We start from the raw sequence: 56,511 nt of genomic DNA on the forward strand, positions 1-56,511 counted from the left end.
GGCTAATGGTGTGACTGGTCAATACAGTCACATCACTTATGACATGGCTTTCCTGTCGCCCACACTGCTTTATGGCCCCAGCCTGTCCTTGATGATCAAGCGCAATGACACGCCGTTTGCCACATTTGCCAGTACCGGCAACCAGAAAGCCGTGGCCAACGCTCTGGATACCGGCTCGGACCAGCCACCAGCCGCGATGGCTGAACTATATGACACGATGCTCAATGCCCAGTCTGGCAGCGTGGCAGGCTATATGGAACAGCTACAAGGTCAGATCCATGCAGGAACCACCTCGGCTCTGCTGAGCAACAGCGACCTGCTGCCCCGCACCCTGGGTAAACAAGCCTCAGGCGCACGTAATAAAAACGGCAAAGACACCGTTTTATGGGCCGAAGTGATTCACCAACAACGTGATCTGGACGGTGACGATAACAGCCAGGATGTACGCCATAAGGTGGGCGGCCTGTTCCTGGGTGGCGATACCGCCATCGGCGAACAAGGCTGGCGCATGGGTACCTCTCTGGGCTATCTGGAAAACCGTATCAAGCTGGACGACCGCCGTCAGACCTCACGCAGCAACAGCTACAGCGCCGCCCTGTACGGAACGCAAGCCTGGGAAATGGGTTCGGGTAGTCTGAGTCTGCTGGCAGGTGGTGCTTATACCCGCCACAGCCTGGACAGCGAGCGTTCCATCTCTGTTCACCAATACGAAACACTGAAGGCTGATTACAAAGCACACAGCATCCAGGCCTTTGCCCAGTTGGGCTACCGCATGCCCGTCAGCCCTCGCTCCAGCGTGGAACCCTATGCCAGCGTGAACTGGCATCAGTTGCGTCACGGCTCCTTTAGCGAATCGGGTGGTCAGGCAGCCTTGCGCGGAGACTCGCAGCGCCAGAATCTGAGCACCGTCACGCTAGGTCTGCGCGGCACCACGGAACTGGACTTGTCCAAAACCACGCTGTCCTTGAGCGCCGGTTTAGGCTGGCGTCATGCCCTGGGTGACACCACACCCGAGCGTGAACTGGCCTTTGCCGCCCTGCCCGGCAGCAGCTTCCGCATCAGCGGCGCGCCTATCGCCAAAAATGCTGCTGTCGCCGAATTGGGCGCTGAACTGAAAGCCGGCAAAAGCACCTCCTTTGGCTTGAACTACCAGGGTCAGTTTGGTCGTAATCAGGACCATGCTGGCTCCCTGTTCATGAAGGTCCGTTTCTAAGCACTACGACCACGCGCGGGGCTGGCAGTACCCCAGTCCCGCTCTCCAGCAGACAGACATGAAAAATCCCTGCGATGCTCCGGGCATGGCAGGGATTCAGGCTACAAAGCCAAACCGGCAATACGCCGGTTCTGGCAATTAGCGGTCAGATTCGTTAAAGCTACATACGGTGTAAACCGACAAGCCGGAATCTGTCACGGCCTTGGATCCACCCAGTTCAGGCAGATCAATAATCGCGGCGGCTTCCACCACGTTGGCACCCAGACGCTGCAGCAAACGAGCCGCCGCCAGCAAAGTACCGCCAGTAGCGATCAGGTCGTCAATCAGCAGGACACGCTGGCCGGGGCGCACGGAGTCCGTGTGCATCTCGACGCTGGCATTGCCATATTCCAGGGAGTACTCTTCGGCCACGGTATTGAAAGGCAGCTTGCCTTTCTTGCGCACAGGCACAAAACCCAGGTTCAGCTCGTAAGCCAGAACCGAGCCCACGATAAAGCCACGCGCATCCACACCCGCCACCAGATCCAGCTTTTGTCCCATGTAACGGTAGACAAAAAGGTCAATCAGAACGCGGAAGGAGCGTGGGTCCTGCAAGACGGTGGTGATATCGCGGAAAGTCACCCCTGGCTTGGGCCAGTCCGGCACATTGCGAATGATTTGACGGATGTACTGGGTGGGATCAATTTGCATGTCAAAGCTTCTACAACAGAAAATCCGGGCGCGAAGGGCGCACTTGGATACGTTGCAAGTGTACACAATTGGGCAGCAGCAACAAGGGCTCGCCCGGCTTGTGCCCGTAAGTTGTACTAATACGACGCGGCTGGGTAAAAAACGCTACAGACTTGACCCAAAGTGTCCTTTTAGTTTGGTCCTAAAGTATCCATTGCTGCGCCGGATTTGCACTGCAAACGCCCCGCCTCAAACTGATAAACGCTATCGACCAAAGGCAGCAAACGGGTATCGTGTGTCGCCATAATCACAGTTTTCCCCCGCGCTGCGGCCAGAATATCCTGCATCAAGGCCTGACTGGTCGGGCCATCCAGACTGGCCGTAGGTTCGTCCAGAAACCAGATATGGGCAGACGACAACAGTACACGCGCCAGACACAGGCGACGCTGCTGCCCCAGGGACAATTGCTGCCCGCCCTCGCCCAGCCAGGTATCCAGCCCTTGGGGCAAATCGCGTACCACACTGTCCAGCTGGGCATCGTGAAGAGCCTGCCAGATTTGTTGCTCTGAAGCTGTCGGTTCTGCCAGCAAAAGGTTATCTCGCACCGAACCCAGAAACAGCGGCGAGTCCTGTGCCAGCAAGGCGCAATGATCAAACCAGCTGGCGCGGCTCCAATGCTGGGCTGCTTTACCCTCAACCAGATACTGCTTTCCCGAAACAGGCAACAAGCGCATCAGCACACCCAGCAAGGTGGACTTGCCGGAGCCACTAGGGCCAAAAATAGCAATGTGCTCGCCAGCTTGGACTTGCAGCGACAACTGCTCCAATACGGGCTGTGAACCGTAGGCAAAATTAAGATCTGTGATTTCGAGGGAGGCTGGCTTGCCCAACGCAATCGCCTGCCCTTGCGCCTGAGCGGTTTCCTCGGGCTCGTCCAGAATGGTCAGCAAACGATTACTGGCGGCCTGAACCTCTCCCAGGCGGGACGCACCGCGCATCATGGGTGCCATGATCTCGAACAAGCCCAGCAAAGCCAACACCAGCCCCACCCACAAGGGGCCGCTCATGGCTTGCAGATTGACCTGTTGCGCTCCAACCAGCAGGCAGGTCATCAAGGCCACGCCCATCAAGACCTGCTGGGAAAACTGCCCGACAATGCCCCAGCCATTACTGCGCAAACGGGCTTTCCCCAGTTCCAGACCCAGCTTGTCCACTTGTTCCTGCACGGCATCCGCAGCGGCAAACACCTGAATATCAGCATAGGCGCGGATGGCCTGATGCACCAGAACACGCTGGCGGTTTTCCAGTTGATGGACTTGCTGGGCTGCACGGCTGGCGCCACGGGCGCAAATATACGGAATCAGACAAGCGGCAATCAGCAAACAAGCCAGAATCAGCCAGGCCCACCAGGACAGCCAGGTTTGCAGCACAGCGCTAAACACCAGACCAGCCACCACAGCCGTAGTCAGCGGCACCAAAATCAGCAAAAGCACCAAATCCAGCACAGCCACGTCAGAGGTCAGACTGGAAGCCAGCTCCCCATCTCGGAACTGGGCCAAGCGAGACTGACTGAATCGGCTCAAGCGTCCGAAAACCAGGCTGCGAATACGTACTTGCAGATCCAGCGTCAGGGCATGGCCGACGACGCGTTCCAGATACCGGGAGGCGATACGCCAAAAAGACAGGCCACGAATCATGGCCGAAGGGCCAAACAGATTGAACACGATGCCCAAAGTAGCCAGGAAAGCACTACTTAGAAACCAACCAGCCACACCCAAAAGGCCGACACCGGCGGCCACCGTGCTGATCGCCAGCAGAACCGTAAACAATACGGCCCCACGTCGTGCGCGCAGGCTGGAACCTAAAAGACGAAACCACGCTTTCATGCCGTCAGAACTCCTTGGGCAATGTGCAGTTGGTTCGAGCACATGGCCGCCAGCTCCTGGTCATGCGTGGCCACGACCAGACAACGCCCCTGACAGAAGCGAAGAATATTGCGCATGACACGATTCCGGGTCGCCGCATCCAGGCGGGAGCTGGGTTCGTCCAGCAAGACCACATGCGGGTCTGTCAAAAACAGGCGGGCCAGTGCCAAACGCTGAATCTGGCCACCGGAAAGCCCAAAACCACCCTCGCCCAGCGCCGTTTGCAAACCATCGGGCAAGGCCCGTACAAATTCGGCTGCACAGGCTTGTTCCAAGGCTTGCCACAGCTGTTCATCACTGGCTTGTGGGGCTGCCAGACGCAAGCCATCGGCAATGGTCCCCATGGCTAAAAAGGCCTGCTGGGAAATCAGTACGACGCCATCATGGCGCGTCAGCAAACGCCCGGCAGTATCGCTGTTGCGCAGCAAAATTTCACCCTGCGCCAAGGGGCGCAAACCAATCAGGCTTTCCAGCAGACTGGTCTTGCCGGAGCCGCTGGCCCCCAGCAAGGCGTATGACTGATCTATATAAAGTTGCAGGCCGGGCACTTCCAGCAAGGTCCCCTGCCCGCCCAACTGCGGCAAATGCAGATGACGCAATACCAGTACCGGTAAGTTGGGAAAAACCGCTTCATTGTCGGCGCTGGTGGGAGCCGCAGGAATCAAATCCTGGCCCAAGTTTGCCCACAGTCTGTCGACTTCCACCGCAGCCGCACGCGCCGCTGCCCGATCATGATAATTAGCGGCCAATTGGCGCAAGGGCTGGTAGGCCTCGGGGGCCAGGAGCAAACAGAACAAGCCTTGTTGCAGGCTAATGCCCGAGAAGGACTCGCCCAGATAGCCCAGGTAACCCAAGCCAATGTAGACGGCTATCCCGGCCACACCCAATGCCGCGAAGAACTCCAGCACAGCCGACGATAAAAATGCGATTCGCAGCACTTTCATGGTACGTGTGCGCAGCTCCTGACTGGCCAATTCCACACGCTGCAACTCGTCCTGCCCACGCCCCATCAGGCTCAGGGTAAAAATGCCGCGCAGCCGGTCGGCGAAAAAGCCGGACAGTCGCAGCGTTGTTTGTTGTTGTTCACGGCTGGCCGCTTCCGCCCCCCAGCCCACCAAGGCCATAAACAGGGGAATTAAAGGTGTGCTCAACAAGAGAATCAAGGAAACAATGCCATCCACCGGCAAGACCGCCAGCACTAGCGCCAAAGGAACCAGGGCTGCCGCTGCCATGCAAGGGATATAGCGAGTCACAAAGCCATCCAGGGCTTCAATTTGCGTGATCAAGCTGGTGGACAGTTCGCCGCTATTGCTGGCCCGCAAACGCGGCATCGTACTGCGGAAGAGTCGGGCAAACAGCTCGGAGCGCAGTCCTTGTTTCAGATGTTCTGAAACCTTTTGCGCACGGCGCTCGCCAAAAGCGGAAATAGCGGCACGCAGCAACAAAAGTGCGGCCACCATCAGGATAGAGAAAAGCTGCCCTGTCCAGGGCAAGCCATCGACCACAATTGCTTGCACAATCTTTGCCAGCAACCAGGCCTGGGGAATCAGTAAAGCGCCGGCCAGCACGGGGGCCAGCATGGAAGCCCGCAAAGCCGTGCGGGCGCGGCTGGAGAATTGCCCCAGCCATTGTTGCGCCGTTGGACTTTGCGGTGTCAATCAGACCTCGATATCTGCTTTAGCCTTGGAGGCGGCTGCGCTCTGCAAAGCGGTGTTTTCACGAAGCTCGAACCACATCGCATTCAGGATGGAGAATGCGCAGGCCAGACCCAAACCTAGAACCCAAGAGAAGTACCACATATGCGCTGGCCTCCTTAGTAAGAATGAGAAGAATCTTTCATGCTGGCAACCGACACCTTGCCACGCATTACGCTATATACCCAGGAGGTATAGAGCACGATGATGGGCAGGAACACCAGTGTCACCAAAAGCATGATCCACAAGGTCAGATGACTGGCTGAGGCATCAAACAGGGTCAGGCTGGAACCGGGGTTCAAGGACGAAGGCAGCAGGAATGGGAAGACGGCAAAACCAAAAGTCAGGATGATGCCAGCCAGTGCCAAGGACGAGAACAGCAGAGCCAACAAGCCGCGACCACGACCAGCCAGCAAGGCACCGAACAGCAAGCCCGCAAAACCGACAATGGGGGCTGCCCACAAGGCAGGCCAGGTACGATAGTTAGCCAACCAGGCACCTTCAACCATATCGACCGTCTTGCCAATCGGGTTGGACATGGCGTGGGCCGCCTCGGGCCAAGGCATGCTATAGCCATTCATGGCACTGATCCACCAGCCGCCGGCAGCAAAAGCCACAATGGACAGCAGGCCCAACGGCAGGGCCCAGGCACGCGCACGACGAGCCACATGATCACTGCCCTTCCAGGCAACCACCACCGCACCTTGGAAAGCCAGCATCAGGACGCTGAGCAAGCCACACAGAACGGCAAAGGGCTGGAATAGACCGAAGAAGTTGCCTTGGTACATGGGGCGCAGCGTTGTCTCGTCAAAGCCGAAAGGTACGCCCAGCATGACGTTCCCAATGGCCACACCAAACACCAGAGCACAAACCAGGCCGGAGGCGGTCCAGATCGCGTCCCAGTTACGACGCCAGCGCGACGAGCTGAGCTTGCTGCGATACTTGATGGCCACCGGGCGAACAATCAAGGCGACCAAAAGCAGCATCATGGCCAGGTAAAAGCCCGAGAAAGCCATGGCATACAGCAAGGGCCAGGCTGCAAAGGCCACACCACCGGCCACGATCAACCAAACCTGGTTACCTTCCCAGACCGGGCCAATCACGTTGTACAACGTACGCCGCTCATCATCAGTGCGAGCAACCAGCGGCAACACCATAGCCACACCCAGGTCGGCCCCGTCCATGATGGCAAATGCCGCCAACAAAACGCCCAGCAGCAACCACCAGATGATGCGCAAGGTGTCGTAATCGAGAAGAATCAAATTTTCCATGATGGTTCCCCCTCCTTAACCGCGCAGCAACGGAGCGTTGCGCGAACCATAAGACAAAGCGGAAGGTGTGGCGGTCTCGCCAGCCTCGTCCGGACCTTTACGCACCGAGTGCAGCATGACCTTGATGCCAATCACCGCCAAAGTGGTATAGAGCAACAGGAAAATGGTCATACTGATCATCAAGTCCACAAAGGACAGACCAGAGGCCGCATAGTAGGTAGGCAAGACACCTTCAATCGCCCAGGGCTGACGTCCGAACTCGGCCACAAACCAGCCACATTCGATCGCAATCCAAGGCAGGGGAATGCTCCAGACCGCTGCTTTAAGCAAGCGCGGGTGACGTTGCAGACGGTCACGCGATGCCAGCACAAAAGCCACGCCAAAGAACAGGATGAAGTACAGCCCCAGCGCCACCATCACACGGAAGCTCCAGAACAGGGGCGCAACCTGTGGCACCGTATCCCAGGCAGCCTGGGCGATGGTCTCGGTATCGGCTTTGGTAATGTCGTCCGTATAACGCTTGAGCAGCAAGGCATAGCCCAGGTCTTTCCAGTTATTGTCAAAGACGCGGCGGGCCTCGATATTGCTGTCATCAGCGCGCACCAGCTGCAGTGCCTCGTAAGCACGCAAGCCATTGGCAATACGAATCTTGGCATGTTCGACCAGTTCATTAATGCCCAGCATGGGGGTACTGACTGAGCGTGTACCGATCAAACCCATCACCCATGGAATTTCCACGGCAAAGCGGTTTTCACGGGCCTCCTGATCAGGCCAGGCCAAGAGATTGAAACTGGCAGGGGCTTCCTCGGTTTCCCACATGGATTCCATGGCTGCGATCTTCATTTGCTGGTGTTCAGTAGTCAGGTAACCACTTTCATCACCCAGCACCACCACGGACAGGGACGCTGCCAAGCCGAAACTGGCCGCTACCGTCATCGAGCGCTTGGCCAGATCAATATGGCGACCACGCAGCAAGTACCAGGCACTGATACCCATCACGAACATGGCACCCAGGACATAGCCGGCACTGACGGTATGAACAACTTTGGCTTGCGCAACGGGATTGAGAATGACCTCGGCAAAGTCGGTCATTTCCATACGCATGGTGTGGGGGTTGAAGATGGCACCGACCGGGTTTTGCATCCAGCCGTTAGCGACCAGAATCCATAGGGCCGACAGGTTGGTACCGATGGCAACCAGCCAGGTAACAATCAGGTGTCCCAGCTTGGAGAGGCGATCCCAGCCGAAAAAGAACAGGCCGACAAAGGTTGCTTCCAGGAAAAAAGCCATCAAACCTTCAATGGCTAGCGGTGCGCCGAAAATATCGCCTACATAGTGACTGTAATAGGCCCAGTTCATACCGAACTGAAACTCCATCACAATCCCGGTTGCGACACCCAGGGCAAAGTTAATGCCAAAGAGTACGCCCCAGAACTTGGTCATGCGGCGCCAGATGGCCTTGCCCGTCATGACGTAGACGCTTTCCATAATGGCCAGCAAAAAAGACAGGCCCAGCGTCAAGGGAACAAATAAAAAGTGGAACATCGCGGTGGAAGCAAATTGCAACCGCGACAAGGTAACGACATCCAGATCAATCATGACGACCCCCAGTTTGATCAGCTTTGCGAATCTTCCCGGCGAACCCCAGCACTTTCTGAACTTTGCTACCTAAACGCATCAGATTTTGCAGGGTTTCGGGCGGTAAGTGATGAACCTCGTCAAACCAACCACAAGCCAACTCGATCAATTCCAGCATTTCGTTAATGCGCTGCTGCCCATATTCCTCTTCGTCATTGACGGGCGCTTCCATTAGGATACTTCGCAATAAGGTCAATGTGGGATCAATCTCGCGCTTACGCTTTTCCTCCACCAAAGTACGGAAAATATCCCATACATCCTTGGGGGATTCAAAGTATTCGCGGCGCTCGCCAATCTTGTGCGTCATGTTGACCAGTCGCCAGGACTGCAACTCGCGCAAGCTCATGCTGACATTGGAGCGGGAGATGCCTAGCGTTTCAGCGATCTCGTCGGCGTGGAGGGCTTCGGGGGCAATGAACAGCAGCGCATAGATCTGGCCCACCGTCCGGTTGACCCCCCAGCGCCCGCCCATCTCCCCAAAGTGCAGAATAAAACGCTCTGCCTGTGGTCCTAGATTCATGGCTTCCTGAATTTTCAGTAATTACTGAAATTACAAAACAAGACGTATCTTAACCCTAAACTATTCGGCTTGCCACTGGTCCAAGGCCATCTGACCTTACAATTTGCCTCCTGCAAATCTACATGCCAAGCAGACACTTCACGTTTACAATTTCGCCATGAATACACCGGCACTTTTAGACCCCGCACATATCCTGTCCTCGGCACAACGCACCTTCGCCATTGAAGTTGACGCGTTACAAGCGCTGGGCGGGCGTCTGGACCAAAGTTTTGTAGAAGCCACCAAACTGCTCGTGCACTGTCAGGGCCGTGTGGTGGTGACCGGCATAGGCAAGTCCGGCCACGTAGCGCGCAAGATCGCGGCTACCTTGGCCTCGACCGGCACTCCCGCTTTTTTCATGCACGCTGCCGAAGCCTTGCACGGCGACCTGGGCATGATTACCAAGCAGGACGTGGTCATTGCCATTTCCTACTCTGGGCAGGCCCAGGAACTGGTCACGGTGCTGACTGTGCTGCGCCGCATGGGTGCCAAACTGATTGCGATCACCGGCAATGCCCAGTCCGAACTGGCCCAAAATGCCGACCTGCATCTGGATGCCCATGTAGAACATGAAGCCTGCCCACTCAACCTGGCTCCCACGGCCAGTACCACAGCCGCCTTGGTATTAGGCGATGCACTGGCCGTTGCCTGCCTGGAAGCACGAGGCTTTAGCCGCGAAGACTTCGCCCGCTCCCACCCCGGTGGTGCGCTGGGCCGTCAACTACTGACGTTTGTGCGCGACATCATGCGCAGCGGCGAACAACTGCCTATCGTCTCCCCCGAGACCCTGATTCCCGATGCCCTGATAGAAATGTCCAGCAAAGGCATGGGCATGACTATTGTCACGGACGCACAAGGCCACCCCGTTGGAATGTTCACCGATGGCGACCTGCGCCGCCTGATTGCTCGTGCCGGCGATATACGCAATCTGCCAGTATCTGAAGGCATGTCGCGCGAACCGCGCAGCATTGCCGCCGAAGCCCTGGCCATTGAAGCAGCCGAGCAAATGGATGCCCTGCGTATCAGCCAAATGCTGGTATTGGACACAAACGGGCTACTATTGGGAGCTCTGCACATGCACGACCTGTTGGCTGCAAAGGTAATCTGATCATGATGAATACGCCCACCATCCCGCTCCATCCCGCTGAAGCTCAAATTCTGGCCAAGCTGCCCGAGAACGTGCGCACCCAATTACGTCAGTTGCGCATGATGGTGTTTGACGTGGACGGCGTGCTGACCGACGGACGCCTGTGGTACAGCGCGAACGGCGAGGAGTTCAAGAGCTTTCACGCTCTGGACGGCCACGGTTTACGCATGCTGGGCGAAAGCGGCATTAATGTCGCCCTGATTACCGGACGCGAAAGCGGCATCGTATCGCGTCGCGCTGCCGAACTGGGCATTCCTTTTGTTTACCAGGGCGTACGCGACAAAATTGCCATCCTGACCCACCTGGCTCAGGAAAACGGCCTGTCCCTAAGTGAAGTGGGTTATATGGGCGACGATCTGATCGACCTGCCCGCCATGCAGCGCGTCGGTTTTTCCGCCAGCGTGCCTGGTGCCCCCTTCTATATCAGTCAAATTGCCAGCTGGGTAGCCACACAGCCGGCCGGCCACGGCGCAGTGCGCGAATGCTGTGATGCCATCCTGGCCTCCCAGGGTCGCCTTGCGCCCTTTATTACAGGTGGTCCTTTGAAGACCACGGGAGTCATTCAGTAATCATGCGTGACCGTCTACCCACCGTCATTTCCCTGTTGTTGCTGACCTTGCTGGTGCTGGCAACGCTGTGGGCGGTCGATTACACCCAAAGCTCGGTCGCCATTGACCCGCCACGCCGCATTACCCACGAACCCGACTCCTGGGCGCGCGACTTCACCATGATCAGCTCCGACCAGACCGGGATGGCCATCAGCCGCCTGGATGGCAAGATTGCCTATCACTACCCGGATGACGACTCGCACGACATTACTTCCCCACGCGCGGTCAGCAACAGGGCCGATTCGCCCCTGACCATTGCCACTTCCGATACGGCACACATGAATGCAGGCGGGGACACCATCACCATGAAAGGCAATGCCCATATTCACCGCCAGGCCACACCTGATGACGAGGCGATGGACGTGCGCAGCGAAGTGCTGATCATCCTGCCCGAAGAGGACGTGGTGTACACCAACGAACCGGCCCTGGTCGTCAACGGCCAATCCACCATGCGCGGTACCGGGATGCGTTACGATAATCGCGTTCGCCAATTGAACGTCATGTCGGAATCCGACGTTAAAATCTCCGGCCAACAAACACAAAAAGCGCGTTCTTCCAATAGCTCTAAGGATTCCCCTCCATGACCACGCCTGACAGCGCCCGCCTGGGCCACAAGCCCAAGCTCTCTCTTAGCCTTTTGCGTGGTGCCTTGGCCCTGTGCCTGAGCACTGCCAGCCTGGCTTTGCTGCCTACGGCCCCTGCTCTGGCCCAAGCGGCTGCCTCTGCTGCCGCCGAACCGGACACCTCCGTGCTGTCCGATACCCTGACTTACGACGATATTGCCAAGCAGACCATTTACAAAGGCAACATCATCCTGACCCGTGGCGCCATGACCTTGATGGCTGACCAATTGGCCATCGAGCAGGACGCGGAAGGTTTCCAGCATGGCACCGCAACGGTGACCGAGCGCGCCCGTGTCACTATTCGTCAGGAAGACCCGGCCAAGTTTGAACTGATGGTCGCTGAAGGTGTCCGAGCCATCTACAACGGCAAAACCGAAGAGGTCGAGCTGATTGGCAAGGCAGTCGTCAATCGCTATGTTTGCGGCAAGCTGCAGGACTCTGTCCAGGGCCAGCGCATTATCTACCGCCAAAAAGATGGCACGTACCAGGCCTTTGGTGGTTCGGACTCCGCCACACGTGATGGCCGGGTCCGCTCTGTGGCCCGCCCACGCGCCAATGCCGATGCTGCTCTGGCCGAATGCCAACGCAAGTCCTCCCCCCGCAAATAGCCCGGACCCCCTTGAATCATGGTTGCTTCTAACAACCCGTCTACCCCTACTCGCGCCAGCCACTCGACCAAAGGCAGTCTGATTGCCCAGGGACTGCGCAAGACCTACGGCAAACGTACGGTCGTGCAGGATGTTTCTTTGAATGTGGAAAGCGGCGAAGTGGTGGGCCTGCTAGGCCCGAACGGGGCTGGTAAAACCACCAGCTTCTATATGATTGTGGGCATTGTGCCCGCCGATGCAGGCCGTATTGAAATTGATGGCACGCCCATTACCGCCATGCCCATGCACAAGCGGGCACGGCTGGGCCTGTCCTATCTGCCCCAGGATGCTTCCGTCTTTCGCCGCCTGACGGTTGAAGAAAACATCCGCGCCGTGCTGGAACTGCAGCTGGACGATAACGGCCGCAGCATTAGCAAGAACGACATCAACGAGCGCCTGGAAACCCTGATCAGCGAGCTGCAAATTGCGCACATTCGTCAAAATACCGCCCTATCCCTGTCTGGTGGCGAGCGCCGCCGCGTAGAAATTGCCCGCGCGCTCGCCAGCAACCCTCGTTTCATTCTGCTGGACGAACCCTTTGCTGGGGTGGACCCGATCGCCGTGATTGAAATCCAGCGCATTGTGCAATTTCTGAAAGGCCGCAATATTGGCGTGCTGATTACCGATCACAACGTGCGTGAAACCCTGGGCATCTGTGACCGCGCCTACATCATAAGCGAAGGCACGGTACTGACCAGCGGGCACCCGTCCGAGATCATCGATAACGAAGCCGTGCGCAAGGTTTACCTGGGCTCGAACTTCCGAATGTAAGCCGACTTGTGGCCCTGTAACGGGGCCTGTCGGAGCAAGGGTTTTCCTGCACACCGCAGATTGATCCAGGTCATGTTATCTGACCAACATATAGGTATACTGGAATATCCAAGATCAGTAGTAAGGAGGCTAAACACGAAGATATCCCCCCCTCTGAAACATGTTGTTTGACTACTACGGAGAGCCTATATGAGCCTTAACATCACTGGCCGTAATCTTGACATAACTCCTGCCATTCGCGACTACGTCAAAAGCAAAATTGGTCGAATTGAAAAGCACTTCGACAACGTGGTTGACTCGCAGGTTATGCTTTCCATTGAACGCCTGAAGCACAATGCCGAAGTGACCGTCCGTGTCCCCGGCAAAGATATACACTGCGCCTCTTCAGACGAAAACTTGTATGCCGCCATCGATCTGCTAGCCGACAAGATCGACCGCCAGATTCTGAAATACAAGGAAAAGGCAAACAGCCATGCGCATGAGCCCGCCAAGCGGCTCGAAGTTCCGGCAGCCTGATCACGCCGAACTGTTACAGCAGGCATAGCCGCCTGCCGACAAACCCCGTTCTTTCAGAAGTTCGGGGTTTTGTGTTTCTTGGCACAGTGTCCGCCTGTTGTTAGCCATCCAAAAAATGTTTAGCTAAAAAACATTCCCCCCTATAATGGCCGTCATGAATCTCTTGTCGCGTATTTTGCCTTTGTCCAACGTGGTTCTGGATCTTGCTGTTACCAGCAAGAAGCGCGCTTTTGAACAAGCCGGACTGATTTTCGAGAACCATCACGGCATTGCCCGGACAGCCGTTTTCCATAGCCTGATCGCTCGCGAGCGTCTGGGCTCCACTGCTCTTGGCCACGACGTAGCCGTCCCGCATGGCCGCATCAAGGACTTGAAGGAGCCTTGTGCCGTTTTCATGCGTTTGGCCGAACCGGTGCGTTTTGATGCCAGCGACGGTCGTACCGCCAGCTTGCTGTTCTTTTTGCTGGTTCCCGAAACGGCTACTCAAATTCACCTGGACTTGTTGGCCGAGATCGCCCGTTTGATGGCCGATCAGGACATCCGCCAGGCGCTGGCCCAGGAAACGGACCCTGTTCAAATCCACCAACTCCTGACCCAGACCCCTGATCTCAACGCGGAACATCCCGATGCTGACAGTTCAAGAACTGGTCAATGATAATCATGACAAGCTCGAGGTAAGCTGGGCAGCCGGAAAACAAGCTGCCCAACGCCCCATCCCCGATCTTGGCGCCTCTGCCGCGGATTTGGTCGGCCACCTGAACCTGATCCACCCTGGCCGCATTCAGGTTTTCGGCCCTGAAGAACTCTCTTTTTACAACCGCTTTGACGTCAAACGTCGCCTGCATCATCTGGATGATCTCAGGCAAGGCGGTGTTCCTGCCCTGTTCATTGCCAACGACGCCGTTGCGCCCGACGATCTGATCCAGTTTTGCGAAACCCAAGGGGTGCCGCTGCTCTACACCCCTATCGATGCGGCCCAGCTTATCGATTTGCTGCGCATCTACCTGGGCAAACGTCTGGCCCCCAAAACCACCATGCATGGCGTGTTCATGGATGTGCTGGGTCTGGGCGTGTTAATTACCGGCGAATCCGGTCTGGGTAAAAGTGAACTGGCGCTGGAGCTGATCTCCCGTGGACACGGGCTGGTTGCAGACGATGCGGTTGAGCTGTCCCGCACGGCTCCCAACATGATTGACGGCCAATGCCCGCCTCTGCTGCAGAACCTGCTGGAAGTACGCGGGCTGGGACTGCTGGACATTCGCACCATTTTCGGCGAAACCTCCGTTCGTCGTAGAATGAAGCTTAAACTAATTGTGCACCTGGTTCGTTCCAACCCCGACAGCTTCGAGCGTCTGCCTACGCAGGATCAGACCCAGGAAGTGCTGGGGGTGGACATCAAACGCGTGATGCTTCAAGTGGCCGCAGGCCGGAACTTGGCCGTGCTGGTGGAAGCCGCCGTGCGCAACACCATTCTGGCCTTTCGCGGCATTGATACCATGGGCGACTTCATCGAGCGCCAGGCATTGGCTATCATGAATAGTCGCGACGACTAGGCGCTCAAGGGCCGGTTGGCACTTAACGGCCCTGACAGCTTTGTCCTGTTTCACCTAAACGCTGCCCGCCGGGCGGCGACTCGGAGCCCTTTGCCACGATGCTGAAAGTTGTATTGATTACCGGCATATCCGGTTCGGGAAAATCAGTTGCCTTGCGCTTGCTGGAAGATACCGGCTACCTGTGCATCGACAACCTGCCACCCCGATTTCTGGCCGAATTTGTCGAGCGCTCTGCCGAACAAGGACTGGAGCGGCTGGCCGTTGCCATTGACGTGCGCGGCGCCGGTGATCTGGACATCCTTCCCGGTGTCATCAGCAAACTGAATGAAGAAGGCTACTCCCTGCGTGTCCTGTTCCTGAACGCCAGCGATCACACGCTGATGCAGCGTTACTCGGAATCACGCCGTCGTCATCCGTTGACAGACCGCTTGCGTCAGGATGGCCGCTCGCCTTCCCTGGAAGAATGTATTGCCGTTGAGCGTGAAATGACGGCCCCCTTGCGCGAGCTGGGTCACATTATCGACACTACCGACTTGACCCCTGGCCAATTGCGTGCCTGGATTAGAGATCTGGTGCAAGCCGACCGCGCCAGCGTGGTGCTGACTTTCGAATCCTTTGCCTACAAGCGTGGCGTGCCCGGCGATGCAGATCTGGTGTTCGACGTTCGCTGCCTGCCCAACCCCCACTACGACCCGGAGCTGCGCCCCATGACAGGCCGCGACGAACCAGTAGCCAAATGGCTGGCCCAGTTCGGTTCCGTCGAGACCATGGTAGATGACATCGCCGGCTTTGTACGTCGCTGGTTACCTTTGTATATGCAGGACACCCGCAACTACCTGACGGTCGCCATTGGTTGCACCGGCGGCCAGCACCGTTCTGTGTACGTTACCGAACAACTGGCGCTGCGCTTTGCCGATTACGCCCCCTTGCTGGTGCGCCATCGCAATCAACCGCCCATTAATCCCGTCCCATGAGCCCAACTGTACGCAAACTAGGCGCCATCCTGAGCATCCTGGCCTTATTGGCCGGATGCGCATCCAGCCCCAAACGCGCCAAGCCCAAAGCCAAATCAGGGGCCACCGTTTCAGCGCCCCGAGGCGGGGGCTACTACAAAGACGATGGCCCCGACGCCCGCATCCCCGCCAATCTTCAAGCCACCCCCGACGCAGTTCCCCGAATAGAACCCATCGCCCGCAGCAATACCCGCCCCTATACCGTGCTCGGCAAAAGCTTTGTTCCCCACACTTCACACAAAGCCTTTACCCAGACCGGCACCGCCTCCTGGTACGGACGCAAGTTTCACGGCAAGAAAACAGCCAATGGCGAAACCTACGATATGTACGCCATGACGGCGGCACATCCCACCTTGCCTATTCCCAGCTATGCTCGCGTGACCCGGCCCAAAACAGGCAAATCCGTCATTGTGCGCATTAACGATCGTGGACCATTTCATAGCTCACGCATCATCGACTTGTCCTACGTTGCCGCCGCCAAGCTGGACTTGATTGCACCCGGCAGCGGCACCGTGATAGTTGAATCCATCACACAGGAAGAAATACGCAGTGGCAGTTTTGGCCGGGGCGACATTGAACTTGCCGAGGCTCCGGCTCCCAAGCCGACTCCCGCCGCTCCGGCTCCCAAATCCAGCCTGGTGATTACCGAAAAACTGGAGCCCACGCCGGACGCCCTGGCCGCCTTGTCTGAGCAAGACATAGAGATAGAGCTGGACGATTCGCCTAGCTGGAGCAGCGACGCCAGCGATCAGCAGTTGATTGTGCAGTCCTCGCCCGCCGCCACCAGCAAGCCGCAGGCCCCGTCCGGCCAGAGCCGGGTCTACCTGCAATTTGGCGCTTTTTCTGCCCGTGAAAATGCGGCTGCCCTGGCACAGCAGTTGAATCGCCAGATTGCGCAGATAGAGTATCGCGATGCCCAAGTACAGATGCACAACGATCTGTACCGGGTACAAATTGGCCCGTATCAGAATCGGACCGAAGCAATTAACGCGGCTTACCGTATCCAGCAGCAAACTGGCTTGAGCCCTTCGGTTGCCGTTCGCTAAACCCAGGCGCCCTAGTCCTTGGGCGAGTTCGCCAGACCCCAGGCATACAGAACATCGCGAGAAATTCCGGTCGCCTGGCTGGCAATCCGGGCTGCATCACGCAGCGAGACCTGCTCCAGCAAGGCTTTCATCCAGCGCGCTGTCGTGGCATCCAGCGCCGGCGCATCCTCGTCCACTTCGCGCACAGCGTCATGCAGAATCAGGACAAATTCACCCTGCTCGCGGTGGCTGTCTTCATCCAGCCAGGCCAAGGCCTGCCCCAAAGGTACGGTATGAATCTGCTCGAAACGCTTGCTCAACTCACGTGCAAAAGTCAGTTCGCGCTCCGGGCCACACACCTCTTCCATATCGCGCAAGGCCGCACGCAAACGGTGAGGAGACTCAAACATCAATACCGGCATACCCAGGCTGGACCAATGCTGCAGCCACTTACGGCGCGCCACAGTTTTGGGCGGCATGAAACCGGCAAAAGCAAAAGCGGGGTTCTCGTCACTGGTTGCACCACTACCCATCAGGGCGGTAATGACTGCCGAGGCACCGGGCAAAGGAATCACCTGAAAGCCCGCCTCCCGCACTGAACGTACGACACGAGCACCGGGGTCACTGACAGCAGGCGCACCCGCATCCGATACCAAGGCCACTCGCTGTCCCTGCTCCAGACGCTCGATAATTGCCTGAGCGGCTTGGGCCTCGTTATGGCGATGCGCCGCCATCGAAGGCGTTTGTATGCCCCAAGCCTGCAGAAAAGGGCGGGTTGCCCGCGTATCCTCTGCCGCAATAATGTCGCACAGTTCCAGCGCCTGCCAGCCGCGCAGGCTAAGGTCTCCCATATTGCCAATGGGCGTGGCCACCACATACAGGCAAGACTGTGGCCAGACCTGGCCTTGCACCTTGTCCATCATGTTTTGCCAGACGCCGGCATTCCCTGTTCGGTTTTCGGTATCGCTCATGCTTGATCCTGCTTATTGATCATCGTGTATCCCTATGAATCCCTTTGAATACGCTCGCCAGGCTCAAAACCGGCAACTGCGGCGCAAACAACGTAGTCGTCCTGCAGCCAGAAAGGACAGGCCACGGCGCTCTCCCAGCCAGCAATGCGGCGACCAGGCTGAACAGCGCGCCTGCGATCATGTCACCGCGCAGGGTGCCCGTATTCTGGCCCGTCAACTGGGTACTCGCTTTGGGGAGATTGACCTGGTTCTGTGGCATCAAGATTATCTTGTCTTTCTGGAAGTGCGCCAGCGCAATCACAAGGGCTACGGCGGGGCGCTTGCCAGTGTAAACCGGGACAAGCAACGGCGCTTGATCCTGACAGCCCAACAATGGCTGCCGACGCTATGCCAGCGCCATTTCCAGGGCAGGCTGCCCGCCTGCCGATTTGACGTTATCGCCATTGAAGACGACACCCTGATCTGGATCCAGAACGCCTTCGAGCAGCGCTGAAAAATAAAAAGCAGCAAAGCTACCCTGGGAATTTTCAGACAAGAACGCTGTCCTATACAAAAATCTCAACCGCCGCGCCGTATTTCGGCCCTGTTACAGCATCTGGTTTCAATACCGTGGCGTTTTTTTCAACATGACACGATCTGCCTGCCCCACGGGGAAATTCTCCGTGCGATAATGCGCGCTATGGACCTTATCGCCTTAATGACTTCGCATTTCGACGATTCCGTCGATACTCTCAAAGCCAGCACACGCGAACTGGCCGAACCTTTGGCCGCCGCTGTCGAGCTGTTGTTTGCCACCCTGGCCAACGACGGCAAGATTCTGGCCTGCGGAAACGGCGGATCAGCAGCCGACGCTCAGCACTTTATTGCTGAGCTGGTGGGCCGCTTTGAGCGCGACCGTTTGCCCCTGGCTGGCATTGCCTTGAATACCGACACCTCCATCATGACGGCGGTGGGTAATGACTATGGCTTTGACAGCATCTTTGAACGCCAGGTCAGTGCCTTGGGCCAGACTGGCGATATTCTGGTGGCCATCTCCACCAGCGGCAATTCGCCAAACGTGATCCGCGCCATCGAAGCGGCTCGCGAGCGCGATATGGTCATTATTGCCCTGACCGGCAAGGGCGGCGGACAAATCGCCGACCTGCTCTCGGATACCGACATCCATCTGTGCGTCCCGCACGATCGAACCATGCGTATTCAGGAAGTACACATTGTTCTGTTGCACGCCATGTGCGATGGCATTGATGCGCTGCTGCTCGGAGATCCACTATGAAACACCGTTTGATTCTGGCCGCCTTGCTGGCCAGCACTACGCTGACCGGTTGCGGTCTGCTGGTAGTTGGCGGCGCTGCAGCCACAACCGCCGTTGTCGCTACCGACCGCCGCACTACGGGCGAGCAGGTCGAGGACAAAACCATTGTCATGAAAGCCGGTGCGGAAACACGTCGCCTGCTGGAAAACAAGGAAGGCCGCATCAATACCACGTCTTACGCCGGGGTTGCCCTGCTGACGGGTGATGTGCCTACCCAGGCCGACAAGGAGGAAGCTGCTCGCCTGGTTTCCAAGGTTGATAAGGTAACTCGCGTGGTCAACGAACTGCGTGTGGGTGAACCTACCCCCTTGAGCGTACGCTCGAACGACTCCTGGATCACCACCCGCGTCAGCACCGCCTTGCTGAACGCCAAAGACGTTCCCAGCCGCACGATCTCCACCACCACCGAGCGTGGCGTGGTCTATCTGCTGGGCCGCGTTACCCGTGAAGAAGGCGAACGCGCAGCGATTGCTGCCTCCAGCGTCCCTGGCGTGAACAAGGTGGCCAAGCTCTTTGAATACGTCAGCGCCGAAAGCCTGGCACAGCCTTTGAGCACCAATAATCAGCCAAGCAATAGTTCTGGCACAGCGGCCCCTGCAACTGAGCCTGCGCCCGCCTCCTCTGTAGAAGTTATGCCCGTCCAATGAAAAAAGTAGTCATCATTGCCCTTGCTGTTGCCATTGCCGTGGGTCTGGGCGTCTGGACCATGTCCGGCAGCACCAAGGCCAGCGCCCCCGATGTCGCCTTTACCGATCTGAATGGCAAGCACTTTGAAACCAAAGACTTGCAAGGCAAGGTCGTCCTGGTGAAATTCTGGGCCACGGACTGCACCACTTGCGTGGCGCAAATGCCTGACAACATTGAGAACTTCAATGCCATGTCCGGCAAAGGGTTTGATATTGTGGCCGTGGCCATGAAGCACGACCCCATCAACTACGTGCGCAACTTCACCCAATCCCGCCAACTGCCGTTCACGGTTGTCCATGACGACAAGGGCGAAATCGCCAAGGCTTTTGGGGACGTCCGTTTGACGCCCACTGCCTTTTTACTCGACAAACAGGGCCACATCATCAAGCGCTACCTGGGTAACTACGACAAGCAGGAATTCATTGCCACCGTCGAAAAAGCCCTGGCCAGCAGCTAAAAGCCTGTTTCTGCCCCCAGCCACATAACCCCGGGTACCAGCAGTGGACCCGGGTTTTCTTCAAGTGAGCGCATCAATGAGCACCACAGATTCGCAGAATTACTCCTCGACCGTCAAAGCAGAAGTTTTGTCCGAGGCCCTGCCCTATATTCGCCGTTTCCACGGCAAGACCGTCGTCATCAAATACGGTGGCAACGCCATGACTGAAGAAGCGTTGCAGCGCAGCTTTGCCCATGACGTCGTCTTGCTCAAGCTGGTTGGCCTGAACCCCGTTGTGGTGCACGGTGGCGGCCCCCAGATCAATGACGCGCTCAAGCGAGTGGGCAAAGAAGGCACCTTTATTCAGGGCATGCGTGTCACCGATGCAGAAACCATGGAAGTGGTGGAGTGGGTGCTGGGCGGGCAGGTGCAGCAAGACATCGTGATGATGATTAATGAAGCCGGTGGCAAGGCCGTGGGCCTGACCGGTAAAGACGGTGGCATGATTCGCGTCACCAAGAAAATGCTGCCGGATGCCGAACACCCTGGCGAGCTGCTGGATATTGGTTTTGTGGGTGATATTGAAAGCATCCAGCCTGAAGTGGTCAAAGCCCTGCAGGACGATCAGTTCATCCCCGTGATCTCCTCAATTGGATACGGTGAAGACGGTCAGGCCTACAACATCAATGCCGACGTCGTTGCCGGCAAGATGGCCGAAGTGCTTAGCGCTGAAAAACTGGTCATGCTGACCAACACTCCCGGTGTGCTGGACAAGGCAGGTCAACTGTTGCGTCGCCTGTCAGCTCAGACCATCGACGAACTGTTCGCTGATGGCACCATCTCCGGCGGTATGCTGCCCAAGATCTCTTCGGCCCTGGACGCAGCGCGCAATGGCGTCAACTCCGTACATGTCATTGATGGCCGTGTCCCTCACTGCCTGTTGCTGGAAATCCTGACTGACCGTGGTGTGGGCACCATGATCAGCTCGCACTAATCCGTGCGCGCTCCTATCCGTGCCCATGCCTGGGCACGGCCTTTGTCAGCCTGTCAGCCAGATGAAACCATCTGGCTGTTTGATCTGGATAACACCCTGCACAATGCCTCCAAAGGCATTTTCCAGGCGATTGATGGACGCATGCGCATCGGCGTGGCGCAAACGCTGGGCGTGGATATGGACGAGGCCGACCGGCTGCGTCTGGAATACTGGAAACGTTACGGCGCCACCATGATCGGCCTGCAACGCCACCATGGAGCAGACCCGGCGACATTCCTGAGACACGCTCACGACTTTGACGTGCCTTCCCTGATCAGCGCCGAACCAGGCCTGGCCTACCAATTGCGCCGTCTGCCTGGCTACAAACTGCTGCTGACCAATGCACCGCTGGAGTACGCACAGCGCGTCTTGAAAGCCCTGAATCTGCTGCCTGTCTTTGACGGGCTATGGGCCATCGAGCATATGCAGCTGCAAGGCCGTTATCGCCCCAAGCCCTCTCAGGCATTGATGAAGCAGGCTCTGGCCGTGCTGAAATCCCAGGCCCGCGACATTGTTCTGGTCGAAGACACCCTGCGCAATTTGAAAAGTGCCCACCAGTTAGGGATGCAAACCATCCATATCTATAACGCAGGCACTCCATTTAGCGCTCTGTATCATGGACGCAGCCCGTATGTTGACCATCGCATCAACCGCATCGCGCAACTGGTCAAGAACTGGCCACGTCCCTAGGCCTGCTTAGAACGCCAGCTGGCGCTCCCCTTGCTGAATGGTGACCCACTTCAATTCGGTCATGTCCGCAATCGAGTAGCGGCCATTTTCCTTGCCGTAGCCACTGTCCTTGAAGCCACCGAAAGGCGCATTCGGATCATCATCAAAGGAGTTGTCGTTGATGTGGACCGAACCTGCCTCGATACGCTCGGCAAAATCCATGGCCTTTTGCAGATCGTTGGTCAGAATGGCAGAGGATAAGCCGTAGGAAGTATCATTAGCCATTTCCAGGGCGTGCTCGTAGTCGCGCGCCTTGTAGATGGCAGCCACAGGACCAAAAGTCTCTTCGTGGTACAGATGCATGTCCGGGGTCACATCGCACAAGGCCGTAGGCTGGATCACATTGCCTTCGCGGCCGCCACCTGCCAGCAAGGTGGCCCCCTTGGAGACGGCGTCCTGAATGTGGGCCTGCACAAAATCAGCCTGTTCGGAACTGATCAGCGGACCAACCGCGGTTTGTGGCAAAGCAGGATCACCAGTAGGAATACGAGCCACCTGCTTGGCAAAGGCCTCGCAGAACGCATCGTAAATGCCCTGCTCCACAATGATGCGCGAGTTGGCCATGCACACCTGGCCCTGATTGAAATAGATGCCGAAAGCGGCGGAGCGCACAGCGTAATCCAGCGTGGCATCATCCAGCACCACGACCGGGCTTTTACCACCCAACTCCAGCACAATGCGCTTTTGATGGCGACCAGCCAGATCCGCCAGGATACGACCCACTCGAGCCGAGCCCGTGAAAGTCACCAGTTTGACGCGCGGATCAGAGAACAAGGTATCGCCCAGAGCTTCGTCGGTGGTCAGCAGAACGGTCAACACACCGGGAGGCAGACCGGCTTCTTCCAGAATCTCGGCAAACATCAAGGCAGCCATAGGCGTATGCGGCGAAGGCTTCAGGATGAAACTGTTACCCGCCGCCAGTGCCGGGGCCAACTTCTTGCCATTGAGCAGCAAAGGTGCATTGAAAGGCCCGATCCCAGCCACCACGCCCAAAGGACGACGAATGCTCATGGAAATACGCCCTGGCAGGTCCGACGGCATGGTTTCACCCCGAATATCGCGGGTCTGACCGGCGGCAATACGGAAGGTGCTGACGATGTAATCGCACTCGAACATGGCCTTGCCAAAGACGTTACCGCCCTCTTCAACCAGCACACGCACGATGTCGTCGCGACGGCGTTCCACAATGTCAGCCGCACGGCACAAAATCGCTTCACGTTCACGGGCCAGCATCTTGCCCCAGATGCGCTGTGCACGTTCTGCACTGGCTAGCGCTTCTTCAATGTCCTGTTTGGTCGCCAGAAAAACGCGAGCCAGCGGTTTGCCCGTATAGGGATTGACCAGGTCCTTATGCAACTGACCTTCTGATTTCCAGGCCTGTCCGTTGATGTAGGGGTAGACCTGCTTTAGCTGCTCTGTCATGACTGCTCCTTTCCTGTGTTGTCTCCAGGTGCGCTTTGGGCACCCTTCATGGTTAAACCCGATAGCCACCGAGGTGCGCCATAGCTCACCATGCAGTACTGTCTTAGATACTATTCTTGAGCCGAATGCCTCTCTGTGTCGTGGACTGGGGCGCAGCCCAATCTGGACAATGGCGCAGAAGACGAAAAAAAACGCATGAGCACGAACTACCACTGGGATACGCAGGCTTTGCCACCCGGACAAGGCGCCAAGCTCTGGACTCAAGCCATTTCACTGTCCTTTCAGCATGTGCAAACGCAGTGCCACGGACAAAACTTTCATGGCACCTTGCGCTCGCAACGTCTGGGGGAGGTAGCGATCAACCGGCTGACCGCTCAGCCCTATCGGGTCAGCACAAGCAGGCCGCAAACGGATCAGCCCTGGTTGTTCTTGAATGTGCATCAACAAGGCCACTGCCGCCTGATTCAGAACGGGCGTGAGCAATGGCTCCCCGCCGGGAGCCTGAGCCTGAATATAGGCACCAGCCCCTTCACACTGGATTTTGTGGACGAGGTCATCATGACCACGCTGCGCTTGCCGCTGGAGGGGCTGCTACCCTATACCGGCCCTTTGAATGACGTGGTCGCCCAGCCTCTGGCGCAAGGTGCCAGCCTGCACTTGCTGGAACACTATCTACAAGGCTTGCTGCTGTCTGCCGATGGCCTGCGGGCCAATCAGCACGATCAGGCCTGGCGTTGTCTGCGCGACCTGTTGGCCATGAGCATTAACGAGCGGCGCTCTGCCTCGCCTGCTCCAAGCGCGGCTCGGTACGAAGATGCACTGGGCTATCTGTCTGATCGACTAGGTGATCCCGCCTTGAATATTGCAGCCCTGTCCGAGCACCTGGGTATGGCACCGCGTACCGTCCAGGAACTGTTCAAAGCACAGGGAAGTACTTTTACAGCCCAGTTAATGCAGCTGCGGCTTGATGCAGCCGCACAGCTGCTGCGCCAGACATCGTCCAACACGGTGGCGCAAATAGCCTATTCAGTGGGATTTTCAGATCTGTCCTACTTTCACCGCCAATTTAGACGGCGCTTTGGCATCACGCCAGGCCATTTTCATGCTCATGGCCTGAAGTCGTGAAGCAGAGATCAGAAACAGATCAAGTGTGATCGGCATGTTCAGCCGCTGAACCGCATACCGGGCAAGCGAGATCTTTGCGGAAACGTACGGTATGCCAATTCATATTGAAGGCATCCACACTTAGCAAACGGCCCACCAAAGGCTCTCCGAAGCCGCCTAACAGCTTCAAGGCTTCAACCGCCTGTGCGCTACCCACCATACCCAACAAAGGCGACAGAACGCCTGTGGTGGCGCAACGCAGCTCCTCGACGTCGTCCGCTTCAGGGAACAGACAGTGATAGCAAGGAGCTTCGGGCTGACGCAAGTCGTAAGTACTGACCTGACCCGAAAAGCGAATCGCTGCACCGGACACCAACGGTTTGCGTAGTGCCACGCAGACACGGTTGATAGCATGGCGGGTTGCGAAGTTGTCGCAGCAATCCAGAACCAGATCCACTTGCTGAACCCAATGCATCAAGCCCGCTTCGTCCAGACGCTGAACGACGGGTGTCACCTTCACTTCGGGATTGAGCTGCTCGATGTGCAGCTTGGCAGATTCAACCTTGTCCCAGCCCAGACGATCGGTGGTGTGAGCAATCTGACGCTGCAGATTGCTCAATTCCACCTGGTCATCATCCACCAGAATGATGGAGCCCACACCCGAGGCCGCCAGATAAGCCACCACGGGGGAACCCAGTCCCCCGGCTCCAACGACCAGGATGCGGGAAGCCAGAATCCGCTCCTGCGCTTCTACCCCGAATTCATCGAGCAGAATATGCCGCGCATAGCGCAGTAATTGCTGATCTTCCACGTCAGGAACCTGTGTTTACGGCTTTACCGGTTCGAGCCCCTTGGGGGTGATTCGGAACCGCTCAACGCTGGGTTGCTGACTCAGGGGACTTTTTTTTTCCGGCGACTCGGACTCCACTTCCTTTTCGCGCTTGGCAGCCGCTTCCTTGGCCGCAGCTACTTTGGCTGGATCATTCTTGATCACAGGACGGCCAGCCAGATGGTTCAGCGCTTGCTGCAACTGGAAGTCGTCGTCACCACCGAATTCAAACATCTTGAATTCCGGGCTCATGCCCAGATCAGGCTGTTCTTCTTCGGTAGTTTCATCCACCTTGCTGTTGACCAGGTGGCGCTTCAAGTCCACTTCACGCGGCAGGCGGAACAGATTGCCCTGGGCGGTGTCATCCACGACCACGTCCGGCTGTACGCCCGTCACCTGAATGGAAGTACCGTTAGGTGTGTAGTACAAGGCAGTCGTCAGTTTCAGGCCCGATTCCTCGGACAGAGGGACCACACTTTGCACCGAGCCCTTGCCGAAGGTGCGGTTACCGATAATGGTGGCGCGTTTGTGGTCTTGCAAAGCACCGGCCACAATTTCCGACGCCGAGGCCGAACCCACGTTTACCAGCACCACGATAGGCACGTTCTTGAGCCAATCCAGTTTCTTCAGAACATCCGCGTCCGTATCCAGCTCGCCCAGAACGGACTGCATGGATTTGACGTAGTACTCGCGGTTGGAGGAAGGAATACGGCCCTTGGTGGAAACCACCAGATCACCCGAATCCAGGAAGGCGGAAGTCACGCCGATAGCGCTTTCCAGCAAGCCACCAGGGTCGTTACGCAGGTCAATCACCAAGCCTTTTGGTGCGCCTGGGCCTTTATGAACTTCGGACAACTGCTTGACCAGATCAGCAGCGGTGCGTTCCTGGAACTGGGCAATGCGTACATAGGCCACATCGTCAGCCAGCATCTTGGAGCGCACACTGCGTACCTTGATGACATCACGCACCAGGTTGAACTCCAGCGGCTTGTCGCGGCCAGCACGACGGATCGTCAGCTTGATGGAGGTTTTGGGCTCGCCACGCATTTGCTTGACGGCATCATTCAGGCTCAAATCCTTGGTGGGTTTGCCATTGATGTGCGTGATGATGTCGCCCGCCAGAATACCGGCGCGCGCCGCAGGCGTATCCTCGATAGGCGAGATAACTTTAGGCATCCCGTCTTCGCTACCAATCTCTATGCCCAGACCGCCGAACCCACCTTGGGTCATGGCTTCCATTTCCTTGAAAGCGTCGGCATCCAGATAGGCCGAGTGCGGATCCAGATCGGTAAACAAACCCTTGATCGCGTTATTGACCAGGGCCTGATCCGTCAGGGGCTCCACATACGTGTTCTTGATGGCAGCGAACACATTGGCGAACTGCTGCAGTTCGCGCAAAGGCAATGGCTCGCCGCGTTGAGCGACCGCAGTAATGCCCAGGCTGATCAAGATACCGCCCACAGCACCTGCTGCCACTAGACCAATGCTGCCAATCCTTCGAGTGCTCATGCACATTCCCATTATTTTCAGATTCAAGACGGGGCCACCTCCCGGAGCTGACCCGACCATGCATTATAAGAGTAGCGTAAAGCGTCGACCAGCGTGAACTAGGCTGGAGTCGCTACCCCGCGCAACAAATGCGAGCAAACGTAAGCACCGCAGGCAAAAGTGGCTTAGGAACCTAACCAGACCTGCGGATTGATTGGCTTGCCTTGATGGCGCAACTCAAAGTACAGGCCGGGTTCCACCTGGCCCCCGGTGGCTCCCACCCGCGCAACCGCATCCCCACGCCCAACAATATCGCCTACTTGCTTGAGGGTGCTCTGGTTATAGGCATAGACACTCAAGTAGTCGCGGCCATGATCAATAATCAGCAAATTGCCAAAACCGGTCATCCAGCTGGCAAAAACCACTCGGCCTGGAGCTACCGCGCGAACCGTGGTGCCGGCCTGTGCTCGCAACACAATACCGCGCCAAATGCCGCCATCAGGACGTTCAGCCCCGAACTTGCCTTGCATTTCGCCGCGTACCGGATAAGGCAAGCCACGTTTCAGACCCTGGAAACCACCTTCTGGTTCCAAGGCGGGAGCAGATGCCTGCTCAACGGGCTCCTCAACGACCTGAACCTCGCGCACTTTGGGAGTGGCCGGTTTGCTGATCGGCTCGCTAGGCTCGGACGACGCTTCCAGGCTGTCTGACAAGAGACGCTCGTTCGCGGTCGGCGGCGTGTAGGTCAGCGGTGGACGCGGAATCATGGGTTCCGGATCTGGCTTCTGTGGCGCAGCAGGTTCCGGCTTGCCAGGTGGCAAGGCCGCAGGCAAAGGCGGTTGCGTGGCACGAGCCCGCTCCAGCAACTCCCGCTCGCGCTCCAGACGTGCCTGTTCACGGGCGGCCTGCTCTTGTTTGGCTTTACGCTGCAACTCTTGCTGACGAGCCAGCTCGGCTTTGCGCGCTTCCTCTGCACGGCGCGCCGCTTCCCGTCGGCGTTGTTCTTCGGCGCGACGGGCCAGCTCGGCCTGTCGGGCAATTTCAGTTTCCAGGCCGGAGATCAAATCTCCCAGCCGTTTGTCATTACTTTGCAGGTTGGCAGCCTGACCGCGCTGGCGTTCCAGCTCGGCGCTGATGTCAGCCACCACCTTGGCTCGTTTTTCTTTTTGTTCTTCCAGAGCTTCCTTCTGAGCCGCGGCCTCCTTGGCCAGTTGCTCCTGCTCTTTCTCACGCGCGGCAACCTGGGTCTGCAAGCGATCCAGACGCTCTACGGTGCGACGTACTTTATGAACCTGCTCGGTCTGCTGACGCGAGACATAGCCCAGGTAATGCAATTCGCGGTTAATGGCGTTGGGATCATCACCCGACAAGAGGGCAGACCAGGGCGACACACCATTGGCATATTGCGCTCGTAATTGCTCGGCCAGCTCCTGCTGACGTTGCGCTTTGATCACTTGCTGTTCGCTGATCTGTTTGCCCAGCGTACCTAGCTGCTGGTGCAATTGTTCCTGCCGCTGCTCAATCTGAGCCAGCGTGCGATCGATATCGGAAATAGCCTGCTCGGATTCGCGCAAGGCATTGGCGGCGTCACGACGCGAGCTTTCGCTAGTGTCGATGGTTTTGCGCAGCGATTCGATCTTCTGGCGCAGCTCTGCCTGCTGCTTTTGAGCCTGGGCCTGGCGGGCGGCCAAGTCCGGATCAGCAGCCAGGGCCGGTAAGGTCCAGGCTGCCAGCAACAGGCAAACGCTGTAGCGCCACATTATTTACTGCGCCTTGCCCTGATTGGCCACGGCTTGCATCTGAGCCGCAATCGCTTCCTGGTCGCCCAGGTAGTAATGACGGATAGGACGCAGGTTTTCGTCCAGCTCGTACACCAAAGGCTGGCCGGTAGGAATATTCAGGTGAACGATGTCCTCGTCAGAGATGCCGTCCAGGTGCTTGATCAGCGCGCGCAAGCTGTTGCCGTGAGCCGTCACCAGAACGCGACGGCCGGAGCGGATTGCAGGAGCAATGGACTCGTCCCAGAAAGGAACCACGCGGGCTACGGTGTCTTGCAAGCACTCGGTGCGAGGCAGCTGATCAGCTGGCACACGCGCGTAGCGAGCATCAAAACGCGGATTGCGTGGATCGTCTTCAGCGACGGGCTCGGGAGCGATTGCGTAGGCACGACGCCAGACCAGGACTTGATCCTCACCGTACTTTTGTGCGGTTTCGGCTTTATTTAAGCCCTGTAAAGCACCATAATGGCGTTCGTTCAGGCGCCAGCTCAAACCTATGGGGGTGTGCATGGCGTCCATCGAATCCAGGGCGATCCACAAGGTACGGATAGCGCGCTTGAGGACCGACGCGAAAGCCAGGTCGAACTCAAAACCGTTTTCTTTAAGCAGATCACCGGCCTGCTTTGCCTGTTGACGCCCGGTTTCGGTAAGATCGACATCGGTCCAGCCAGTAAACCGGTTCTCCAGGTTCCACTGGCTTTCGCCGTGCCGCATCAGTACAAGTTTATACATGGTAAAAACAGCCTCGAGGTTGAAAAATTGGCGCCACTCTATAATCGTGTGATCTTGCCCTTTTTTCTTGCTTTTCTTGGTAATCAACAGGATTTAACGTGGACTTCATCTTAAGTCAGAACAATCTTCTAATTTTAGCAATTGCGGTGCTTGCCGGCATTATGCTGTTAATACCCAGCTTTTTCAAAGGCCGTGCGGGACGCGCAGTTTCAAGCTCGGAAGCGGTACAGATGGTAAACCAGAAAGACGCTATTTTGATTGATCTGCGCAGCGCCGATCAGTTCAAGGCCGGGGCAATTGCACAATCTCGCAACATTCCTGCTGCCGACCTTGACGCCAAGGCCAGCACACTGCCCAAAGACAAGCCTGTCATTCTGGTGTGCGATACCGGTCGCAGCGCTCCGCGCAGCGTGGCCGTCCTGCGCAAGCACGGCATCAACGAAGCCTACACATTGCAAGGCGGTATTCAAGGCTGGCTGCAGTCCAGTCTGCCCGTCAAAAAATCGTAAGCTCCCCCTTCTACGAGGCTCTCATGGCAAAAGTCACGATGTACTCCACAATGGTGTGCCCTTATTGTGTGCGCGCTGAAATGCTGCTCAAGCAACGCGGCGTAACTGAAATCAATAAAATCATGATTGATCGCGAACCCGAACAGCGCGCTCTCATGATGGAGCGCACCGGTCGGCGTACCGTTCCCCAAATCTACATTGGCGACACCCATGTAGGTGGCTACGATGATCTGGCCGCTTTGGACCGCGAAGGTGGCCTGCTGCCGCTGCTGGCTGCCTGATTTTTTTTCTAACAATTTTTTTATCCCATAGGATCACCCATGGCCGACCAGAACACCCCAGCCGCTGACCAAGAAGCTCAACAACCCAGCTTCAGCCTGCAGCGCACCTACATCAAAGACCTGTCCATCGAAATGCCCAACGCTCCCCAGATCTTTCTGGAGCAAGAGGCCCCTTCCGTGGAAGTGTCGATCAATGTGGGCGGCCAACGCCTGGCTGACACCGTCTACGAAAGCACCGTCACCGCTACTGTGACCACACGCATTGGCGACAAGGTCATGTACCTGGTGGAAGCTACCCAAGCCGGTATCTTTGAAGCTGCCAACATTCCTGAAGAGCAGCTCGAACCCCTGCTGGGCATTGTGTGCCCCACCATGCTGTACCCCTACTTGCGCGCTGCCGTGGCCGACGCCATCAACCGCACGTCCCTGCCTGCCCTGCACCTGACTGAAGTGAACTTCCAGTCCCTGTACGAGCAGCGTCTGGCCCAGCAAGCCGCCCCCGCTGACGGCCAGCCCTTGCAGGCCTGATGATGTCAAACGCGCACACTCCTGTTCGTGTTGCAGTCCTGGGCGCAGGCAGCTGGGGAACGGCCTTGGCCGCTCTGGCCAGCACCCAGGCTCCCACGATGGTATGGGCGCGCAAAGCATCAACCGCACAAGCCATCGGGCAGGATCATCGCAATCCAGCCTACCTGCCCGATGTCGTGCTGCCCGACTCGCTACAGGCCAGCGACAGCCTGCAGCAAGTCATGGAGTTTGCCCTGGCTGATGACACCGGCCCTGCCCTGCTGATTCTGGGCGTGCCTGTGCGTGGCCTGGCGCAAACCTGTGTGGATCTGGCGCAGTACCTGCCTGCCACACGCCGCCATCCCGTCCTGCTGGTCTGGACCTGTAAAGGCTTCCATCAGGAAAGCGGCTTGTTACCCCACCAGATTGTGCGTGAAAGCCTGCCCGACCATCCCTGGTTAGGCCGTGCCGTGCTCTCTGGTCCCTCGTTCGCCCTGGAAGTGGCTAAAGGCCTGCCTGTTGCGCTGACACTGGCCTGCGAACCTGCTGATATGGCCGGCATTGCCCTGGAGGCTTTGCATGGCAAGCAAGCGCGCCTGTACACCAGCACCGACATGATCGGCGTGGAAGTGGGCGGCGCTGTCAAAAACATCATGGCCATTGCCTGTGGCATTGCCGACGCTCTGGGCCTGGGCCATAACGCCCGTGCCGCCCTGATTACCCGAGGCCTGGCTGAAATGCAGCGCCTGGGTGTTGCGCTGGGTGGTCAATCCGAAACCTTCTACGGCCTGGCGGGCCTGGGGGATCTGGTCCTGACGGCTACGGGCGAATTGTCCCGCAATCGCCAAGTAGGCCTGGCGCTGGGTGCTGGTGAAAGCCTGGACAGCATCCTGGCCACCGGCATTACCGCTGAAGGTGTACGCTGTGCCCGTTCGGTTCTGGAAATGGGCCGAGCACACCAGATTGAATTACCGATTACCGCCGCGGTCTGCCAAATCCTGTTTGAACAACTGGCCCCGCGCGAAGCTGTCCACGCCTTGCTTACCCGCGAGGCAAAGCAGGAAGGCCACTAATACCTTCGTCTGCCCGATCTGGCACTTCACCCGCGCTGCCAGAACTGCAGTCAACCGTCTCTTACTCAGAATAAAACAATGTCATTGCTTGCTCGTTCTCGTGATCTTCTGATCCGCTCCGTCCTGGGGCTGGCCTGCACTGGTTTGCTGGCTCAATCGGCTCTGGCCCAATCCAGCTGGCCAGAGCGCCCGATTCAAATGGTCGTGCCGTTCCCGGCAGGCTCCTCGCCTGACGCCCTGGCCCGTGCCATTTCCGAGCCCCTGTCCCAAGCTTTGGGCCAGACTATCATTGTTGATAACCGCCCCGGTGCTGGTGGCAATATCGGCACCCGCTTCGTAGCGCATGCCAAACCCGACGGCTACACCCTGCTGCTGACCATCAATGGTCCCATGGTGACCGCCCCCACCCTGTACAAGACCTCGCTGGGCTATGACCCGCTGAAAGACTTGCAGGCCATCTCCATGATTGGCACCAGCCCCAACGTGCTGGTCGTGCCGGCCAACTCGCCCGCCAACACGGTAGAAGAGTTCATTGCCCTGGCGAAATCTCGTCCTGGCGAATTGAACTACGGCTCAGTTGGCCCCGGCAGCTCAGCCCACCTGGCCATGGCCATGCTGGAACATGCGGTTGATATCAAACTGGAACAAATCCCCTACTCGGGCTTTCCACAAATCCTGACCGCCATTATTGGTGGCGACATTGACGCCGCCTTCATGGTGCCCGGCATTGCCATGCCCCAGGTTGAAGCGGGCAAGGTGAAAGCTCTGGCCGTAACCTCCCTGCAGCCCAGCGAATTGCTGCCCGGTCTGGACACCATGGCACAGGCCGGTCTGGAAAACTTCGAGGCGATTTCCTGGGACGCCTTCTTTGTGCCCCACAATACCTCGGACGATGTGGTCAAACGCCTGAACCAGGAAATCACCACCATCCTGCAACGCGACGACATCAAGGCCAAGCTCAACGCCTTTTACTTCTCGTCCGAGCCTTCCACCCCGCAGGAGATGACGGACAAGATCATTGCCGACAAGGCTCGTTGGGATGAAGTGATTGAACGCCTGAATCTGTCGCTGGAGTAAGGACAAGATCGAAAAAAACGGCCCTGCAAATTCAAGATTTGCAGGGCCGTTTTCTTTGCAGCCATTACCCAAAAAAATAAATACGCGCCGTTCAATGACAAATGTGGCGTTGCCCACGACTACGCCCTTGCGGCCTGCCTCTGCACGAGCTTAAACACCACCTTCGTAACCCGCTTGCCGCCAGGCATCAAAAACACAAATCGCCACGGCATTGGACAGGTTCAAGCTGCGTTGCCCCGCCAACATGGGCAGACGAATCCGCTGCTCATTGGGAAACAAGGCCAGTTGTTCTGCAGACAAGCCTGCGGTTTCGCGGCCAAATACAAATACATCACCCGGCTGAAAGCCTTGCTCAGCCAGCAAATGGCTGCCACGTGTAGTCAGGGCAAACGCGCGATCAGGCGCGGAGCCCGTGGCCTGGAGGGCTTCTTCCAGACTGTCGTGCACCTTCACTTGCGCCCACTCGTGATAATCCAGCCCGGCACGACGCAGCTTGCTGTCTTCAAGCTCAAAGCCCAGGGGCCGCACCAAGTGCAAGACACAGCCTGTATTGGCCGCCAGTCGAATGACGTTACCCGTGTTGGGGGGAATCTCGGGCGAAACCAGGACGATATGAAACATGAAAAACCTAAAAAGTGCAGAAAAAGCCGCGAACAAGCGACGAAGTATACAGGGCTAGGATGCCTTCAATTTCCAGGGAGCTCGTGCAGCGACCAAGGCATAAACAGACTGTGCACCCTCCAAACGGCAGGCCCGGGCCAAGGCGTCCAAAGTGGCCCCTGTGGTCAGCACATCATCGACCAACAGCACATCACACCCTTGTAGCGACTCCCGTAGGTTAAAAGCACCCCGCATGGCCTGCCTGCGAGCCTGACGCCCCAAGTTCTTCTGTGCCTGCTCATGCCGTACTTGCGCCACGACGATATGCAAACGAGCTGACAATCCCAATGAATGCGCCACGCGCCTGGCCAGTACCGCTGCCGGATTGAAGCCCCGCCGGTGCACGGCTTTACGCTGCGAAGGCACTGGAATGACCCGGCAAGCGGCGTTCAGCACAGGCCCATGCCTACGCCATTGCTGCACCATCAGTTCCGCCAACACCGCTGCCATTTCCAGCCGACGGGAAATTTTAAACGCATGTATCAACATATCGCCAGGATGTTCATAATCGAATCCGGCAACCGTCGCTTGCAGGGACAATTGCCCTGCTCCGCAATCCGGGCAGGCCAGTAAAGCCAAGGGCGGCAAGGCCAGAGCACAACGAGGGCAGCGCAAATCCTGGGCGGGTGTTGCCAGCGCGTGTCGGCAAAAGCGGCACAGTGCGCCACTTTGCGAACGTAATCCGCACAGCACACAAGGCCGTGCCAGCAGTGGAATCCCTACAAGACGGTGGGTCGGCTCGCGCCGAAACAGGGGATGCGCCATAATAGATCATTACCTTTCAGAGCCAGGCTAATCCGATCACAGCACATGCCACTGATCCAGGCCAGCAACGTCCGCGCAACTATGTCCCAGTTACCTTCTTTACCAATCAACTCCGCCCACGTCGAGCAGCAATTCAATCGCCGCGCTCCCCTGGATCACGCTCAGTTTCTTTATGGTGAAGTCGCGCAACGGATGTTGTCCCGGCTGGCTTTGGTGCGCTTGCAACCCACTCATATTCTGGATGCCGGCTGTGGTGCCAGCCACGCGCTGGAACCTTTGCGTTCCCGCTACCCGGATATGAACTACACCGGCCTGGACCGCAGCGCCAAGCTGTTGGAGGTTGCCCGCGAGCGCTACCAATCCAAACCCAGCCTGTGGCAAAAACTACGCAACCAACCTACCCCTGCTGCCAACTGGGTTCAGGCCGATATGGCCAATAGCGGCCTGCCCGCAGAAAGCCAGGAGCTGGTCTGGTCGAACATGGCCCTGCACTGGCACCCGGAACCGCATCGAGTCCTGGCTGAATGGAACCGCCTGCTGAAACCCGAGACGCTGGTCATGTTCTCCTGCTTGGGTCCCGGCTCTTTTGCCGAGCTGCGCAGTGCCATGGAGCAAGCGGATCTGGGCACCCAAACGCTGGAATTCGTGGACATGCACGACTTTGGCGATCTGTTGCTGGAAAACGGTTTTGCTGATCCCGTGATGGATCAGGAGGTCGTGACGCTAACCTACCGCAGCGCTGAAAAACTGCTGGATGATTTGCGTCTACTGGGCGGCAATCCGCACCCACAACGCAAGGCCAGCCTGAGCACCCTGCCCTGGCGTCAACGCCTGCTCAATGCGCTGGAGAAACAGCGCCATATGGACGGCACCTTGCATCTGAGCCTGGAAATTGCGTACGGGCACGCCTGGCGCGCTCGTAGCCGTCGCAGCACCCAGGGCGAGGTCAGCGTGCCGATCTCCACAATCAGCCGCCGCCCCAAACCCCAGGAATAAACCGCATTTAGAAGCGGTATTCGGCCTGCAACCAGAAGCGGCGGCCATCTTCCGCATAGGAATAGGCTCCGCTGGTACCCGAGTCGCGACGACGATCGGTCAGGTTATAGACGGCCGCGCTCAAGCTCAGATCTTTTCTGGCACGCCAGCTAGCTCCCAGATCCACCGTAGCAATCGTCCCCATGCTTTCGCTGACAGCACCGCCCTGTCCCCAGGAAATATTGGTTTCCCGACCACGCACGTTCAAGGTCGAGAAGGCTGACACGGCTTCATTCGGCGTCCAGTCCACGGTCAGGCTGCCCATATTGCGTGGGGTCGCCACCAAGGGCTGTCCTTCAGACTGCGGGTAGCCAAAGCCCAGGATAGTGGCGCTGCCATTACGCACCTTGGAGTCCGTAAAGGTATAGCTGCCGCGCACTTTCCATTGCTCGTTAAAGCGATAGGCCAAGCCCAGTTCCAGACCCTGAACCCGTGCTTCAGTGATATTGAAGTAGGTGCTATACATGCTGTTGGTATACGGGTCCGGTGGCACAGGACGGCCATCGGGGTAGTACAGCTGACGCGAGCCGGTATTGGCGATCTTGTTTTTGTAGCGGGTGTGGAACAAAGTAGCGTTGGCGCTCAACGGTCCGCCATCGTCAAAGTACAAGCCCAGTTCTACGTTGGTGCTGACCTCAGGTTCCAGATCCGGATTGCCCCAGGTATAAGCACCGCCACGCTGCGGCAAACCGATTTGCGGATTGCTTTGCATGATGGTCGGAGACTTGAAACCCTTGGCGATCCCGCCTTTCAGCGTCCAGGCATCCGTCGCACTCCAGACACCGTACAAACGGGGAGTCCAGTGACGGCCATAGAACTCGTTGTCGTCCATGCGCACGCCGCCGGTCAGGGCGAAGGATGGGCTCAAGCTCCATTCATCTTCCAGGAACAGGGAGTATTCACGCACGGAAGTATCCACACCTGCGCCATTCGGATTGGCGTAGTAGCCATCGGCCTTCAACTCGCTTTTGCGCCACTGAAAACCACCCACCAGCATGTGATCGGCCAAAGGCAAAGTGAGCTTGCCATCAATCACGGTATTGCGAAGATCAGGGCGGGCGCTTTGAGTGGGGCCATCGCGATAGGCTTGTTCACGGTTCAGGCTTAGCTCCGTATCAAAGCGGCTCCAACGCCCCGTATGGGCCAGCGTATAGCTGTCGCGCACGTACTCGTTTTCATTGGCCTTGCCCGTCAAAGCCAATGACTTGCCGGGGGTGGTCCAGAAATGCTGGGTCGTGCGGCCAGCTTCAAACATGAACTCATGATTGTTATTGGGGGTTGCCCACAAACGCACCGTACCGTTTTGACGTTTGGCACGCGCAAAGCCATTCAACACCTGATCTTCCTGACGTTGCTTGTGGTAGCCCCAGAACTGCAAGCCCAAGCGCCCCGGCACGATGGGGCCAGACAAGTACAAATCAGCCGAGCCGCTATTTCCAGCCGAACCACTGTCCTGCAAGGTATAGCCACCGGTCAAGGAGCCGTGCCATTTGTCGGCCACTTTGCGCGTCACAATATTGATGACTCCGCCCAAAGCCTCAGAGCCGTACAAGGTCGACATGGGGCCACGCACCACTTCGATACGCTCAATGGCTTCCAGCGGGGGAATCCAGTTCATGTCCAGAGCCTCAGACACCCCACCCTTCATAGTGATCTGACGCATGTCCTGGCGGCGACCATCAATCAAGACCAGCACATGCTCGGACTCCATGCCGCGGATCGAGATAGCCCCTTTGTCGCCACCTAAAATGCTGACGCCCGGCACCTGGCGCAAGGCATCGGCCAAAGACTCGAAGCGTTTCCCCTCCAGCTCCTCGCGCGGAATCACGGTAATAGAGGCCGGTGCGCTCACCACTTCCTGAGCGAATCCCGAGGCGGTCACCGAGATTGCACTTAACTGCTCAACTTCATTGCGTTCCTGAGCCCAGGCGGACATGCACGCCAAGGATAAGGCGGCCAAGGGCCAACGCAGGCCCGTTCTCATTTTCATCAGACTTCTTCCATTATTTATAATACGAACCAAACTCATTTCTATTTGCTACTATCATGAGCCCGGTTTCTGACCGTAGTCTGATGAAAACTATTCTGATTATTGAAGACCACCGGCCTTTGTTGAGCCTGTTGGCAAGCCATCTGCAAGGGCAGGGATATGCAATTCGCACCGCTACGACGGGGCGGATTGGTCTTGCCCTGCTGCAAGAACATAGCTTTGATGCCCTGATTCTGGATCTGGGATTGCCCGATATGGACGGCATGGAAGTTCTGGCGCAGCTGCATCGCCCAGATCGCAGCCAGCGCCTGCCCTGCCTGATCTTGAGTGCGCGCGATGCCGTCCACAATCGCATTCAAGGGCTGCGTGGCGGTGCGGACGACTATCTGCTCAAACCCTTTGATCTGCTTGAGCTGGAGGCCCGCCTTAGCGCAATCCTGCGGCGGGCTGCGCCCCATCGTTACCAGCAACTGGTGATCGCGAATCTACGATTCGAGCCTGAAGTGCGACAAGCCTGGGTCAATGACCAAGCCTTGATGTTGCCACGGCGGGAAAGCCTGCTCTTGCTGGAGCTGATGCAGGCCAGCCCCCGTTTGCTGGTCAAGGATTATTTGCTGGAGCAGCTCTATCAAAACCAGACCGACATCAGTCTGAATGCCATCGAAGCGTTGATCTCCAAACTACGCCGCAAGCTGCGCGAGCAAAATGCCCTGGTTTGCATCGACACGGTGCGCGGTGTGGGCTACCGCTTGCGCGCTCTGTGAGCAGACGCGCCTTCAGTCTGCGCGGGCGATTACTGATCAGCCTTTTGCTGATGCTGGCCTTGGGCTTTTGCACTTTGGCCCTGTCCTTGTTCGATACACGAGACGAGCTGCGCCGCATCAGCCTGTTTTTGCAGGCCGAAGAAATCGCCCGCGACTTTAAACCCTCGGAATCATTGGACAGCTTGCCGCGTCAGTACGCCGGTGGCGAAATGTCCTATTCGCTGTACAGCGCCGAGGGTGAGCTGCTCCAGGCCTCATCCAATCTGGCAAGTCCACGACGCCTGCGCCCTGCTCAGCCTGAAGACGAGCTGGCCTTGTTCAGACTGAAGCATCGCAGTGGCTATGTAGTTTCGGTTTCGGTCACGCTACCCAGTGGCGAAATCCTGATGGTCGCCAAACGAGACCAGCGCGAAAGAGAGCTGATCGGAGCCTTGCTGCAAACCCGCATGTGGCGCTCACTGCTTTTGTGGCTGCCAGTGTGTGCGGTGGGTCTGTTGTTGATCACCTGGCTGATCCATTGGACCTTGCGCCCGGTACGACAAGCGGCAAATCTGGCTGCGACGCTGGGCCCTGCTCAACCCGAGCTGCGCTTGCCGGTCACTGAACTGCCCAAAGAAATTCGCCCCTTGGCACAGGCCGTCAATCAAAGTCTGGACCGCCTGATGCAGGCCTATCACCATGAACAACAACTGGTCGCAGATGCCGCGCACCAACTGCGCACCCCATTAGCTGTGATGTCCTTGCGTCTGCAAACGGCTGAACACCATAGCGAGCAGGACTGGGATTTGCTGCGCGAGGATATTACCCACTTGCAGCGTCTGGTCAGCCAATGGCTCAGCCTGGCCCGCAAGCAGGAGCAGGCTACGGAGCTAACAGACCACACAGCCTTGGCACCGTTGTGCCGCCGTGTGATGGGAGACTTATGGCCGCTTTTCGAGCAGGCCAATCGAGAGATCCAATTTCACGATGATAGTTCGCTCGATACTGTTCAAGCCTGCGAGGCCGATCTGTCCGAAGCCATTGTCAACGCACTGGACAATGCCCTGACGCATGGCAAAGGCACGGTCAGCTTGCATTTGCATAACCCACAGCCAGACCAATGCGCGATCGATATCAGCGATCAAGGTGCAGCCTTGGACGCGCAAACAGCTCATCTGGCCTTTGAGCGTTTTCACAAGCAAGACAGCGCCAGCAAAGGAGCGGGCCTGGGGCTGACGATTGTGCGCCAGATTATGCTGCGCCACAGTGGCCAGGCCCTGTTCCTGCCCGGCGCACCCTGCACTCTGAGGCTCTTGCTGCCACTAGCGGCTCCCGCCTCTGACAAAAAAACGGTTTAGCGGTAAACTCGTCCGGTTGGCCTCCCCGGCCAACTACGTTCTCAGGGCGGGGTGCAAGTCCCCACCGGCGGTAATGGCACTAGCCTAGCCCGCGAGCGCCTGACCTGTGGTCAGGGACAGCAGACCCGGTGTGATTCCGGGGCCGACGGTATAGTCCGGATAAAGAGAGAACGGGATACCCTCATAACCTGTACAGGAGTCATCCTGCTATGGGCTTGAGCTATCCTGCTTCCTGCATGCCCTGTTTTTGTTGTCATAAAACAGGAAATCAACATGAACAGTATTACCTCAGCCAATCTTCTGGCTCCCCGTATCGCCTTTATTCAAGCTTGCTGGCACAAGGACATTGTGGATCAGGCCCGACTGGGTTTTATCGACGAAGTCAAAGCTCTGGGCCACGATAGCAGCCTGATCGACTTCTTTGAAGTGGGCGGCGCCTTTGAAATCCCACTGCATGCTCAACGTCTGGCCCAATCGGGTCAATATGCCGCTGTTGTGGCTGCCGGTCTGGTGGTTGATGGCGGTATTTATCGCCACGACTTTGTGGCTACCGCAGTGATTCAAGGCTTGATGCAAGTCCAGCTCAGCACCAACGTGCCGGTGTTTTCAGTCGTGCTGACTCCTCACCATTTCCATGATGGCAAAGAGCACCACGATTACTTCCACCGTCACTTTGTGATCAAGGGCCAGGAAGCGGCCCGTACATGCCTGGATACCGTGAGCAAATTGCAGGCACTGCCTGTTGCGGCAACCGTCGCCGCTCTTTAAACGACTAGGCGGCCTGAAAAGGCCGCCATACTCTCGACTCCTGGAGCGGCTTTTACCCGCAGCTACAGGGCTAGCCGGAACTTTACCGGCCATGCATTTGGTAACTACTGTATCAAGACTGGTTACGCTTGCGCGACGAGTCTATACCCAGCTGTTTAAGCTTGCGGTACAAGTGGGTGCGTTCCAGACCAGTACGCTCCGACACACGCGTCATGCTGTGATTTTCGCGGCGCAGATGATATTCAAAATAAATGCGCTCGAACTCGTCACGCGCTTCGCGCAAAGGCAGATCCAAAGAAATGCTGCCCAGCTGGGACTCATCCTGCTCGACTTCAGGGACGGCCATGGCAGGTGCCATACCGGGAGCCATGGTGGCGGTTTCAGGGCGGCGATCACCACCTTGAACCACCGGGCGGGCAGCGGCTGACAGCGCCTTGGGTGCAACAGTACGCTCCAGACCTGAAGCAACAGTCTTGAGCAGGCGCTGCATGGTAATGGGTTTTTCCAGGAAGTCCACCGCACCAATACGGGTTGCTTCCACCGCGGTATCCACCGTGGCGTGACCACTCATCATGACCACTGGCATATCCAGCAAACCTTGAGAAGCCCACTCCTTGAGCAGGCTGACACCGTCAGTGTCTGGCATCCAGATATCCAGCAAGACCAGATCGGGGCGGCCCCGCAAGCGTGCCTCGCGAGCCTGGGCGGCATTCTCTGCCAATTGCACGGTGTGCCCTTCGTCGTAAAGAATTTCCGACAAAAGTTCCCGAATGCCGATTTCGTCATCAACTACCAGAATTCTGGCCATAAAACGTCACCTACGTGATTTTTACGCATTATCGTTTGCTCGCCGCCCAGAGTCCAGACGAATATGCTGGCCAGCAAGCCGGGTAAAGAGGATGGAAATGCGAGCCCCCCCCTCACGACGATTGGAAACATCGATTCTGCCGCCGTGCTCCTCGATGATTTTCTTAACTATAGCAAGTCCCAGACCCGTGCCGGTGGGCTTGGTGGTTACGTAAGGTTCAAAAACGCGCACCAGCATCTGGGGATCAAAACCAGGCCCGTTATCTGACACCACAAAACTGACCGCATCAGAAGAGTCGGAACCTTCTACGCCCGCAATCATGGTTTTAACAAATACATGCGCCTGGTCAAGTGATTGATCCTGGGCAGCCGCTTCACGAGCATTGGCCAGCAGATTATGGATAACCTGGCGCAGCTGCGTGGGGTCGCCTTGAACCATGGGCAAATCAGGGTCCAGCTCCACATCAATTGCCACACTATAACCATCGTCCCGGACCATGCCTTCTTCCGGGTCCCAACCATATAAAGTCAGCACTTCGGTAATCAGCTCGTTCAGATTCAGAGCTTGCATCTGAGTCGCCGGTTTACGAGCATACTCTCGGAAATCTTCCACCATCTTTTTCAGCGAACTGACCTGATTGACGATGGTATTGGTATAGCGCAGCAACATGGCAGCATGGACTTCATCCAGCTGCGACTCCAGTTTCATGGCCAGTCGTTCGGCCGACAACTGAATAGGCGTCAACGGGTTCTTGATCTCGTGTGCCAGGCGTCGAGCCACCTCGCTCCAGGCCACCAGACGGCTGGCGGAAATCACGTCGGTAATATCGTCAAACACCACCAGATACCCGGTTGGCTGACCATCTACACGCAGCAAGGTACCACGAGCCAAAACGGTGACGATAGTATCACGCGCTTCATTACCTTCTTGCATTTCCAATTCAAACTGCTGCTGCCAGTAAGGATGATCCGAGCCCATGGCCTGATGCGTGGAAAAGGCTTCACGTATCACCGAGGCAAAGGTCATGGCCCCTTCCAGCGTTTCCAGCGGACGACCCTTAATGGAGCGCAAGTCCACCTGCAAGATACGCTGCGCCCCCTGGTTGAACATGGTGACGCGGAACATCTCGTCAAACGCCAGTACACCACTGGACAGATTACTGAGCACGGACTCCAGGTACATATTGGAGCGTTCCAGCTGCAGACGATTTTTCTCGACCATGCGGCGCGCCTCATCCAGTTGCCGAGTCATGGCATTGAAAGAGCGGGTCAACTGGCCTACTTCATCTTTGGCAGGTGGCTCAGGCAAAGCCCGGTAATCCCCTACCCCTACCGCCTGCGTCCCGGCAGCCAATGTCAGCAAAGGACGCGTCAGGCGGCGCGACAAGGCCAAGGCAGCCGCCACAGCCGTAAACACCGCCAGAATCAAGGCCAGCGTCAACGTTATTCCGTAGAGCTTGCGCAAGCCCTGACGAGATAAAGCCAGCTCCTGATAATCCCGGAAACCTTGCTGCACCTGGTTGGCATTGCGTGCAATCTTGTCCGGCACAGGCTGAATGACCTGCAGCCAGCGCGAGTCTGCCGTGCCACTCAAGGTTGCCGCAAAGCGATTGGGATCGGCCAATGGTAGAACCGTGCGCAGACGCAAGCCCGTGGACTCTGCGGGAACCCCGCCTTCGTCCAGGCCGTTGTCGTGAACAGGCGCATCATCATCCACCTCGGCAGCCGAATAGCGGCCTGCAATACGCAGCTGATTCATCACGCTGGAGGGCGGCATATCCGGCAGCAAGGTGTCATACCGTGCTGAGGAAAAGGCAATCAAACGGCCATTGCCGGAGAACACCATTGCCTCCGTCACCCCGCTGTTCTCACGCAAGGAGATCAGCAAGCTGCTGTACTGCGCACTATCCGCCTTGTTCAGTGCCGACACCATTTCATTGGCACGACCTTCCAGCTCATTGAGCTGCGAATCCAGGGCGGCACGTCCCAGACTCAAGCCTGATTCCAGCGCCGTATCTACCCGCACGTTGAACCAGGACTCGATCGATCGTGACATGAACTGCACCGAAAGCAGATAAATCAATGCCCCCGGAATAATGCCGATCAGGGTGAAGTAAAAGGCAAAGCGCGCCGTCATGCGGGCACCAAACTGACGCCGGCGTATTTGTCTGAACAGGCGAATCGTCAGCAACAGCACCCAGGAAATCAGCGTGGCGGCCAGTACACCGTTAAGCACCAGCAGCAAGTCATACTGCTGCGCATAGCGCGAAGCATTACCCGTAGACCAGACAAGAAGAGAAAACAGCGCCAACGCGCTGACACCCGCTCCGAACAGAGCGGTGCGCAAGATCCAACGTATCAAGGTTGGGGCTCGTCGACGGAGACGGAAAAGGAAAAGGTTTTCCATGGAGTAGCCAATGTCCAGGCAGAACTATTGATGGCGTCCACTTGAAACGGACGGGCCAGCAAAGAGGTATCCAGGCGCAAACGCACACGACCCTGGTATTCCTGGTCGCGGTCCAGATCAGCCACATAGGCCACGGCCCAGCCGCGAATATGCCGCAGCATGGCCAATGCGTCGTTCATGGAGGATTCGGGCAGAGAAAGGTCCCCGGTGCCCACGCGCCACTGTCGGGTCAGGGCGTTATACACGACCCGCCAAGTTTGTTGTTCTTTAACAACATTTTTGTCAAACCAGTACCAGCGGGGTTTGGCCAATTCCACGTCAACCGTGAAATACAGCGGCACCCCTTTCTCGGCAGCGGTACGCAATTCCGGGCTTAACTCGAATTCGACATCCGCGTCGATATACAGTTTTTCGTCCCGAATATGGGGCTCGACCTTGACGACCCGCTCTCCCGACGTAGCGACCGGCACAATGGTATTGGCCGAGCTTAGCGCGCAGTTGAAAATCAGCAGAAAAGACAGAAAAACGCGCCACATCGTGATTAACCGCAAAAAGGACAAAGTCAGAGCCCTAATTGTGACAAGTCAAACCGGGCGCGTAAATAAGGCGTAGAAAAAACCGTCGCCATCTGCCAGCGATCGTCCCGCAACGCCGGGCAAAATCTGGCCAGGAGAGTCCAAAAGCTGCGCCTCGGGGTGACGGGCCAGAAATGCCTCGACCTGTTGCTCCCCTTCAGCCGGGAAAATCGAGCAGGTCGAATACAGGAAATGCCCGCCGGGCCGCAATGTGGACCACAAGGCATCCAGTATAGAGCTTTGCAAACGCGCGGTATCGGCAATGTCCGACTCGCGGCGCAACCAGCGAATATCGGGGTGACGACGCACAATACCCGAAGCGGTACAAGGCACGTCAGCCAGGATGGCATCAAAGGGCTGACCATCCCACCACTGGGCAGGACGAGCCGCATCGCCCCGTTTCAATTGAACTTTGTCGCTGGCCAGGCCCAGACGACGCAGGTTATGACCTACGCGCTCCAGACGCTCGCCGTCCGAATCCAGGGCCAACAAGGAAACATCCGCCTGCTCCAGCAAATGAGCGGTCTTGCCACCCGGGGCCGCGCACGCATCCAGCACGCGCATGCCATCCTTGACCGGCAAAAGCAGACCGGCTTGCTGAGCCGACCAGTCCTGCACCGACCACCAGCCCAGATCAAAACCCGGAATCGCCTGAACCGGCATGGCCTTGTCCAAGGTAACGGCACCCGTACCGGGGCTGCTGGATGCAATCCCGGCTTCTGTCAGCACTGCCTGCAAGCGCTCCACCGAGCAACGACGCTGATTCACGCGCAAGGTCAAAGGACCGGGGCGATTGGCCGCTTGCAACAACGCTTCCCAATCACGTGGGTAAGCACGACGCAATTCCTTGACCCACCAGCCAGGATGATTCCAGCGTGCTTCGGGACGGCTCTCCACCTGAGACAGGATCATCTTGCGCTCGCGTGTAAAGCGACGCAGCACCCCGTTCACCAAGCCCTTGGACAGACGCAGCGCAGCCTGGCTATCAGCCGCACGCACAGCCTGATCCACCACCGTATGCACGGCATAGACCGGCACATCCGGGCGATCCTCAAAAGCCTTGGCATCCTCTTGCACACGCATGGCTGTATCCAGCAAGGCCAGCGACACCATCAGCAAGGCATCCAGCCAGGTATTGCTGGGCTGGCGCGGCACCAGCGTGATACGAATCTGACGGGCATGGCCCAGACGGCGCAAAACATGGAAGCTGACAGACTGCACCGCCGCCCGGGCTGGCGCTGGCGTTGCAGCCAGGCTTTCAGTCAGGGACTTGCCTGCCAGCACGCCTTCAATATTGCGCGCGCTCAGCAGCATGACTTCGGACAGGGGCAAAGAGGGGGAAAGATGGGTGTCGGACACAGAACAACCGCTAGAAAAGAAAAATATGACTGCGACTGTAGCACTATTTGCCGCATAAACCGGGCTCAAACGCACAAGATCCGCACGCATCCGGGCATGGGACGGTAAAATCAAGCCTATTTCCCAATTTCGAGCCCTCAAGCTCCAGAAGGACCCTCTATGAGCGCCCCCAAAGTCGGATTCGTGAGCCTGGGTTGTCCCAAGGCCCTGGTCGATTCCGAACGAATTCTTACCCAGCTGCGTACCGACGGCTATCAGATCACCCCCAGCTACGACAATGCGGATGTGGTGGTGGTCAATACCTGTGGCTTTATCGACAGCGCCAAGGCTGAATCGCTGGAAGCGATCGGCGAGGCACTGGCTGAGAACGGCCGCGTCATTGTCACCGGTTGTATGGGTGTGGACGAAGGATTGATTCGCGACGTACACCCCTCGGTGCTGTCCGTCAGCGGCCCCCAGCAATACGAGCAGGTACTGCGCGCCGTGCGTGAAGCCGCCCCACCCTCGCTGGACCACAATCCCTACATTGATCTGGTACCGCCACAAGGCATCAAGCTGACCCCGCGTCACTACGCCTACCTGAAGATTTCCGAAGGCTGTAACCACAGCTGCAGCTTCTGTATTATCCCGTCCATGCGCGGCAAGCTCGTCAGCCGTCCTGTCGGTGATGTACTGGGCGAAGCCGAGCGTCTGGTCAAGGCCGGCGTCAAAGAACTATTGGTGATCTCGCAGGACACCAGCGCCTATGGCGTGGACATCCGTCAACGCACCGGCTTCTGGAATGGCCGCCCCGTCAAGAGCAGCATGCTGGATCTGAGCGCCGCCCTGTCCAAACTGGGGGCCTGGGTGCGTCTGCATTACGTCTACCCCTACCCGCACGTGGACAACATCATCCCGCTGATGGCTGAAGGCAAAGTGCTGCCGTACCTGGATATTCCCTTCCAGCACGCCAGCCCTTCGGTGCTGCGTTCCATGAAGCGCCCAGCTTTTGAAGATCGCACCCTGTCGCGTATCAAGCAATGGCGTCAGGACTGCCCAGATCTGACCATCCGCTCCACCTTCATCGTGGGCTTCCCCGGCGAGACCGAGGAAGACTTCCAATACCTGCTGGACTGGATGACCGAAGCCCAACTGGATCGCGTCGGCTGTTTCCAATACTCCCCCGTGGAAGGCGCCCCCGCCAACAAGCTCGACGGCATCGTCCCTGACGAAGTCAAGCAAGAGCGCTGGGAACGCTTCATGGAACATCAACAAGCCATCTCCACCGCTCGCCTGGCTGCCAAAGTGGGCCGCGAAATGGACGTGCTGATTGATGAGATCGACGAAGACGGCGATGCCGTTGGCCGCTCCAGCGCCGACGCCCCCGAAATTGACGGCAACGTCTTCATCACCAGCGAACAAAAACTGGAACCCGGCCAGATGGTGCGCGTGCGTATAACGGATTCCAGTGAATATGACTTGTTTGGTGAACAGATTTAAGCACTGGCTAGTCCTGATAGCCTGATCGAGCCAGTGGGGTCACAATGATCACACTGGCTTTTATACGCAAGCCCCTCATTAACTTCCCTGCTCACCTGCTCTGCTGCCTATCCCTTCTCATTCAGGCATAGGCGGCCCGGCACATTACCCAAGGATCTTTCATGCCTGTCTACCAGTTAGATCAACACGCCCCACAAATCGACGACAGCAGCTTTGTTGCCGCAGAGGCCACCCTGATTGGCAAGGTCGTTTTGAAAGAGCAAAGCAGTGTCTGGCCCGGTGCCGTTATCCGTGGCGACAACGAAACCATTACCGTGGGTGTAGGCTCCAACGTGCAAGAAGGCGCAGTACTGCACACCGATCCAGGCTACCCGCTGGATATTGGCGACCATGTCACCATCGGCCACCAAGCCATGCTGCACGGCTGTACCATCGGTGAAGGCGCGCTGATCGGCATCCAGGCGGTCGTGCTGAACGGTGCCGTCATCGGTCGCGATAGCCTGGTTGGTGCTGGAGCATTGGTCACGGAAGGCAAAGTCTTCCCGGAACGCAGCCTGATCATCGGATCGCCTGCCAAAGCCGTACGTACCCTGAGCGATGAGGACATTGCCAAGCTACGTCAAAACGCCAGTGTTTACGCCCAACGCGGTGGCCACTACAAAACGGCCTTGAAACGCATAGACTAAGCACTTCTTTTCAACTTGCATTTAACTGGAAAGACCCATGGGCAAAACCATTCTTGTCACTGGCGGTACCGGCTTTATCGGCTCTCACACCTGTGTGGAGTTGATTGCACACGGTTATCAGGTTCTGATCCTGGACAACTTGAGCAATAGCCAAAAAAGCGTCTTGGATGCCATCGAGAAAATTACGGGTACTCAAACCGGTTTCATCGAAGGCGATATCCGGGATCGAGCCTTGCTCGACACGATTTTTCAGCAACACACAATTGCAGCAGTCATTCATTTTGCAGGTTTGAAAGCGGTTGGCGAATCAGTAGCCCAACCGCTCAAGTACTACGACAACAACATCACCGGCACGCTGACGCTGTTGCAGGCCATGCAACAGGCCAATGTGCGCAGCCTGGTATTTTCCTCGTCCGCAACCGTATACGGTGACCCTCAACAGCTACCCATTCCAGAGACTCACCCGCTGTCCACAACCAATACCTACGGCCACACCAAACTAGTGCTTGAACAGGCTTTGGGCAACCTTTATCAAAGCGAGGCTGGATGGCGAATTGCCGTGCTGCGCTACTTCAATCCCGTCGGCGCCCATGAATCTGGCCTGATTGGCGAAACACCCCAAGGTGTTCCCAATAACCTGATGCCTTATGTCGCCCAGGTTGCAGCGGGTAAACGCGAGCATGTACAGATCTTTGGTAATGACTACGACACGCCGGATGGCACGGGCGTACGCGACTACATACATATCTGCGATCTGGCCAAAGGCCACGTTGCTGCAATGGACTATCTAAACACCAAAGACAGCGAACTGCTGACAGTCAATCTGGGAACCGGCCAGGGCTATTCCGTGCTGGACATGATCGCCGCCTTCACCCGCAGCTCCGGACGCCCTATTCCCTACAAACTGGTCCCTCGTCGCCCGGGCGACATCGCTGCTTGCTGGGCCGACACCCAAAAAGCCCGCGAAACACTGGGTTGGGAAGCCAAAAAAGGTATCCAGGAAATGTGCGACGACGCTTGGCGCTGGCAATCCGGCCAGTCCTGATCTCTGCCCTCCTGCCATCGCCGTTGGCGATGGCACGTTGACAGATGATTGATTTGCAAGGAAGAAAACGGGTCCTAGAATGAAGGCGTCAATCTAAAAACCAACTTCAGAGACAGATCCCTATGAAAACCTACCGCATTGGTCAGATCGTTCCCAGCTCCAACACCACCATGGAAACCGAGATTCCTGCCATGTTGCAGGCTCGTTACGCCGAGTTTCCTGAAGAGCGTTTCACATTCCACTCCTCGCGCATGCGCATGATGCACGTGAATCCCGAAGAGCTGAAAGCCATGGACATCGCCAGCGATCGCTGCGCTGTTGAGCTGAGCGACGCCCGCATGAGCGTGATGGCCTACGCTTGCCTGGTCGCCATCATGGCCCAAGGCGACGGCTACCACCGCGTCTCGCAAGAGCGTCTGCAAAACACCGTAAAAGACAACGGCGTGGAAATTCCCGTGCTGAGCTCGGCCGGTGCCCTGGTCGATACGCTGAAAGAATTCGGCTACAAGAAAGTCTCCATCATCACCCCTTACATGAAGCCGCTGACCAAGCGCGTGGCTGACTACATCGAAGCTGAAGGCATCGAAGTTCAAGACTCCATCAGCCTGGAAGTGTCGGACAACCTGGAAGTGGGCCTGTTGAATCCAGAGAACCTGCTGGAGCACGTCAAGCGCCTGAACCACGACGGCGTGGACGCAGTTATTCTGTCCGCTTGCGTGCAGATGCCTTCCCTGCCTGCTATCCAGCGCGCTCAAGACCAGATCGGCAAGCCCGTTCTGTCCGCCGCTGTTTGCACCGTGTACCAAATGCTCAAGACCCTGGGTCTGGAAACCCGCGTTCCTAACGCTGGCCACATCCTGTCTGGCGCCAAGCCACAAGCCTGATCGAACAGGTTTAGCTGTACAAAGCCCTGCCGACATACAGTCGGCGGGGCTTTTTTTATGCTTAGAAGTCCTCAATGCGCGCCGTAAAAACCGCAGTTGTGGCGGCTCATAAACAAACGCCAAGCCATGGACGGTCGTGCGCCCTCGATACAGGCTGATAACACTCTCTACTACTACATCCGTATGGATCTATGGCGTAGACACGACGCGAAATAGCCATAGAGCTTAGGGCGATGATTCTCTCCGCGGCCACAGTCAGCTCAGATGCAGATAAGCAAAAAAAAGCGATATGATGCCTGCATGAAACTGGACCTTCTAACCCTCAAACTGTTTGTCCGCATCCTGGAAGAAGGCACGATCAGCCAAGCGGCAGAGCGTGAGCATATTGCTGCCGCCGCGGTCAGCCGCCGGATTGCGGATCTGGAACAGTCTCTGAACACCACCTTGCTGCTGCGTACGAACAAAGGTGTCAGCCCAACGGCAGCGGGCCTGGAACTGCTGTACCGCTCACGTGCCTTGCTCAACAGTGCGCAAGAGATCGAGACGCGCCTTCAAGCGTTTTCGCAAGGCCAACAAGGGCTGGTACATATCCTGGCCAATACATCGGCCATCTCTCAGTTTCTGGCCGAGCCACTGGGCGAATTTGGACGTCTGCACCCCGCTATTCCCCTGCAACTGGAAGAACAGACCAGCCTGGACATTATTCGGGCTCTGGCAGAGGGCAAAGCCGACCTGGGTGTCTTTACCCGCCTGCCTTACGCAGCCGATATCGAAGCTTACCCATTTCGCAGTGACAAGCTGGTCGTGCTGGTGCCTATCAATCACCCCTTGGCTCAGCATGACAAAGTCCGTTTCGAGCAAACGCTGGAGCATGAGCAGATCACGCTGCTAACGGGCACGCAGCTGCATTACCAGATCACCAAAATCGCCATGGAAGCCAACCGCTCGGTGCGTATCCGCACCGAGGTTTCTGGCTACGACGCCATGTGCTTATTGATCAATGCAGGCATGGGTATTGGCATCTTGCCGCGCAAGAGCGCCAGCATTTATCAGATCCCCAATACTCGTGTGATTGAGCTGGACGAAGAATGGAGTCAGCGAGAAATTCTGATCGGTGTGCGCCGCCGCAGTGACCTGCAACCGAGCGCAGAAAGCTTGCTGAGCTTCCTGCTCGAGAGCGGCGCTTGAGAAAGCAGACCTTGGCCATAGCAGCGGCCAAGGTCATATCGCCTTATAAACAGACCCGGCCTTTACAAAATAACTGAGACAGAGCAGCTATCCGCAAGACGCCTGGCGATCAAACAAGCGTTAGTAAGCTGCGCCGGGCTGAGCAACGGGCACCTCAACCTCGTCCTTGAATTGACCCAACAAAGCCGTTGCCGCCTGCCGCAATAACACCGCGTCCACGCCTACGGCCACAAACAAGGCCCCCAAGGACAAATAGTGATGCGCTGCCTCGACATTGGCCTGCAAGATTCCGGGAGCCTTGCCCGCCTTGCTGATACGCACGATCGCGTCCTCAATCGCTGACAAAACGTCTGGATGCCCGGGTTCGGTCAAATACCCCATACTGGCCGCCAAATCCGCCGGGCCGATGAAAATACCGTCCACGCCCTCTACCGCCAGAATCTCGTCCAGATTATCCAGCGCCTCGCGAGTTTCCACCTGACAAATTACACACATTTCCTGATTGGCCCACGCTACATAGTCCGTGGTCGCCCCCCAGCGAGCAGCACGCGCCAAGGCTGCACCCACCCCTCGAATGCCATGCGGAGGATACCGTGTCGCGGCAACAGCCGCTTTGGCCTGCTCCGCGTTTTGCACCATGGGAATTAAAAGGTTCTGAGCCCCCATATCCAGCAGCAGCTTGATCTGCACAGGGTCATTCCAGCTGGGACGCACAATCGGCGCAATAGGATGGGCCGATACGGCCTGCAACTGCGCCAACAAAGTCTGTACCGTATTGGGAACATGCTCGCCATCCAGCAAGATCCAGTCATAGCCCAGGCCTGCACAGAGGTCCGCCACATACGGGCTGGCCAAGCCATGCCACAAACCAATCTGGGACTTGCCCTGCCGCAAAGCCTGCTTGAATGCATTTACCGGGTGCTTCATGTCCTCTCCTTGTCATGTGCTTAGGCATCAAACAAGTAGTGTAAAGCGCACAAGGTAGAAGTGAGCACAGGGCCTGATTGTTTTGTCTCTGAGCATACCCATGCAGAACCAGCAGACAAGAGTAGGCAACAGAAACGGCCCACTCAATGGGCCGTTCTTCTTGATGCAATGGCAGACGTAATTACAAGGCCTGACCAACCTCTTTCACCAACTCCCCAAAGCGGGGTGTAGTGCGATCTCGCGGACGTGGCAGGTCTACCTCTATCCGGGCGCTGACACCAGCCGGGCTGCCACCCAGAACGATAATGGTATCGGCCAAAAAGACCGCTTCATCAATGTCGTGCGTCACAAACAGAACTGCTGCTGAACTACGCTGCCACACTTGAACCAGCTCATCCTGCAAGGCCTGACGAGTCAAGGCATCCACGGCAGAAAAAGGTTCATCCATCAACAACAAATCCGGCTGCACAGCCAAGGCGCGGGCAATGCCAACACGCTGTACCTGACCACCCGACAGTTGATGCGGCCAGCGGTCTTTCAGATGCGCCAAACCCACCTGATTCAAGGCGGCATCCACACGCTGATCACGCTCTTCACGCGATAAGCCCAACCCTTCCAGACCATAAGCCACGTTGGAAGCAATACGTCGCCAAGGTAACAGACGACTGTCCTGAAACACGAAGGCATTGGCACGACGGCCAGGACTATCTTGCAGGTTGGAACGCAGATGTCCGAAGCTGGGCTGGCTCAAACCGGCTGCCGCACGCAACAAGGTGCTCTTGCCTACACCCGAACCACCTACAATCGCCACAAAATGCCCTGCCTGCACTTCCAGATTCACATCGCGGATAACAGGTGCAGACGCACCGGGGTACTGAAAACCAAACCCCTGGAACTGAATCAAGGCTGCCACTGAAGTACCCATTTGTTGAAAGTCAGAAAGAGCATGTCGCACAAGGTGTAGACCACCGAGATGATCAACATATAGACCACAACTGCATCGTAAGCACCCACACCCGCCGCGGCATTCATTTCCTGACCCATGCCAGGCACACCCAGCAACTCGGCCGCAATCAGCGTCATCCAGGCTTGACCGATACCGGCACGCACACCACTCAACAAGCCGGGGCTGATCGCTGGCAACACTACCGTCCAGGCGCGAGCGAAATAGGAGTTATGCCCGAAAGCCGCAGCCAATTCGTAATAGCGGGGATCGACCGAACGCACCGCACTGTAAGTGGCAAAGTAATTCAGCCAGAACACACCGATTGCAATCACAAAGGCTGCACCAGTGTGGCTGACCTTGAACCAGGCAATGGCAAACACCACCCACGCCAAGGGCGGGATAGGACGCAGCAAGCGAACCAAGTAAGCTTGCAGCAAATCAAAGCGATGGATCGTTGCCGCCGCCAGACCAAAAGCAATACCCAGGAAAGTGCCGATGCCCAAGCCCCAGAAATAATGCACCAGACTGGACTGAGCAGCAGGCCAAAGACGACCGGCTTCAATCTCCTGGAACAAAGCCGAGGGCAAGCTCAATGGATCAGGCAGCGTACCGCGCGGAGCCCAGCCATAGACATAAGCCAGGCGCCACACCAGGATAAACAAGGCCAGACCGGCTACGCCGTAAACAATCCGCTCCAGACCGCGACACCACAAGGCATCAACCAGGCCCCCCCCAGTTGCGGGTGCTGCGGCGGGCAAACTTGCTTGTTTCGCAACGCTCATTACGGTGCTGCCTTTTCATAAAAGCGAACGTCAAACAGGCTTTGAACATCATCCAGCTTGGTCGCCAGCGTGCCTAAAGAAACCTGGAAATCCTGCAGCTGAACCGTGCCATCAATAATCTTGTGAGGGTCAGGCTGGAACTGATCACGCGAGCGCTCGATAGCGGCTTGCACAATCTCTTTAGGCAAGCGACCACCGCCTACATACTTCTGCACATAAGGCGTTGCCTTGGCTGGCTCGTCGCGCAACATGGCAGTGGCACGCAGGTGAGCATTCACCAAATGCTGAACCAGATCAGGATTGGATTTGATCAAGCCTTCACGCACCAGCAGTACCGAGCCGGGCTCATTGGGGAACAACTCCCCACCGTGAGCCACAATCTTGGCATCGGGCTGGCGCTGCAGAATTTGGCTAACCGTAGGTTCCAGAATGGCGGCGGCATCAACAGCGTGATTGCTCAAGGCCTGTTGAATCTGGGCCTCGCCCTGGTAGATCACCTCGACCACATTCGGGTCTACTTTCAGCATATTGCGCAGCCAGTATTGCAAGGCAGCCTCTGGCACAGCGCCTTTGGGATAGCTGGCAACCTTGGGCTTGTGACCTTTCTCTTGAGTGAACTTGGCCACAGCCGCTGCGAAATCAGGCTGGTCGGCATCAAGATAAGCAGCCAGATCACCAATAGCGACCACACTGACCTGTTCCACAATATTGGAGGCAACAACTTTAACGTCGGCCTCTTTAGCCTTGGCCACCAAAGCGGGGCCAATACCTACATAGGCAACATCCAGCTGACCGGCGATCAAGGCCTGAGTCAGCGCTGGACCGCTTTGAAACTGAACCAGCTTGGGTTCCGCTTGTCCCTCTGGCAATAAGTCGCCAGACCCTAAGCCCACGAACAATTGAGCGGCAGGCATGATGGGCAAATAGCCGATCTCCAGCGCTTGCTCGGCAGCCTGTGCGGAGAAGGAGACGGATAGAGCAAGAAGGCCAGGGGCTAAATAACGGGAAAACATAACGATCTCGTGAAACAGGCGAAAACTGAAGCTTAAACCTGTTGAGGAGATGTATCTTCATTTGCTTATAATCACGTGATATATAGAAAACCGCTGTACCAGCGTCATCCACGCCGAAAGACCTGCACAACAACAGGCCGTAAGCACGCCCCTGTCCATAACTTTTTCTCATCCCCGCACAGCGACTGGCTATACTTTGCTGTTGGAAAGACTCATCACACAACCCTTTTGCAAGGTCGCACCCTTCAAAAACACCTATGTCCAATACCGATCTGTCCCAATACCAAATCGCTCTGGTCGTTCCCTGCTATAACGAAGAAGCCGCCATCGCCGCCGTCGTCGAGGAGTTCCGCAAGGCCATTCCGACCATCCGGATATGCGTCTTCGACAATAACTCTACAGACCGAACCTGTGAAGTGGCGCAGGCGGCGGGTGCAGAAGTCTTTCGTGTTCAGAACAAAGGCAAGGGCAATGTGGTGCGCCGCATGTTCGCGGACATCGATGCTGACTACTACATTATGGTGGATGGTGATGCCACTTATGATGCCTCGTGTGCAGAAGAGATGGTGCTGCGTCTCATCGACGAAAACCTCGACATGCTGGTGGGCTGCCGGGTCGACGAGGGTGAAAAAGCCAATTACCGGCGCGGCCACCGCTTAGGGAATCGCTTATTGACCGGCTCAGTGAAAAACATCTTTGGCGGCCAGTTCACCGACATGCTGTCCGGCTACCGAGTATTTTCTCGCCGCTACGTCAAGTCATTTCCGAGTCTTTCTTCCGGGTTCGAAATCGAAACCGAGCTGACCGTGCACGCGCTGGAAATGGCCATGCCTTACGGGGAGATGGACACCCGCTATGGCGCCCGGCCAGAAGGATCGACAAGCAAGCTCTCCACCTACCGCGATGGCATCCGCATCCTGCGCACCATAGGCCGCCTGTACATGTTCGAGCGTCCGCTGGCCTGCTTCTCCATCATCAGCGGCTTGTTCGCCCTGCTGGCTCTGATCTTGGCGACCCCACTATTCATCGATTATTACCACAATGGTCTGGTGCCTCGGCTTCCTACCGCCGTGCTGGTAACCGGCCTATCCATCGTCAGCTTGCTCATGTTCGTCACCGGCATCATTCTCGACTCGCTCACCCGGGCACGCAGAGAAATGCGGCGTTTCGCCTACTTGGCCGTCCCGTTGAAGAAAAACGATACGCCACGCGATGCCTAAACTCAAAGAGCTCGCGCTGTTCGGCGTCGCAGGCACGGCAGGCTTTCTGATCGACAGTGCCGTTCTGTACCTGTTGAAAGAAACGCTGGGTCTGTATGGCGCGCGGGCTACTTCTTTCCTGTGCGCCGTAATTGGCACGTGGCTGATAAACCGGCGGCTGACTTTTCGCCACAGATCTTCCAATCTGCCCCTGCATAAAGAATTCGCAAAATATCTGGCCATGATGCTGTTGGGCGGAGCGGCCAACTACGCCATCTATGTCCTGAGCGTCTACGCAAATTCGACCGTACGTGAGCATCCCATCATCGGCGTAGCCCTGGGCAGCCTGGCGGGCATGGTGATCAACTACGCCCAGATGAAATTCCTGCTCTTCAAAGCCAAGCCTGTGCCTAATGATAAACAGGAATAGATACTATGCAAAAATCGGAAGCTTTGGCGTCATCTTCTCCAGCTTCCCAGACTTTTCTGATCAGCCACCTTCTTTTCTCCGCGCCCTTCCCTTCTATCTCGGCTTACTTACATCCGACTCTCTGCCCCAGTTGGGGCAGGCTCAGAGCGGCTACTACAGACTTGGCATCCGCCAAGAAGAAAAGCCTGGGGGCACCAGGCTTTGCGTCACAAGCTCAATCCAACCAGACAAACAGGCGCAATTAGTCCTTGGTCCGCGATCTCCAGCCAAAATAGATAAAAAACAAGGCCAGCAATCCTGCTAGTACGGTCCAGTAAATGTACCGATAAAAGTTCGAATTGGCCACCAGCAGGTACGACATGGCATTGAGCGTTCCCGAAGCCCCTAAGGCCAGCAAAACATGCCGATAAGCGATATTCCGGTAGAACAGCAAAAATAAGAACAGCAACGCGTCGAACGCCAGCCAGAAATAACCTGCAAAAAGAAAGGGAAGACGATCAGCTACGTAAATAATGTACTGGCCTGTGCTTTCTTTCCAGGCATTGGGTTCATCACGGACGTGGTAGAGTTGCAATCCATAATCGATGCTGGGCGCATCAGTGGCAAAAGGTGGATCCAGCGAAAT

59 protein-coding genes and 1 riboswitch (1 of these 60 only partly in view) are annotated in these 56,511 nt (G+C 57.1%); of the genes, 34 read left to right on the forward strand and 25 right to left on the reverse strand.

The annotated features are described in order from the left end of the window. The coding region (locus N879_RS14425; RefSeq protein ID WP_021447169.1) for an autotransporter outer membrane beta-barrel domain-containing protein at nt 1-1,213 on the forward strand (1,213 nt) is incomplete at its 5' end. A gap of 138 nt (nt 1,214-1,351) precedes the next feature. Here the strand turns inward: N879_RS14425 and N879_RS14430 are convergent. The 7 genes from N879_RS14430 to N879_RS14460 form a co-directional block, all read right to left on the reverse strand. Then, complete coding sequence (locus N879_RS14430; RefSeq protein WP_009458676.1) at nt 1,352-1,903, reverse strand: adenine phosphoribosyltransferase; 552 nt, start codon at nt 1,901-1,903, stop codon at nt 1,352-1,354. A 170-nt stretch (nt 1,904-2,073) separates the two neighbouring features. Then, on the reverse strand, nt 2,074-3,768 hold the full coding sequence (cydC, locus tag N879_RS14435; RefSeq protein WP_009458675.1) for a thiol reductant ABC exporter subunit CydC: 1,695 nt from the start codon (nt 3,766-3,768) through the stop codon (nt 2,074-2,076). Further along, nucleotides 3,765-5,465, reverse strand: coding sequence for a thiol reductant ABC exporter subunit CydD (gene cydD / locus N879_RS14440; protein ID WP_021447170.1), 1,701 nt, complete (start codon nt 5,463-5,465; stop codon nt 3,765-3,767). The genes cydC and cydD overlap by 4 nt, the downstream gene beginning before the upstream one ends. After that, nucleotides 5,466-5,606 carry a cytochrome bd-I oxidase subunit CydX gene (gene cydX / locus N879_RS14445; protein ID WP_009458674.1) on the reverse strand — a complete coding sequence of 47 codons (141 nt, stop codon included), beginning with the start codon at nt 5,604-5,606 and terminating at the stop codon, nt 5,466-5,468. Nucleotides 5,607-5,620: 14 nt separating this feature from the next. Continuing rightward, nucleotides 5,621-6,772 carry a cytochrome d ubiquinol oxidase subunit II gene (cydB, locus tag N879_RS14450; RefSeq protein ID WP_021447171.1) on the reverse strand — a complete coding sequence of 384 codons (1,152 nt, stop codon included), beginning with the start codon at nt 6,770-6,772 and terminating at the stop codon, nt 5,621-5,623. A 15-nt stretch (nt 6,773-6,787) separates the two neighbouring features. Then, nucleotides 6,788-8,371: a cytochrome ubiquinol oxidase subunit I gene (locus tag N879_RS14455; protein ID WP_009458662.1), complete on the reverse strand. Its 1,584-nt coding sequence runs from the start codon at nt 8,369-8,371 to the stop codon at nt 6,788-6,790. Next, nucleotides 8,364-8,930 (reverse strand): GbsR/MarR family transcriptional regulator, encoded by a 567-nt coding sequence (locus tag N879_RS14460; RefSeq protein WP_009458660.1) that lies wholly within the window; start codon nt 8,928-8,930, stop codon nt 8,364-8,366. Before N879_RS14460 ends, N879_RS14455 begins: the two co-directional genes overlap by 8 nt. Before the next feature lie 157 nt (nt 8,931-9,087). Here N879_RS14460 and N879_RS14465 point away from each other — a divergent pair, with 157 nt between their 5' ends. The 10 genes from N879_RS14465 (at nt 9,088) to N879_RS14510 (ending at nt 16,893) form a co-directional block, all read left to right on the forward strand. Further along, nucleotides 9,088-10,077 (forward strand): KpsF/GutQ family sugar-phosphate isomerase, encoded by a 990-nt coding sequence (locus N879_RS14465; protein ID WP_021447172.1) that lies wholly within the window; start codon nt 9,088-9,090, stop codon nt 10,075-10,077. A gap of 2 nt (nt 10,078-10,079) precedes the next feature. After that, entirely contained in the window at nt 10,080-10,685 is a 606-nt protein-coding gene (locus N879_RS14470) for a KdsC family phosphatase (protein WP_009458656.1), read from the forward strand. A gap of 2 nt (nt 10,686-10,687) precedes the next feature. After that, a complete protein-coding gene (lptC, locus tag N879_RS14475) occupies nt 10,688-11,308 on the forward strand; it encodes an LPS export ABC transporter periplasmic protein LptC (protein ID WP_009458655.1) in 621 nt (206 codons plus the stop codon). Continuing rightward, nucleotides 11,305-11,955 carry a lipopolysaccharide transport periplasmic protein LptA gene (gene lptA, locus N879_RS14480; protein ID WP_021447173.1) on the forward strand — a complete coding sequence of 217 codons (651 nt, stop codon included), beginning with the start codon at nt 11,305-11,307 and terminating at the stop codon, nt 11,953-11,955. The genes lptC and lptA overlap by 4 nt, the downstream gene beginning before the upstream one ends. Before the next feature lie 18 nt (nt 11,956-11,973). Beyond that, nucleotides 11,974-12,765 carry an LPS export ABC transporter ATP-binding protein gene (gene lptB / locus N879_RS14485; RefSeq protein ID WP_009458653.1) on the forward strand — a complete coding sequence of 264 codons (792 nt, stop codon included), beginning with the start codon at nt 11,974-11,976 and terminating at the stop codon, nt 12,763-12,765. Nucleotides 12,766-12,954: 189 nt separating this feature from the next. Continuing rightward, a complete protein-coding gene (gene hpf / locus N879_RS14490) occupies nt 12,955-13,281 on the forward strand; it encodes a ribosome hibernation-promoting factor, HPF/YfiA family (RefSeq protein ID WP_009458652.1) in 327 nt (108 codons plus the stop codon). 154 nt (nt 13,282-13,435) lie between these two features. Further along, nucleotides 13,436-13,936: a PTS sugar transporter subunit IIA gene (locus N879_RS14495; protein ID WP_051316301.1), complete on the forward strand. Its 501-nt coding sequence runs from the start codon at nt 13,436-13,438 to the stop codon at nt 13,934-13,936. Next, nucleotides 13,908-14,834 (forward strand): HPr(Ser) kinase/phosphatase, encoded by a 927-nt coding sequence (gene hprK / locus N879_RS14500; RefSeq protein WP_009458650.1) that lies wholly within the window; start codon nt 13,908-13,910, stop codon nt 14,832-14,834. The genes N879_RS14495 and hprK overlap by 29 nt, the downstream gene beginning before the upstream one ends. A 98-nt stretch (nt 14,835-14,932) precedes the next feature. Then, nucleotides 14,933-15,808 (forward strand): RNase adapter RapZ, encoded by an 876-nt coding sequence (rapZ, locus tag N879_RS14505; protein WP_009458649.1) that lies wholly within the window; start codon nt 14,933-14,935, stop codon nt 15,806-15,808. Then, nucleotides 15,805-16,893, forward strand: a complete 1,089-nt coding sequence (locus N879_RS14510) for a septal ring lytic transglycosylase RlpA family protein (protein WP_009458648.1) — start codon at nt 15,805-15,807, stop codon at nt 16,891-16,893. Before rapZ ends, N879_RS14510 begins: the two co-directional genes overlap by 4 nt. An 11-nt stretch (nt 16,894-16,904) precedes the next feature. On the opposite strand, the gene rsmI is transcribed toward N879_RS14510, so the two are convergent. Further along, on the reverse strand, nt 16,905-17,843 hold the full coding sequence (gene rsmI / locus N879_RS14515) for a 16S rRNA (cytidine(1402)-2'-O)-methyltransferase (RefSeq protein ID WP_009458647.1): 939 nt from the start codon (nt 17,841-17,843) through the stop codon (nt 16,905-16,907). A 34-nt stretch (nt 17,844-17,877) separates the two neighbouring features. Between rsmI and N879_RS14520 the strand changes: the two genes are divergently transcribed. The 6 genes from N879_RS14520 to N879_RS14545 all read left to right on the forward strand — a co-directional run bounded on the left by N879_RS14520 (nt 17,878) and on the right by N879_RS14545 (nt 22,001). Further along, on the forward strand, nt 17,878-18,336 hold the full coding sequence (locus tag N879_RS14520) for a YraN family protein (protein ID WP_009458646.1): 459 nt from the start codon (nt 17,878-17,880) through the stop codon (nt 18,334-18,336). 186 nt (nt 18,337-18,522) lie between these two features. Further along, nucleotides 18,523-19,116, forward strand: coding sequence for a phosphoheptose isomerase (locus tag N879_RS14525; protein ID WP_009458645.1), 594 nt, complete (start codon nt 18,523-18,525; stop codon nt 19,114-19,116). Continuing rightward, nucleotides 19,113-19,802 carry a BON domain-containing protein gene (locus N879_RS14530; RefSeq protein ID WP_009458644.1) on the forward strand — a complete coding sequence of 230 codons (690 nt, stop codon included), beginning with the start codon at nt 19,113-19,115 and terminating at the stop codon, nt 19,800-19,802. The genes N879_RS14525 and N879_RS14530 overlap by 4 nt, the downstream gene beginning before the upstream one ends. Next, entirely contained in the window at nt 19,799-20,299 is a 501-nt protein-coding gene (locus tag N879_RS14535; protein WP_021447175.1) for a peroxiredoxin family protein, read from the forward strand. The genes N879_RS14530 and N879_RS14535 overlap by 4 nt, the downstream gene beginning before the upstream one ends. 76 nt (nt 20,300-20,375) lie before the next feature. After that, nucleotides 20,376-21,272 (forward strand): acetylglutamate kinase, encoded by an 897-nt coding sequence (argB, locus tag N879_RS14540; RefSeq protein ID WP_009458643.1) that lies wholly within the window; start codon nt 20,376-20,378, stop codon nt 21,270-21,272. Between the two features lie 3 nt (nt 21,273-21,275). Further along, nucleotides 21,276-22,001 (forward strand): pyrimidine 5'-nucleotidase, encoded by a 726-nt coding sequence (locus N879_RS14545; RefSeq protein WP_009458639.1) that lies wholly within the window; start codon nt 21,276-21,278, stop codon nt 21,999-22,001. A 6-nt stretch (nt 22,002-22,007) separates the two neighbouring features. Here the strand turns inward: N879_RS14545 and N879_RS14550 are convergent, their stop codons facing one another. Next, nucleotides 22,008-23,462 carry an aldehyde dehydrogenase family protein gene (locus N879_RS14550; protein WP_021447176.1) on the reverse strand — a complete coding sequence of 485 codons (1,455 nt, stop codon included), beginning with the start codon at nt 23,460-23,462 and terminating at the stop codon, nt 22,008-22,010. A gap of 135 nt (nt 23,463-23,597) precedes the next feature. Between N879_RS14550 and N879_RS14555 the strand changes: the two genes are divergently transcribed. Further along, nucleotides 23,598-24,587, forward strand: coding sequence for an AraC family transcriptional regulator (locus tag N879_RS14555; protein ID WP_009458630.1), 990 nt, complete (start codon nt 23,598-23,600; stop codon nt 24,585-24,587). A 19-nt stretch (nt 24,588-24,606) separates the two neighbouring features. Here N879_RS14555 and N879_RS14560 read toward each other — a convergent pair whose 3' ends face one another. The 4 genes from N879_RS14560 to gpmA form a co-directional block, all read right to left on the reverse strand. Further along, nucleotides 24,607-25,377, reverse strand: a complete 771-nt coding sequence (locus N879_RS14560; protein WP_009458628.1) for a HesA/MoeB/ThiF family protein — start codon at nt 25,375-25,377, stop codon at nt 24,607-24,609. A gap of 15 nt (nt 25,378-25,392) precedes the next feature. Then, complete coding sequence (locus N879_RS14565) at nt 25,393-26,904, reverse strand: S41 family peptidase (protein WP_021447177.1); 1,512 nt, start codon at nt 26,902-26,904, stop codon at nt 25,393-25,395. Nucleotides 26,905-27,068: 164 nt separating this feature from the next. After that, complete coding sequence (locus tag N879_RS14570) at nt 27,069-28,643, reverse strand: murein hydrolase activator EnvC family protein (RefSeq protein WP_021447178.1); 1,575 nt, start codon at nt 28,641-28,643, stop codon at nt 27,069-27,071. Nucleotides 28,644-28,646: 3 nt separating this feature from the next. Beyond that, nucleotides 28,647-29,393, reverse strand: a complete 747-nt coding sequence (gene gpmA, locus N879_RS14575) for a 2,3-diphosphoglycerate-dependent phosphoglycerate mutase (protein ID WP_009458620.1) — start codon at nt 29,391-29,393, stop codon at nt 28,647-28,649. 161 nt (nt 29,394-29,554) lie between these two features. Here gpmA and N879_RS14580 point away from each other — a divergent pair, with 161 nt between their 5' ends. The 5 genes from N879_RS14580 to N879_RS14600 all read left to right on the forward strand — a co-directional run bounded on the left by N879_RS14580 (nt 29,555) and on the right by N879_RS14600 (nt 32,840). Beyond that, on the forward strand, nt 29,555-29,902 hold the full coding sequence (locus N879_RS14580; RefSeq protein ID WP_226349166.1) for a rhodanese-like domain-containing protein: 348 nt from the start codon (nt 29,555-29,557) through the stop codon (nt 29,900-29,902). 23 nt (nt 29,903-29,925) lie between these two features. Next, nucleotides 29,926-30,183, forward strand: a complete 258-nt coding sequence (gene grxC, locus N879_RS14585) for a glutaredoxin 3 (RefSeq protein ID WP_009458616.1) — start codon at nt 29,926-29,928, stop codon at nt 30,181-30,183. A gap of 39 nt (nt 30,184-30,222) precedes the next feature. Then, on the forward strand, nt 30,223-30,711 hold the full coding sequence (gene secB / locus N879_RS14590) for a protein-export chaperone SecB (protein WP_009458614.1): 489 nt from the start codon (nt 30,223-30,225) through the stop codon (nt 30,709-30,711). Further along, nucleotides 30,711-31,763, forward strand: coding sequence for an NAD(P)H-dependent glycerol-3-phosphate dehydrogenase (locus N879_RS14595; protein ID WP_021447182.1), 1,053 nt, complete (start codon nt 30,711-30,713; stop codon nt 31,761-31,763). The genes secB and N879_RS14595 overlap by 1 nt, the downstream gene beginning before the upstream one ends. Nucleotides 31,764-31,841: 78 nt before the next feature. Then, entirely contained in the window at nt 31,842-32,840 is a 999-nt protein-coding gene (locus tag N879_RS14600; protein WP_009458612.1) for a Bug family tripartite tricarboxylate transporter substrate binding protein, read from the forward strand. Between the two features lie 150 nt (nt 32,841-32,990). Here N879_RS14600 and N879_RS14605 read toward each other — a convergent pair whose 3' ends face one another. Together N879_RS14605 and N879_RS14610 are read right to left on the reverse strand one after the other, a co-directional pair. Beyond that, nucleotides 32,991-33,461 (reverse strand): tRNA (cytidine(34)-2'-O)-methyltransferase, encoded by a 471-nt coding sequence (locus N879_RS14605; RefSeq protein ID WP_009458610.1) that lies wholly within the window; start codon nt 33,459-33,461, stop codon nt 32,991-32,993. 54 nt (nt 33,462-33,515) lie between these two features. After that, the gene (locus tag N879_RS14610; RefSeq protein ID WP_009458608.1) at nt 33,516-34,265 is read right to left on the reverse strand and encodes a ComF family protein; all 750 of its coding nucleotides are present in this window, start codon (nt 34,263-34,265) and stop codon (nt 33,516-33,518) included. Between the two features lie 81 nt (nt 34,266-34,346). Between N879_RS14610 and N879_RS14615 the strand changes: the two genes are divergently transcribed. Next, entirely contained in the window at nt 34,347-35,261 is a 915-nt protein-coding gene (locus tag N879_RS14615; protein WP_031232879.1) for a methyltransferase domain-containing protein, read from the forward strand. 7 nt (nt 35,262-35,268) lie between these two features. On the opposite strand, the gene N879_RS14620 is transcribed toward N879_RS14615, so the two are convergent. After that, nucleotides 35,269-37,290, reverse strand: coding sequence for a TonB-dependent receptor domain-containing protein (locus N879_RS14620; RefSeq protein WP_009458599.1), 2,022 nt, complete (start codon nt 37,288-37,290; stop codon nt 35,269-35,271). Nucleotides 37,291-37,373: 83 nt separating this feature from the next. Between N879_RS14620 and N879_RS14625 the strand changes: the two genes are divergently transcribed. The 3 genes from N879_RS14625 (at nt 37,374) to N879_RS14635 (ending at nt 40,159) form a co-directional block, all read left to right on the forward strand. Next, nucleotides 37,374-38,054: a response regulator transcription factor gene (locus N879_RS14625; protein ID WP_021447183.1), complete on the forward strand. Its 681-nt coding sequence runs from the start codon at nt 37,374-37,376 to the stop codon at nt 38,052-38,054. Next, the gene (locus tag N879_RS14630) at nt 38,051-39,391 is read left to right on the forward strand and encodes a HAMP domain-containing sensor histidine kinase (protein ID WP_009458596.1); all 1,341 of its coding nucleotides are present in this window, start codon (nt 38,051-38,053) and stop codon (nt 39,389-39,391) included. The genes N879_RS14625 and N879_RS14630 overlap by 4 nt, the downstream gene beginning before the upstream one ends. A gap of 33 nt (nt 39,392-39,424) precedes the next feature. Then, nucleotides 39,425-39,567: riboswitch (FMN riboswitch) on the forward strand. A 97-nt stretch (nt 39,568-39,664) separates the two neighbouring features. Then, a complete protein-coding gene (locus N879_RS14635) occupies nt 39,665-40,159 on the forward strand; it encodes a 6,7-dimethyl-8-ribityllumazine synthase (RefSeq protein ID WP_009458595.1) in 495 nt (164 codons plus the stop codon). Nucleotides 40,160-40,271: 112 nt separating this feature from the next. On the opposite strand, the gene N879_RS14640 is transcribed toward N879_RS14635, so the two are convergent. From N879_RS14640 to rsmB, 4 genes are read right to left on the reverse strand one after another with little or no spacing between them, the layout of a single operon-like run. Continuing rightward, nucleotides 40,272-40,967 carry a response regulator gene (locus N879_RS14640; protein WP_009458594.1) on the reverse strand — a complete coding sequence of 232 codons (696 nt, stop codon included), beginning with the start codon at nt 40,965-40,967 and terminating at the stop codon, nt 40,272-40,274. Nucleotides 40,968-40,988: 21 nt separating this feature from the next. Next, entirely contained in the window at nt 40,989-43,325 is a 2,337-nt protein-coding gene (locus tag N879_RS14645) for a sensor histidine kinase (protein ID WP_026483738.1), read from the reverse strand. Continuing rightward, nucleotides 43,325-43,909 (reverse strand): DUF4390 domain-containing protein, encoded by a 585-nt coding sequence (locus N879_RS14650; RefSeq protein WP_009458592.1) that lies wholly within the window; start codon nt 43,907-43,909, stop codon nt 43,325-43,327. Before N879_RS14650 ends, N879_RS14645 begins: the two co-directional genes overlap by 1 nt. Nucleotides 43,910-43,957: 48 nt before the next feature. Further along, a complete protein-coding gene (gene rsmB, locus N879_RS14655; RefSeq protein WP_009458588.1) occupies nt 43,958-45,262 on the reverse strand; it encodes a 16S rRNA (cytosine(967)-C(5))-methyltransferase RsmB in 1,305 nt (434 codons plus the stop codon). A gap of 204 nt (nt 45,263-45,466) precedes the next feature. On the opposite strand from rsmB, the gene rimO reads away from it, so the two are divergent. From rimO to N879_RS14680, 5 genes are all read left to right on the forward strand, one after another. Further along, nucleotides 45,467-46,786, forward strand: coding sequence for a 30S ribosomal protein S12 methylthiotransferase RimO (gene rimO / locus N879_RS14660; RefSeq protein ID WP_009458587.1), 1,320 nt, complete (start codon nt 45,467-45,469; stop codon nt 46,784-46,786). A gap of 161 nt (nt 46,787-46,947) precedes the next feature. Next, complete coding sequence (locus N879_RS14665) at nt 46,948-47,472, forward strand: gamma carbonic anhydrase family protein (protein ID WP_009458586.1); 525 nt, start codon at nt 46,948-46,950, stop codon at nt 47,470-47,472. A gap of 37 nt (nt 47,473-47,509) precedes the next feature. Continuing rightward, nucleotides 47,510-48,517: a UDP-glucose 4-epimerase GalE gene (gene galE / locus N879_RS14670; protein WP_009458585.1), complete on the forward strand. Its 1,008-nt coding sequence runs from the start codon at nt 47,510-47,512 to the stop codon at nt 48,515-48,517. Between the two features lie 122 nt (nt 48,518-48,639). Beyond that, nucleotides 48,640-49,401, forward strand: a complete 762-nt coding sequence (locus tag N879_RS14675; protein ID WP_009458584.1) for a maleate cis-trans isomerase family protein — start codon at nt 48,640-48,642, stop codon at nt 49,399-49,401. Between the two features lie 300 nt (nt 49,402-49,701). Then, complete coding sequence (locus tag N879_RS14680; protein ID WP_009458583.1) at nt 49,702-50,589, forward strand: LysR family transcriptional regulator; 888 nt, start codon at nt 49,702-49,704, stop codon at nt 50,587-50,589. Between the two features lie 120 nt (nt 50,590-50,709). Here the strand turns inward: N879_RS14680 and hpaI are convergent, their stop codons facing one another. The 4 genes from hpaI to N879_RS14700 form a co-directional block, all read right to left on the reverse strand. Beyond that, the gene (hpaI, locus tag N879_RS14685) at nt 50,710-51,516 is read right to left on the reverse strand and encodes a 4-hydroxy-2-oxoheptanedioate aldolase (RefSeq protein ID WP_009458582.1); all 807 of its coding nucleotides are present in this window, start codon (nt 51,514-51,516) and stop codon (nt 50,710-50,712) included. Between the two features lie 181 nt (nt 51,517-51,697). Continuing rightward, on the reverse strand, nt 51,698-52,441 hold the full coding sequence (locus tag N879_RS14690) for an ABC transporter ATP-binding protein (protein WP_235484316.1): 744 nt from the start codon (nt 52,439-52,441) through the stop codon (nt 51,698-51,700). Then, nucleotides 52,417-53,244, reverse strand: a complete 828-nt coding sequence (locus N879_RS14695) for an ABC transporter permease (RefSeq protein ID WP_009458580.1) — start codon at nt 53,242-53,244, stop codon at nt 52,417-52,419. The genes N879_RS14690 and N879_RS14695 overlap by 25 nt, the downstream gene beginning before the upstream one ends. Continuing rightward, entirely contained in the window at nt 53,244-54,257 is a 1,014-nt protein-coding gene (locus N879_RS14700) for an ABC transporter substrate-binding protein (protein WP_009458579.1), read from the reverse strand. Before N879_RS14700 ends, N879_RS14695 begins: the two co-directional genes overlap by 1 nt. Before the next feature lie 257 nt (nt 54,258-54,514). On the opposite strand from N879_RS14700, the gene N879_RS14705 reads away from it, so the two are divergent. Together N879_RS14705 and N879_RS14710 are read left to right on the forward strand one after the other, a co-directional pair. Continuing rightward, nucleotides 54,515-55,477 carry a glycosyltransferase family 2 protein gene (locus N879_RS14705; protein ID WP_009458578.1) on the forward strand — a complete coding sequence of 321 codons (963 nt, stop codon included), beginning with the start codon at nt 54,515-54,517 and terminating at the stop codon, nt 55,475-55,477. Beyond that, entirely contained in the window at nt 55,470-55,886 is a 417-nt protein-coding gene (locus tag N879_RS14710) for a GtrA family protein (RefSeq protein WP_021447186.1), read from the forward strand. The genes N879_RS14705 and N879_RS14710 overlap by 8 nt, the downstream gene beginning before the upstream one ends. Before the next feature lie 241 nt (nt 55,887-56,127). Here the strand turns inward: N879_RS14710 and N879_RS14715 are convergent, their stop codons facing one another. After that, nucleotides 56,128-56,511, reverse strand: the end of a protein-coding gene (locus N879_RS14715) for a hypothetical protein (RefSeq protein WP_031232885.1). The gene runs 939 nt beyond the window's last position; only the last 384 of its 1,323 coding nucleotides appear in the window; the start codon falls outside the window, past its right edge — the gene reads right to left on this strand; it ends in the stop codon at nt 56,128-56,130.

The organism is Alcaligenes sp. EGD-AK7 (assembly GCF_000465875.3).
Classification (GTDB): domain Bacteria; phylum Pseudomonadota; class Gammaproteobacteria; order Burkholderiales; family Burkholderiaceae_B; genus Alcaligenes; species Alcaligenes phenolicus.

Bases quoted from the DNA above. Each gene is read 5' to 3' on its own strand.
- N879_RS14650 (WP_009458592.1), bottom strand. From the start codon at position 43,909: ATGTGGCGCGTTTTTCTGTCTTTTCTGCTGATTTTCAACTGCGCGCTA.
- N879_RS14520 (WP_009458646.1), top strand. From the start codon at position 17,878: ATGAATCCCTTTGAATACGCTCGCCAGGCTCAAAACCGGCAACTGCGG.
- N879_RS14605 (WP_009458610.1), bottom strand. From the start codon at position 33,461: ATGTTTCATATCGTCCTGGTTTCGCCCGAGATTCCCCCCAACACGGGT.
- N879_RS14675 (WP_009458584.1), top strand. From the start codon at position 48,640: ATGAAAACCTACCGCATTGGTCAGATCGTTCCCAGCTCCAACACCACC.
- N879_RS14550 (WP_021447176.1), bottom strand. From the start codon at position 23,462: ATGACAGAGCAGCTAAAGCAGGTCTACCCCTACATCAACGGACAGGCC.
- N879_RS14460 (WP_009458660.1), bottom strand. From the start codon at position 8,930: ATGAATCTAGGACCACAGGCAGAGCGTTTTATTCTGCACTTTGGGGAG.
- N879_RS14565 (WP_021447177.1), bottom strand. From the start codon at position 26,904: ATGAGCACTCGAAGGATTGGCAGCATTGGTCTAGTGGCAGCAGGTGCT.
- lptB (WP_009458653.1), top strand. From the start codon at position 11,974: ATGGTTGCTTCTAACAACCCGTCTACCCCTACTCGCGCCAGCCACTCG.
- N879_RS14600 (WP_009458612.1), top strand. From the start codon at position 31,842: ATGTCATTGCTTGCTCGTTCTCGTGATCTTCTGATCCGCTCCGTCCTG.
- N879_RS14625 (WP_021447183.1), top strand. From the start codon at position 37,374: ATGAAAACTATTCTGATTATTGAAGACCACCGGCCTTTGTTGAGCCTG.
- N879_RS14530 (WP_009458644.1), top strand. From the start codon at position 19,113: ATGAAACACCGTTTGATTCTGGCCGCCTTGCTGGCCAGCACTACGCTG.
- hprK (WP_009458650.1), top strand. From the start codon at position 13,908: ATGCTGACAGTTCAAGAACTGGTCAATGATAATCATGACAAGCTCGAG.
- cydX (WP_009458674.1), bottom strand. From the start codon at position 5,606: ATGTGGTACTTCTCTTGGGTTCTAGGTTTGGGTCTGGCCTGCGCATTC.
- N879_RS14665 (WP_009458586.1), top strand. From the start codon at position 46,948: ATGCCTGTCTACCAGTTAGATCAACACGCCCCACAAATCGACGACAGC.
- secB (WP_009458614.1), top strand. From the start codon at position 30,223: ATGGCCGACCAGAACACCCCAGCCGCTGACCAAGAAGCTCAACAACCC.
- rsmI (WP_009458647.1), bottom strand. From the start codon at position 17,843: ATGAGCGATACCGAAAACCGAACAGGGAATGCCGGCGTCTGGCAAAAC.
- N879_RS14495 (WP_051316301.1), top strand. From the start codon at position 13,436: ATGAATCTCTTGTCGCGTATTTTGCCTTTGTCCAACGTGGTTCTGGAT.
- N879_RS14455 (WP_009458662.1), bottom strand. From the start codon at position 8,371: ATGATTGATCTGGATGTCGTTACCTTGTCGCGGTTGCAATTTGCTTCC.
- lptA (WP_021447173.1), top strand. From the start codon at position 11,305: ATGACCACGCCTGACAGCGCCCGCCTGGGCCACAAGCCCAAGCTCTCT.
- N879_RS14470 (WP_009458656.1), top strand. From the start codon at position 10,080: ATGATGAATACGCCCACCATCCCGCTCCATCCCGCTGAAGCTCAAATT.
- galE (WP_009458585.1), top strand. From the start codon at position 47,510: ATGGGCAAAACCATTCTTGTCACTGGCGGTACCGGCTTTATCGGCTCT.
- hpf (WP_009458652.1), top strand. From the start codon at position 12,955: ATGAGCCTTAACATCACTGGCCGTAATCTTGACATAACTCCTGCCATT.
- hpaI (WP_009458582.1), bottom strand. From the start codon at position 51,516: ATGAAGCACCCGGTAAATGCATTCAAGCAGGCTTTGCGGCAGGGCAAG.
- N879_RS14640 (WP_009458594.1), bottom strand. From the start codon at position 40,967: ATGGCCAGAATTCTGGTAGTTGATGACGAAATCGGCATTCGGGAACTT.
- N879_RS14705 (WP_009458578.1), top strand. From the start codon at position 54,515: ATGTCCAATACCGATCTGTCCCAATACCAAATCGCTCTGGTCGTTCCC.
- N879_RS14595 (WP_021447182.1), top strand. From the start codon at position 30,711: ATGATGTCAAACGCGCACACTCCTGTTCGTGTTGCAGTCCTGGGCGCA.
- rapZ (WP_009458649.1), top strand. From the start codon at position 14,933: ATGCTGAAAGTTGTATTGATTACCGGCATATCCGGTTCGGGAAAATCA.
- N879_RS14620 (WP_009458599.1), bottom strand. From the start codon at position 37,290: ATGAAAATGAGAACGGGCCTGCGTTGGCCCTTGGCCGCCTTATCCTTG.
- N879_RS14610 (WP_009458608.1), bottom strand. From the start codon at position 34,265: ATGGCGCATCCCCTGTTTCGGCGCGAGCCGACCCACCGTCTTGTAGGG.
- N879_RS14695 (WP_009458580.1), bottom strand. From the start codon at position 53,244: ATGAGCGTTGCGAAACAAGCAAGTTTGCCCGCCGCAGCACCCGCAACT.
- N879_RS14535 (WP_021447175.1), top strand. From the start codon at position 19,799: ATGAAAAAAGTAGTCATCATTGCCCTTGCTGTTGCCATTGCCGTGGGT.
- N879_RS14525 (WP_009458645.1), top strand. From the start codon at position 18,523: ATGGACCTTATCGCCTTAATGACTTCGCATTTCGACGATTCCGTCGAT.
- N879_RS14510 (WP_009458648.1), top strand. From the start codon at position 15,805: ATGAGCCCAACTGTACGCAAACTAGGCGCCATCCTGAGCATCCTGGCC.
- N879_RS14710 (WP_021447186.1), top strand. From the start codon at position 55,470: ATGCCTAAACTCAAAGAGCTCGCGCTGTTCGGCGTCGCAGGCACGGCA.
- N879_RS14570 (WP_021447178.1), bottom strand. From the start codon at position 28,643: ATGTGGCGCTACAGCGTTTGCCTGTTGCTGGCAGCCTGGACCTTACCG.
- N879_RS14430 (WP_009458676.1), bottom strand. From the start codon at position 1,903: ATGCAAATTGATCCCACCCAGTACATCCGTCAAATCATTCGCAATGTG.
- gpmA (WP_009458620.1), bottom strand. From the start codon at position 29,393: ATGTATAAACTTGTACTGATGCGGCACGGCGAAAGCCAGTGGAACCTG.
- N879_RS14580 (WP_226349166.1), top strand. From the start codon at position 29,555: ATGCTGTTAATACCCAGCTTTTTCAAAGGCCGTGCGGGACGCGCAGTT.
- cydC (WP_009458675.1), bottom strand. From the start codon at position 3,768: ATGAAAGCGTGGTTTCGTCTTTTAGGTTCCAGCCTGCGCGCACGACGT.
- N879_RS14615 (WP_031232879.1), top strand. From the start codon at position 34,347: ATGTCCCAGTTACCTTCTTTACCAATCAACTCCGCCCACGTCGAGCAG.
- rimO (WP_009458587.1), top strand. From the start codon at position 45,467: ATGAGCGCCCCCAAAGTCGGATTCGTGAGCCTGGGTTGTCCCAAGGCC.
- N879_RS14635 (WP_009458595.1), top strand. From the start codon at position 39,665: ATGAACAGTATTACCTCAGCCAATCTTCTGGCTCCCCGTATCGCCTTT.
- cydB (WP_021447171.1), bottom strand. From the start codon at position 6,772: ATGGAAAATTTGATTCTTCTCGATTACGACACCTTGCGCATCATCTGG.
- N879_RS14700 (WP_009458579.1), bottom strand. From the start codon at position 54,257: ATGTTTTCCCGTTATTTAGCCCCTGGCCTTCTTGCTCTATCCGTCTCC.
- N879_RS14690 (WP_235484316.1), bottom strand. From the start codon at position 52,441: ATGGGTACTTCAGTGGCAGCCTTGATTCAGTTCCAGGGGTTTGGTTTT.
- grxC (WP_009458616.1), top strand. From the start codon at position 29,926: ATGGCAAAAGTCACGATGTACTCCACAATGGTGTGCCCTTATTGTGTG.
- N879_RS14465 (WP_021447172.1), top strand. From the start codon at position 9,088: ATGAATACACCGGCACTTTTAGACCCCGCACATATCCTGTCCTCGGCA.
- lptC (WP_009458655.1), top strand. From the start codon at position 10,688: ATGCGTGACCGTCTACCCACCGTCATTTCCCTGTTGTTGCTGACCTTG.
- N879_RS14680 (WP_009458583.1), top strand. From the start codon at position 49,702: ATGAAACTGGACCTTCTAACCCTCAAACTGTTTGTCCGCATCCTGGAA.
- argB (WP_009458643.1), top strand. From the start codon at position 20,376: ATGAGCACCACAGATTCGCAGAATTACTCCTCGACCGTCAAAGCAGAA.
- rsmB (WP_009458588.1), bottom strand. From the start codon at position 45,262: ATGCTGCTGAGCGCGCGCAATATTGAAGGCGTGCTGGCAGGCAAGTCC.